The 54846-nt window shown below is 62.0% G+C and carries 56 protein-coding genes and 2 pseudogenes (2 of these 58 cut by a window edge); 29 read left to right on the top strand and 29 right to left on the bottom strand.

Features of this window, described 5'->3' with window-relative positions:
- The 7 genes and pseudogenes from ABNP46_RS19005 to ABNP46_RS18975 all read right to left on the bottom strand — a co-directional run.
- Positions 1-353: pseudogene (locus tag ABNP46_RS19005) on the bottom strand (cation:proton antiporter) (it extends 1560 nt beyond the left edge of the window).
- Positions 354-375: 22 nt separating this feature from the next.
- Positions 376-897 (bottom strand): MltR family transcriptional regulator, encoded by a 522-nt coding sequence (locus tag ABNP46_RS19000; RefSeq protein ID WP_349919889.1) that lies wholly within the window; start codon positions 895-897, stop codon positions 376-378.
- A 112-nt stretch (positions 898-1009) separates the two neighbouring features.
- Positions 1010-2152 (bottom strand): mannitol-1-phosphate 5-dehydrogenase, encoded by a 1143-nt coding sequence (locus tag ABNP46_RS18995; protein ID WP_349919887.1) that lies wholly within the window; start codon positions 2150-2152, stop codon positions 1010-1012.
- Positions 2153-2186: 34 nt separating this feature from the next.
- The gene (locus ABNP46_RS18990) at positions 2187-4115 is read right to left on the bottom strand and encodes a PTS mannitol transporter subunit IICBA (RefSeq protein WP_349919886.1); all 1929 of its coding nucleotides are present in this window, start codon (positions 4113-4115) and stop codon (positions 2187-2189) included.
- Between the two features lie 589 nt (positions 4116-4704).
- Positions 4705-6723, bottom strand: a complete 2019-nt coding sequence (locus ABNP46_RS18985) for an exoribonuclease II (protein WP_349919884.1) — start codon at positions 6721-6723, stop codon at positions 4705-4707.
- 86 nt (positions 6724-6809) lie between these two features.
- Positions 6810-7709 carry a LysR family transcriptional regulator ArgP gene (locus ABNP46_RS18980; protein ID WP_349919882.1) on the bottom strand — a complete coding sequence of 300 codons (900 nt, stop codon included), beginning with the start codon at positions 7707-7709 and terminating at the stop codon, positions 6810-6812.
- Between the two features lie 287 nt (positions 7710-7996).
- Positions 7997-8623, bottom strand: a complete 627-nt coding sequence (locus ABNP46_RS18975; RefSeq protein WP_349919881.1) for an acyl-homoserine-lactone synthase — start codon at positions 8621-8623, stop codon at positions 7997-7999.
- A gap of 64 nt (positions 8624-8687) precedes the next feature.
- On the opposite strand from ABNP46_RS18975, the gene ABNP46_RS18970 reads away from it, so the two are divergent.
- From ABNP46_RS18970 to ABNP46_RS18960, 3 genes are all read left to right on the top strand, one after another.
- Entirely contained in the window at positions 8688-9467 is a 780-nt protein-coding gene (locus ABNP46_RS18970; RefSeq protein WP_349919880.1) for a LuxR family transcriptional regulator, read from the top strand.
- Positions 9468-9803: 336 nt separating this feature from the next.
- Positions 9804-10424, top strand: coding sequence for an L-lysine exporter (lysE, locus tag ABNP46_RS18965; protein WP_349919878.1), 621 nt, complete (start codon positions 9804-9806; stop codon positions 10422-10424).
- Positions 10425-10551: 127 nt separating this feature from the next.
- Complete coding sequence (locus tag ABNP46_RS18960) at positions 10552-12528, top strand: bifunctional 2',3'-cyclic-nucleotide 2'-phosphodiesterase/3'-nucleotidase (RefSeq protein WP_349922578.1); 1977 nt, start codon at positions 10552-10554, stop codon at positions 12526-12528.
- Positions 12529-12586: 58 nt separating this feature from the next.
- On the opposite strand, the gene lpxL is transcribed toward ABNP46_RS18960, so the two are convergent.
- Positions 12587-13510, bottom strand: a complete 924-nt coding sequence (gene lpxL / locus ABNP46_RS18955) for an LpxL/LpxP family Kdo(2)-lipid IV(A) lauroyl/palmitoleoyl acyltransferase (protein WP_349919877.1) — start codon at positions 13508-13510, stop codon at positions 12587-12589.
- 269 nt (positions 13511-13779) lie between these two features.
- On the opposite strand from lpxL, the gene hldE reads away from it, so the two are divergent.
- Positions 13780-15207 carry a bifunctional D-glycero-beta-D-manno-heptose-7-phosphate kinase/D-glycero-beta-D-manno-heptose 1-phosphate adenylyltransferase HldE gene (hldE, locus tag ABNP46_RS18950; RefSeq protein ID WP_349919875.1) on the top strand — a complete coding sequence of 476 codons (1428 nt, stop codon included), beginning with the start codon at positions 13780-13782 and terminating at the stop codon, positions 15205-15207.
- 126 nt (positions 15208-15333) lie between these two features.
- On the opposite strand, the gene tolC is transcribed toward hldE, so the two are convergent.
- Positions 15334-16659, bottom strand: a complete 1326-nt coding sequence (gene tolC, locus ABNP46_RS18945; RefSeq protein ID WP_349919873.1) for an outer membrane channel protein TolC — start codon at positions 16657-16659, stop codon at positions 15334-15336.
- Positions 16660-16971: 312 nt separating this feature from the next.
- On the opposite strand from tolC, the gene nudF reads away from it, so the two are divergent.
- The 12 genes from nudF (at position 16972) to ABNP46_RS18885 (ending at position 29063) form a co-directional block, all read left to right on the top strand.
- Entirely contained in the window at positions 16972-17613 is a 642-nt protein-coding gene (gene nudF, locus ABNP46_RS18940) for an ADP-ribose diphosphatase (RefSeq protein ID WP_349919872.1), read from the top strand.
- Between the two features lies 1 nt (position 17614).
- On the top strand, positions 17615-18055 hold the full coding sequence (locus ABNP46_RS18935) for a DUF1249 domain-containing protein (RefSeq protein ID WP_349919871.1): 441 nt from the start codon (positions 17615-17617) through the stop codon (positions 18053-18055).
- A 26-nt stretch (positions 18056-18081) separates the two neighbouring features.
- The gene (gene cpdA / locus ABNP46_RS18930; protein ID WP_349919870.1) at positions 18082-18900 is read left to right on the top strand and encodes a 3',5'-cyclic-AMP phosphodiesterase; all 819 of its coding nucleotides are present in this window, start codon (positions 18082-18084) and stop codon (positions 18898-18900) included.
- 10 nt (positions 18901-18910) lie between these two features.
- Positions 18911-19498: a YqiA/YcfP family alpha/beta fold hydrolase gene (locus ABNP46_RS18925; RefSeq protein ID WP_349919869.1), complete on the top strand. Its 588-nt coding sequence runs from the start codon at positions 18911-18913 to the stop codon at positions 19496-19498.
- 2 nt (positions 19499-19500) lie between these two features.
- Entirely contained in the window at positions 19501-20124 is a 624-nt protein-coding gene (locus ABNP46_RS18920) for an NUDIX hydrolase (RefSeq protein ID WP_349919867.1), read from the top strand.
- Between the two features lie 32 nt (positions 20125-20156).
- A complete protein-coding gene (locus ABNP46_RS18915) occupies positions 20157-20558 on the top strand; it encodes a GFA family protein (RefSeq protein ID WP_349919865.1) in 402 nt (133 codons plus the stop codon).
- Between the two features lie 109 nt (positions 20559-20667).
- Complete coding sequence (locus tag ABNP46_RS18910) at positions 20668-20889, top strand: DUF1656 domain-containing protein (RefSeq protein WP_349919863.1); 222 nt, start codon at positions 20668-20670, stop codon at positions 20887-20889.
- Positions 20882-21748, top strand: a complete 867-nt coding sequence (locus tag ABNP46_RS18905; RefSeq protein ID WP_349919861.1) for an HlyD family secretion protein — start codon at positions 20882-20884, stop codon at positions 21746-21748. The genes ABNP46_RS18910 and ABNP46_RS18905 overlap by 8 nt, the downstream gene beginning before the upstream one ends.
- Before the next feature lies 1 nt (position 21749).
- Positions 21750-23762, top strand: coding sequence for an FUSC family protein (locus tag ABNP46_RS18900; RefSeq protein ID WP_349919859.1), 2013 nt, complete (start codon positions 21750-21752; stop codon positions 23760-23762).
- Between the two features lie 116 nt (positions 23763-23878).
- Positions 23879-25777: a DNA topoisomerase IV subunit B gene (parE, locus tag ABNP46_RS18895; RefSeq protein WP_349919858.1), complete on the top strand. Its 1899-nt coding sequence runs from the start codon at positions 23879-23881 to the stop codon at positions 25775-25777.
- 71 nt (positions 25778-25848) lie between these two features.
- Positions 25849-28140 (top strand): DNA topoisomerase IV subunit A, encoded by a 2292-nt coding sequence (parC, locus tag ABNP46_RS18890; RefSeq protein WP_349919856.1) that lies wholly within the window; start codon positions 25849-25851, stop codon positions 28138-28140.
- Positions 28141-28187: 47 nt separating this feature from the next.
- On the top strand, positions 28188-29063 hold the full coding sequence (locus tag ABNP46_RS18885; protein WP_349919854.1) for a hypothetical protein: 876 nt from the start codon (positions 28188-28190) through the stop codon (positions 29061-29063).
- A gap of 467 nt (positions 29064-29530) precedes the next feature.
- Here the strand turns inward: ABNP46_RS18885 and ABNP46_RS18880 are convergent, their stop codons facing one another.
- From ABNP46_RS18880 to atcJ, 6 genes are all read right to left on the bottom strand, one after another.
- Complete coding sequence (locus ABNP46_RS18880; protein WP_349919852.1) at positions 29531-29905, bottom strand: hypothetical protein; 375 nt, start codon at positions 29903-29905, stop codon at positions 29531-29533.
- A 183-nt stretch (positions 29906-30088) separates the two neighbouring features.
- Complete coding sequence (locus ABNP46_RS18875; RefSeq protein ID WP_349922576.1) at positions 30089-30340, bottom strand: hypothetical protein; 252 nt, start codon at positions 30338-30340, stop codon at positions 30089-30091.
- A gap of 178 nt (positions 30341-30518) precedes the next feature.
- Positions 30519-31421, bottom strand: coding sequence for a cold adaptation protein AtcC (gene atcC / locus ABNP46_RS18870; protein WP_349919850.1), 903 nt, complete (start codon positions 31419-31421; stop codon positions 30519-30521).
- Between the two features lie 11 nt (positions 31422-31432).
- Positions 31433-32200 carry a cold adaptation protein AtcB gene (gene atcB, locus ABNP46_RS18865; RefSeq protein ID WP_349919848.1) on the bottom strand — a complete coding sequence of 256 codons (768 nt, stop codon included), beginning with the start codon at positions 32198-32200 and terminating at the stop codon, positions 31433-31435.
- Positions 32201-32213: 13 nt separating this feature from the next.
- Complete coding sequence (gene atcA / locus ABNP46_RS18860) at positions 32214-32744, bottom strand: cold adaptation protein AtcA (RefSeq protein WP_349919846.1); 531 nt, start codon at positions 32742-32744, stop codon at positions 32214-32216.
- A 7-nt stretch (positions 32745-32751) separates the two neighbouring features.
- Positions 32752-33036, bottom strand: coding sequence for a cold adaptation protein ActJcold adaptation protein ActJ (atcJ, locus tag ABNP46_RS18855; RefSeq protein WP_349919844.1), 285 nt, complete (start codon positions 33034-33036; stop codon positions 32752-32754).
- A 312-nt stretch (positions 33037-33348) separates the two neighbouring features.
- On the opposite strand from atcJ, the gene ABNP46_RS18850 reads away from it, so the two are divergent.
- Entirely contained in the window at positions 33349-33759 is a 411-nt protein-coding gene (locus tag ABNP46_RS18850) for an EF-hand domain-containing protein (RefSeq protein WP_349919843.1), read from the top strand.
- Positions 33760-33849: 90 nt separating this feature from the next.
- On the opposite strand, the gene ABNP46_RS18845 is transcribed toward ABNP46_RS18850, so the two are convergent.
- The 5 genes and pseudogenes from ABNP46_RS18845 to ABNP46_RS18825 all read right to left on the bottom strand — a co-directional run bounded on the left by ABNP46_RS18845 (position 33850) and on the right by ABNP46_RS18825 (position 37762).
- On the bottom strand, positions 33850-34386 hold the full coding sequence (locus ABNP46_RS18845) for a protein disulfide oxidoreductase (RefSeq protein ID WP_349919842.1): 537 nt from the start codon (positions 34384-34386) through the stop codon (positions 33850-33852).
- A gap of 3 nt (positions 34387-34389) precedes the next feature.
- Positions 34390-34542: pseudogene (locus tag ABNP46_RS18840) on the bottom strand (DsbA family protein); the annotation flags it as partial.
- Between the two features lie 11 nt (positions 34543-34553).
- The gene (locus ABNP46_RS18835; RefSeq protein WP_349919839.1) at positions 34554-35291 is read right to left on the bottom strand and encodes a DsbA family protein; all 738 of its coding nucleotides are present in this window, start codon (positions 35289-35291) and stop codon (positions 34554-34556) included.
- Positions 35292-35301: 10 nt separating this feature from the next.
- Positions 35302-37341, bottom strand: a complete 2040-nt coding sequence (locus ABNP46_RS18830; RefSeq protein ID WP_349919838.1) for a protein-disulfide reductase DsbD family protein — start codon at positions 37339-37341, stop codon at positions 35302-35304.
- Between the two features lie 49 nt (positions 37342-37390).
- Positions 37391-37762 (bottom strand): hypothetical protein, encoded by a 372-nt coding sequence (locus ABNP46_RS18825; protein ID WP_349919837.1) that lies wholly within the window; start codon positions 37760-37762, stop codon positions 37391-37393.
- Positions 37763-37926: 164 nt separating this feature from the next.
- Between ABNP46_RS18825 and ABNP46_RS18820 the strand changes: the two genes are divergently transcribed.
- The 4 genes from ABNP46_RS18820 to pspG all read left to right on the top strand — a co-directional run bounded on the left by ABNP46_RS18820 (position 37927) and on the right by pspG (position 39995).
- Positions 37927-38655 carry a 1-acylglycerol-3-phosphate O-acyltransferase gene (locus tag ABNP46_RS18820; protein ID WP_349919835.1) on the top strand — a complete coding sequence of 243 codons (729 nt, stop codon included), beginning with the start codon at positions 37927-37929 and terminating at the stop codon, positions 38653-38655.
- 203 nt (positions 38656-38858) lie between these two features.
- Entirely contained in the window at positions 38859-39521 is a 663-nt protein-coding gene (gene pspA, locus ABNP46_RS18815; RefSeq protein ID WP_349919833.1) for a phage shock protein PspA, read from the top strand.
- A 2-nt stretch (positions 39522-39523) separates the two neighbouring features.
- A complete protein-coding gene (locus ABNP46_RS18810; protein WP_349919831.1) occupies positions 39524-39730 on the top strand; it encodes a PspC domain-containing protein in 207 nt (68 codons plus the stop codon).
- Between the two features lie 46 nt (positions 39731-39776).
- Complete coding sequence (gene pspG, locus ABNP46_RS18805) at positions 39777-39995, top strand: envelope stress response protein PspG (RefSeq protein ID WP_349919830.1); 219 nt, start codon at positions 39777-39779, stop codon at positions 39993-39995.
- Positions 39996-40036: 41 nt separating this feature from the next.
- Here the strand turns inward: pspG and ABNP46_RS18800 are convergent, their stop codons facing one another.
- Both ABNP46_RS18800 and rarD read right to left on the bottom strand, forming a co-directional pair.
- Positions 40037-40387, bottom strand: a complete 351-nt coding sequence (locus ABNP46_RS18800) for a GIY-YIG nuclease family protein (RefSeq protein ID WP_349919829.1) — start codon at positions 40385-40387, stop codon at positions 40037-40039.
- Positions 40384-41277, bottom strand: coding sequence for an EamA family transporter RarD (gene rarD / locus ABNP46_RS18795; protein WP_349919828.1), 894 nt, complete (start codon positions 41275-41277; stop codon positions 40384-40386). The genes ABNP46_RS18800 and rarD overlap by 4 nt, the downstream gene beginning before the upstream one ends.
- A gap of 101 nt (positions 41278-41378) precedes the next feature.
- On the opposite strand from rarD, the gene ABNP46_RS18790 reads away from it, so the two are divergent.
- Positions 41379-41960: a uracil-DNA glycosylase family protein gene (locus ABNP46_RS18790; protein ID WP_349919827.1), complete on the top strand. Its 582-nt coding sequence runs from the start codon at positions 41379-41381 to the stop codon at positions 41958-41960.
- Between the two features lie 16 nt (positions 41961-41976).
- On the opposite strand, the gene ABNP46_RS18785 is transcribed toward ABNP46_RS18790, so the two are convergent.
- A complete protein-coding gene (locus ABNP46_RS18785; RefSeq protein ID WP_349919826.1) occupies positions 41977-42834 on the bottom strand; it encodes a DMT family transporter in 858 nt (285 codons plus the stop codon).
- A gap of 91 nt (positions 42835-42925) precedes the next feature.
- Here ABNP46_RS18785 and ABNP46_RS18780 point away from each other — a divergent pair, with 91 nt between their 5' ends.
- On the top strand, positions 42926-43843 hold the full coding sequence (locus ABNP46_RS18780; protein ID WP_349919825.1) for a LysR substrate-binding domain-containing protein: 918 nt from the start codon (positions 42926-42928) through the stop codon (positions 43841-43843).
- A gap of 18 nt (positions 43844-43861) precedes the next feature.
- Here the strand turns inward: ABNP46_RS18780 and znuB are convergent, their stop codons facing one another.
- Both znuB and znuC read right to left on the bottom strand, forming a co-directional pair.
- Positions 43862-44641, bottom strand: coding sequence for a zinc ABC transporter permease subunit ZnuB (gene znuB, locus ABNP46_RS18775; RefSeq protein WP_349919823.1), 780 nt, complete (start codon positions 44639-44641; stop codon positions 43862-43864).
- A 20-nt stretch (positions 44642-44661) separates the two neighbouring features.
- On the bottom strand, positions 44662-45426 hold the full coding sequence (znuC, locus tag ABNP46_RS18770; protein ID WP_349919821.1) for a zinc ABC transporter ATP-binding protein ZnuC: 765 nt from the start codon (positions 45424-45426) through the stop codon (positions 44662-44664).
- A gap of 93 nt (positions 45427-45519) precedes the next feature.
- On the opposite strand from znuC, the gene znuA reads away from it, so the two are divergent.
- Both znuA and ABNP46_RS18760 read left to right on the top strand, forming a co-directional pair.
- Positions 45520-46434 carry a zinc ABC transporter substrate-binding protein ZnuA gene (gene znuA, locus ABNP46_RS18765; protein WP_349919820.1) on the top strand — a complete coding sequence of 305 codons (915 nt, stop codon included), beginning with the start codon at positions 45520-45522 and terminating at the stop codon, positions 46432-46434.
- 64 nt (positions 46435-46498) lie between these two features.
- Positions 46499-47170 (top strand): transglutaminase-like cysteine peptidase, encoded by a 672-nt coding sequence (locus tag ABNP46_RS18760; protein ID WP_349919819.1) that lies wholly within the window; start codon positions 46499-46501, stop codon positions 47168-47170.
- Here the strand turns inward: ABNP46_RS18760 and ABNP46_RS18755 are convergent.
- Both ABNP46_RS18755 and ABNP46_RS18750 read right to left on the bottom strand, forming a co-directional pair.
- A complete protein-coding gene (locus ABNP46_RS18755; RefSeq protein ID WP_349919817.1) occupies positions 47165-48106 on the bottom strand; it encodes a TAXI family TRAP transporter solute-binding subunit in 942 nt (313 codons plus the stop codon). The genes ABNP46_RS18760 and ABNP46_RS18755 overlap by 6 nt on opposite strands.
- Positions 48103-49401: a LapD/MoxY N-terminal periplasmic domain-containing protein gene (locus ABNP46_RS18750; RefSeq protein ID WP_349919815.1), complete on the bottom strand. Its 1299-nt coding sequence runs from the start codon at positions 49399-49401 to the stop codon at positions 48103-48105. Before ABNP46_RS18750 ends, ABNP46_RS18755 begins: the two co-directional genes overlap by 4 nt.
- A gap of 270 nt (positions 49402-49671) precedes the next feature.
- Between ABNP46_RS18750 and mepM the strand changes: the two genes are divergently transcribed.
- Positions 49672-51009 carry a murein DD-endopeptidase MepM gene (gene mepM / locus ABNP46_RS18745; RefSeq protein WP_349919814.1) on the top strand — a complete coding sequence of 446 codons (1338 nt, stop codon included), beginning with the start codon at positions 49672-49674 and terminating at the stop codon, positions 51007-51009.
- Between the two features lie 66 nt (positions 51010-51075).
- On the opposite strand, the gene ABNP46_RS18740 is transcribed toward mepM, so the two are convergent.
- Complete coding sequence (locus tag ABNP46_RS18740) at positions 51076-52020, bottom strand: D-2-hydroxyacid dehydrogenase (protein ID WP_349919813.1); 945 nt, start codon at positions 52018-52020, stop codon at positions 51076-51078.
- Positions 52021-52180: 160 nt separating this feature from the next.
- Here ABNP46_RS18740 and ABNP46_RS18735 point away from each other — a divergent pair, with 160 nt between their 5' ends.
- Positions 52181-52762 carry a YjaG family protein gene (locus ABNP46_RS18735; protein WP_349919811.1) on the top strand — a complete coding sequence of 194 codons (582 nt, stop codon included), beginning with the start codon at positions 52181-52183 and terminating at the stop codon, positions 52760-52762.
- Positions 52763-52821: 59 nt separating this feature from the next.
- Here the strand turns inward: ABNP46_RS18735 and ABNP46_RS18730 are convergent, their stop codons facing one another.
- Positions 52822-53301, bottom strand: a complete 480-nt coding sequence (locus ABNP46_RS18730; protein ID WP_349919810.1) for a MarR family winged helix-turn-helix transcriptional regulator — start codon at positions 53299-53301, stop codon at positions 52822-52824.
- A gap of 164 nt (positions 53302-53465) precedes the next feature.
- On the opposite strand from ABNP46_RS18730, the gene ABNP46_RS18725 reads away from it, so the two are divergent.
- Positions 53466-53993 (top strand): hypothetical protein, encoded by a 528-nt coding sequence (locus ABNP46_RS18725; protein WP_349922574.1) that lies wholly within the window; start codon positions 53466-53468, stop codon positions 53991-53993.
- A gap of 9 nt (positions 53994-54002) precedes the next feature.
- A protein-coding gene (locus ABNP46_RS18720; protein ID WP_349919808.1) for a BCCT family transporter crosses the window boundary here: on the top strand, positions 54003-54846 show its 5' portion. It continues 755 nt past the right edge of the window; the window shows 844 of its 1599 coding nt (coding positions 1-844); its start codon is at positions 54003-54005; its stop codon lies beyond the right edge, outside the window.

Below are 54846 nucleotides of genomic sequence, written 5' to 3'. Positions count from 1 at the left end.
CTTGAGTTCGGCCAGATGCAGGGTCAATGCCCCCTCGAACAGAATGATGGCCACCGACAGGGAGACCAGCGGGAACAGCAGATCCCCGAGCAGGGCATCCGGATCGAGTACCCCCGTCACGGGACCGAGCAACAGGCCGCTGAGCAGCAGAAACAGGATGGCTGGCACCCGCAGGGACCAGGCCAGCCACTGGGCCAACAGGGAGATCAGGGCGATCCCCGCCAGGGAGAGTGCAATCATGCCAACCTCGGGCAGGTAATGGGACTGGGAGTAGTGTAGCGGGGAAGCGGGGCAAATTGACATTCGATTGGAACAGGGGAGGCGGCCCGCGCCCGGGCGGTGGAGGGGGAAATGGGAGCGGAATGTGCGGCGCGACTAGATGGGGCTCTCCTTGTGCAGTTCGGTGACGCAGTCGGTCACCGCCAGCACCAGAGCGGAGCGTACCATCTGATCGAGCCGGTTGAGCTGCATCTGGTAGAGGGGCCAGTCCTCCTCGTTGGCCGGGGGATCCTGCGGCATCATGCTGGCCTGACTGATGCCATGCAGGCGATCGAGCAGGTCGCGAACGGGTTTGTCGCTGAAACGGTAATCCTTGGGGTCGCGCACCAGAAAATCGCGGATCTTCATGTAGGCTTCGATGTCCTGATAGTGCTCGAGGGAGATGAGACCGAGGGCGAAGATGAGCTTGAGGCGCACCTCCAGCTGGCCGAGGGGGCCGCTCTGGTTGAGCAGGGGTTCGATGGCGTATTTGACGGCATACTCCTCCTGGCGGAACGCGCGCCGCATCAGGGAGTCGACCGCCTCTTCCAGGATGGTCACGACCTCGAGGAAGAAGCCGCGGGGGCCATCCTGCTCGTTCAGTCGTTCCAGTACTTCATCTTCCTGGTGTGTGGTCATAGATACTTGGGGTCCAGCTGACTGGGAGAGAGCCAGGCTCTCTCCCGGTTTTTAACTTGGCGGCACCTGGTCACCCCGTGACGGGGCAGACCAGGACACCGCCAGTGGGTCCTCACAGGGCCTGATAGCGGGCGACGATGGCGGCAACGATCTCGCTGTCTGCATCCAGGCCGGTCACTCGTGCCAGGGCCTTGGCCGGGCCGAGCTCCGCCAGCAAGGCTTGCAGCTCTACCGCCTGAGGGTCGTCGGCATTGCGATAATGCAGCGCCGCCGCTATGCCCTCCTGCAGATGATCATTGGGCAGCCCGTATTCCAGGGTGCCGAGCAGCGGCTTCACCAGCCTGTCGCCCGCCGCCAGCTTGCGCAGCGGCTGACGGCCCACCCGGTCGATTTCGTCCACCAGATAGGGGTTGGCGAAGCGGGCCAGGATCTTCTCGATATAGGCGGCATGGAGCCGCGGATCGAAGCCGTAACGCTGTACCAGCACAGCACCGCTCTCCTCCATGGCGCGGCGCACCTTGCTGCGAATGAGCGGATCCTCGATGGCGTCACGCACCGTCCGGTAGCCCCTCAGCTTGCCGAGGTAGGCGGTGACGATGTGGCCGGTGTTGAGGGTGAACAGCTTGCGCTCGACGAAGGCCATCAGGTTGTCGGTCGTCTCCATGCCCGCCACCTTGGGTAGCTCGCCCTTGAACTGGGTCTGGTCGACGATCCACTCGCTGAAGCTCTCCACCGTCACCTCAAGGGGATCGTCGTTGGCCGCGGCGGGCGGCACGATGCGATCCACCGCCGAGTCGACGAAGCCGATGCAGGCGTCGAGCCGGGCATGATACTCGACCGGCAGGTACTTGAGTACCTCCTGCTTGAGGTGGCTGGTGCCGCGCACCATGTTTTCGCAGGCGATGACGTTGAGAGGGGTCAGGTTGCCGGCATCGAAGCGGGCCTGCAGCCCCTTGGCCAGGGTGCTGGCAATCTTGTCCAGAATGTTGGGGCCCACCGCCGTGGTCACCAGATCCGCGCTGACGATGCGATCGATTACTTCTTGCCCGGCGGAGCTGACGGCCGCCACGTTGCGTACCACATCCAGCTTCTGATCCGTGCCCACCACCAGCACCTTGTACTCCTGGCGGTGGTTGAGCTGATCGATAAGGGTCTCGTTGACGTCGGCGAAGGTGACCTGGTGGCTGGCGTCGGCCAGCAGTTTACCGATGAAGCCACGGCCTATATTGCCGGCACCAAAATGCAATGTTTTCATGATATTAACCTCTACAACCAAAGACGATGATGAGTTATGCGGCCTGTTCGGCACCCAGTAAATCCAGGAACTCCTGGGGATCCCGGGTGCTGGCCAACCGGTCGATGAGACCCGGTTCATCCAGTGCATTGGTCAGCTTGGTTATTACCTGAATGTGTTCGTCATTGCGGGCGGCGATACCGATCACCAGCCGCGCCACCTCGTCGGCGGACTCACCGAACGGCACGCCGGCCGGGTACTGGCAGATGACGATGCCGGTGCGCTTCACGTGCTCCTTGGCGGCGATGGTGCCGTGGGGCACGGCGATGGACTCGCCAAGATAGGTGGAGACCAGCTGCTCGCGTTCCAGCATGGCGTCGACATAGTCCGGGGCCACGTAGCCACGCTCGGCCAGCAGCTTGCCGGCAGCCAGGATGGCGGCCTCCTTGTTGTCGGCCTGAAGGCCCAGGTGCACGTCCTGCAGGCTCAGGGTGAAGACCTCGGTGCTCTGCGGCTCAAAGCTGTCGTCGTTGGCGGCCACCAGCAGGTGTGGGTTGGCTACGTCGTCGTTGGCAGCCCTGGCCAGACTCAGGTTCTGTACCAGCTCCTGATAGAGGGCGTTGTCGAGGAAGTTGTTGAGGGAGATGTGTTGGGCGTGCGGCGCATGGCGGCGGGCACGGTCGGTCAGATCCTTGTGGGTGATGACCAGATCCACCTGATCGTCCAGGCTGTTGATGGCGCGGTTGGTCACGCTGATGTTAAGGCCAGCGGCCTCTACCCGCTTGCGCAGCATGCCGGCGCCCATGGCGCTGGAGCCCATGCCCGCATCGCAGGCGACGACGATGTTGCGTACCGCCATCAGTTCACCACCGGGCTTCTTGGCCGCTGCGGCTTCTGGCTTGGTACCCTTCATGGACTTCATCTTGCGGGTGGCTTCACCCAGGGCATCGGCTTCGTCGGCTTCCGGTTGCTGGGCACGCACGAAGACGGCGGCGACCAGGAAGGAGACGGTGGCCGAGGCGACGATGGAGAGCAGCACCCCGATGAGGGAGGCCTTGGGCGTCATCAGCAGCACGGCAAAGATGGAGCCGGGGGAGGCCGGAGAGACCAGGCCCGCGTTGAACAGGGTCAGGGTGAAGACACCGGTCATACCGCCGGCGATCACCGCCAGGATGAGGCGCGGGTTCATCAGCACGTAGGGGAAGTAGATCTCGTGGATGCCGCCGAAGAAGTGAATGATGGAGGCACCGGCAGCGGATTGCTTGGCATTGCCACGGCCGAACACCATGTAGGCCAGCAGCACGCCGAGGCCGGGACCCGGGTTCGCTTCGATCAGGAAGAAGATGGAGCGGCCCTGTTCAGTCGCCTGCTGGATGCCGAGCGGCGAGAAGATGCCGTGGTTGATGGCGTTGTTCAGGAACAGGATCTTGGCCGGTTCGACGAAGATGGAGGTCAGCGGCAGCAGGCTGTGGGCGACCAGGAAGTCGACACCGCCAGCCAGGGCGCCGGAGAGTACCTTGACGAAGGGACCGATCACGAAGAAGGCGAGGATGGCGCACAGCATGCCGATGATGCCGGCGGAGAAGTTGTTGACCAGCATCTCGAAGCCGCTCTTGACCCGGCCTTCCATCGCCTTGTCGAAGCGCTTGATGGCCCAACCACCGAGGGGGCCGACCATCATGGCACCCATGAACATGGGGATGTCGGTGCCGACGATGACCCCCATGGTGGTGATGGCACCGACCACGGCGCCCCGTTCACCACCGATCAGCTTGCCGCCGGTGTAGCCGATGAGCAGCGGCAGCAGGTAGGTGATCATGGGGCCAACCAGCTTGGCCAGCGTCTCGTTGGGCAGCCAGCCGGTGGGGATGAAGAGGGCGGTAATGAAGCCCCAGGCGATGAAGGCGCCTATGTTGGGCATGACCATATTGGACAGGAAGCGTCCAAAATTCTGTATCTTGACTTTGGTATCCGGTGATAACATGTCGGGACCCCGTTTTAAGCCTGTTTGATTAAGAGTGGTAGTCGGAGTGGTGGGTTTTGCCGAACCCCCATCCGGGTCGTCTAAGCAACTTCAATCTACCAGCTTGCGATCAAATTAGGCTGAAAACGGGGCATCTTGTGACTTGCCTCTCAAATACACCTCCCTCCCCCCTCCCTCACGAGTGATCTCAATCACGATTTAGAACTGTTTTTTGGCTACTTTTCATTCTTTTCTGCTGCGAACGATGTTTTACCGTGATTTACCTCTCGTTTTCATGCCTGCCGCGAGTGGTTGTCAATGTGATTTTTGTCACAAAATGTGAATTTGATTCCAATTGGGGCTCGGTCGCTGAGCCTGCATCCGGGGGTGGCAGCGATGGATCTGCCATGCAATGGGCTAACTGAGCGATGAATCACTCTGATTTGTTGCCCACTTTCAGGCAGAGAGAGGGAGGGGAGCAGAGTTTCGTCTGTAGTAAGCCTGAGGGGGAAGGATCAGGAAAGGACACGGGGTGGGGATGAGTGGTGATCGGCCCGGGCACCGCCATGAAAAAGGCCCGCACGGGGCGGGCCTTTTGAAAGGGGAGAGCTTACTCCGCCTGGGGAGCCGGATCGGCCGGCGTCTCGGCATCGGCGGCCGGGGCGACCGGCGCCGGGCCCGGCACCAGCGCCACCGCCGGCTTGGCGATGAGGGAGCGGGTCTCCTCCACCGCTTCGGTCAGCTTGACCTGGATCACCTGGCCGAGCTCGTAGACCACCTCGGTCTTGTCCAGATAGACGCGGCCGTTGTCCCAGTTGCACTCCAGCCTGTCCTTGTTGTCCAGGATGTGGCGGGCGGGCATGAAGACCACGGCGCCATTCTCCTGCAGGCGCAGCTTGAGGCCGGCGCGCATCACGTCGATGATCTCGGCGTTGAACACCTGATCGGTGCCGGCGGCAGACATCAGGTAGCGGACATAGAGCCAGTCGCCGATGTCGCGCTCCACCATGCGATGCAGGCGGCGGCAGGCGGTCAGGTGCTCGGTCAGCTCGGTACTCGGGCGCGGGCCCGGTGCCTTGCCGGCGATGACGGCTTTCAGCAGACGATGGTTGACCATGTCGCCGTACTTGCGGATGGGGGAGGTCCAGGTGGCATAGGCGTCCAGCCCCAGGCCGTAGTGGGCACCCGGCTCGGAGGACATCAGCGCATAGCTCTGGAAGCGGCGGATCTTGCCGTCCAGCCAGCGGGTATCCAGGTTGTCTATCCAGCGGCGCAGGGCGCAGAAGCCGGACAGGCTGGCGATCTCTTCCTTCTCGAACGGCGCCTCGGCGGTCTTGAGCAGCTCGATGGCACCATCGAGGGACTCCTCGTCAAAACCGGTGTGGACGTTGAAGATGCCGTAACCCACCTGCTTGCCGAGCACGCGGCCGGCGCAGATGTTAGCGGCGATCATCGACTCTTCCACCATGCGGTTGGCGATGCGGCGCGGCTCCACGTGGATGGCCAGTACCTCGCCGTTCTCACCCAGTTCGAAGTCATAGTCGGGGCGATCCGGGAACACCAGGGCGTGCTCGGTGCGCCACTTGATGCGCGCCTCGGTCATGGCCTTCATCAGCGGCAACTGGGCCAGCACCCCGGCGTCGATATCCAGCGCTTTGCCGTGCTCGGCCCAGTCGGAAACGTCGTCATAGGAGAGGCGGGCGTGGGAGTTGATGCGGGCGGCGAAGAATTCGGTCTCCTCCAGCAGCAGACCATCCTCGGCGATGAGCAGGCGGGCGCACAGGGTGTTGCGCTCCTCGCCTTCCTTCAGGGAGCAGAGCTCGTCTGAGAGGGTGCGCGGGATCATGGGCACGTTGCGGCCCGGCATGTAGACGGTGAAGGCGCGCTTGGCGGCTTCCAGATCCAGCTCGCTGCCCTCGGCCACATAGGCGGTCGGATCGGCGATGGCCACCAGCAGCTCCCAGCCGTTGTCCAGCTTGCGGATGGCCAGGGCGTCATCCATGTCCTTGGTCTTGGCGCCATCGATGGTGAAGAAGGGAGTAGAGGTCAGGTCGGTGCGGGGCAGCTCCTCCTCCTCGATCACCTTCCACTCCGGCAGGTCGGCCGGTTCAATCTGGGCCAGATTGTGGCGCGCCAGCACCACCCACCAGGGCACGTTGTGATCGTCCTTGTCGGCGATGAGCTGGGTGATTTCGGCGGAGAAGTTGCCGTCCACCAGGGCGTGGCGCTTGAGGGTCGCCACCACCCAGTCCCCTTCCTTGAAGGACTTCTCGTCCAGACCCTTCTTGGCGCGGGCCTTGATGGCGTCCTTGATGAGGGGGTGATCCGGCACCACGTTGAGGCGGTCGCGGAACATCTTCACGCGGCCGACGAAGCGGGTCACCGCCTGCTCCAGCAGGGCGTCCGGCTCGGCCACTTCCTTCTCTTTCTCGGTCCGGATCAGGGCGCTCACCCGGTCACCGTGCATCACCTTCTTCATGTAGGGAGGGGGCACGAAATAGCTGCTCTTCTCATCGACCTCCAGGAAGCCGAAGCCTCGATCGGAGGCGCGGATCACACCCTCTTTCTTGGGGATGTTCTCGCGGATTTGTTGCTTGAGCTGGGCCAGCAGCGGATTGTCTTGAAACATAAGTGAGGAACCTGAGGTGGAAACCGATGAAGAATCGCCCAGCACTATACGTTTTTACCCCCCCAAAGCCAAGGTGAATGGCCGCGTCAGCGGGGTTGCAGTGCCCGGCGACCCTGCACGATCAGGCGCTGGGAGACCTGTTTGTGCAGCCCCCGCTCCAGTACCCAGCGATGCCAGTAGAGCCGCTCCACCAGGTGCAGATCCGGGCAGAGATCGAGCAGGCTGCCCTCCGCCAGCTGGCGACGGATCTGCAGCTCGGGAATGAGACAGCAGGCCAGCCCCTGTTCGGCCATGGCGACGAAGGCCTCGGAGGAGCGCACCGTGTGACAGGGGTAGCCGCCGGGTTTCAGGTCGAAGTGGCGGGCCACGAAACTCACGTGCATGTCGTCGCGCTGATCGAAGGCCACCGCCGGTGCCTTCGCGAGCGCGGCGGCGGTGAGGCCGTGCGGGAAGTGACGGGCGACGAAGGTGGGACTGGCGGTGAGCAGGTAGCGCATCTCGCCGAGTTCATCGACACAGCAACCGGCGAGCGGCTGGGGCTGCAGGCTGACGGCGCCGAATGCCTGACCCTCGCGCACCTTGTCGAGGGTGCGGCTCTCGTCATCCACCAGCAGGTTCAGTTCGATGGGGTGCTGCTCAAGCAGCGGGCCGAGGGCGGGCAGGAACCAGGTGGCCAGGCTGTCGGCGTTGATGGCGATGCTGACCCGCACCGGTGCCTGGGGCTCCTCGGGGGAGAGCTCCCCCGCCAACTCCAGCTCCAGCTGGCGCACCTGACGGTAGTGGGCCAGCAACTTCTGGCCGAGCTCGGTGGCCCGCAGGGGTTGGCTGCGGATGATCAGCGGCTCGGCGAATTGCTGCTCCAACTGCTTGATGCGCTGGGAGATGGCGGACTGGGTGAGGTGCAGGCGCTGGGCGGCCCGCTCGAAATTCTGCTCCTCCATCACGGCGTCCAGCGCCAGCAGCAGCTTGTAGTCCAGTGCCTTCATCAGCATTCCTTATGAAAGTTTCAATATCAGTAAATATGCTACTGAACGCGCGGGGTTGGCAACCAGGCGCAGCGGGCTCTGGTGCATCCCGGCTGCCGGGAAGGTGCAGGTCGGCCACTGTGATAAGTGACAGTAGCGGGCGAATGAGATTCATTGGATACTCACTCGGTCCGTTTTTGCATGGGGTGGAAACGGGCCATAGCGAGAGTTTTGGTCCCGGGCACTGTCCCGGGACTTTTTTATGGCGAGAGCCGGAGGGTCGGTCGCATGGGGCGGGCTGAGTGGATTCAGGGGGTGCCGAGCAACTCGCCGGCCCGGCTGTAGCGGCCCCGCAGCGGCCGGTTGACGGCGCGCTCGAAGCGCTCGTCCAGCAGGAAGCGGATGCCGACCCCGCGCACCGCGCCGAGATCCACGGCCTGGCGGTGGCCCAGGCGCTCGATGGGCAGGCCGAGGCGGCGGAAGATGCGCTCCACCGGCAGGCTGACCACGGCGACCAGCTCCCGGATCCCCTGCTCTCTGGCGAAGGCATAGACCTCGCGGAAGATGACGCAGGTCAGCTCGCTGATGCCGTTGTCGAGCTGGGGAGCCCGGCTGGCGTCGACGGCGAGCCGGGTCAGCTCCCAGACCTCCGGGCCGCGGGGAGCCATCTCGCCGGCGAGGGCGCAGGGGAAGATGCTGGGCAGCATGTAATCCTGGGCACAACTGAGCAACCGGATGCAGCCGCACAGCCCTTGTTCGTCTTCGATCAGCACCCAGTGGGTGTCCGGTTTGTCAAAACTGTCCCGCTCCAGCCCCTTGTGGGCTTCCACATCCCAGCCGAGCCGATCGGAGAAGACTCGCTTGCGAAAGCGATAGAGCTCGTTTTCGACCTCCCATTTGGGGTGTTCTTTTATTTTTCCTTTGAAAACAAGCATTCATGTCTCTCCATTTCATGTTTCGGCGCTATAATCCAAAGCCTTGTCTAGGGGGGCTAGCCTAATGACACGCGACCAACTGCTTGAGTATCTGGAACATTTCACACTGGTGACCGATGGCAATCGGCTGGCCGAACTGATCGGCCGCTTCACCCTGGGAATGGGTTACGACTACTATCGTTTTGCGCTCATCCTGCCCATGTCCATGCAAAGGCCCAAGGTGGTGCTGTTCAACCAGTGCCCCGACTCCTGGGTGCAGGCCTACACGGCCAACCACATGCTCTCCTGTGATCCCATCATTCAGCTCGCCCGCAAGCAGACCCTGCCCATCTACTGGAACCGGCTGGACGAGAAGGCGCGCTTCCTGCAAGAGGGCAGCATGGATGTGATGGGGCTGGCGGCGGAGTTCGGCCTGCGCAACGGCATCTCCTTCCCGTTGCACGGGGCGGCGGGGGAGAACGGCATTCTCTCCTTCATCACCCGGGAGCGGGCCTCGAGCGATCTGCTGCTGGAGTCCTCGCCCATCCTCTCCTGGATGTCCAACTACATCTTCGAGGCGGCGATCCGGATCGTGCGCAAGAGCATGCTGGAGGAGGAGCAGGAGGCGCTGACCGAGCGGGAGACCGAGTGCCTGTTCTGGGCCAGCGAAGGCAAGACCTCGAGCGAGATCGCCTGCATCCTCGGCATCACTGAGCGCACCGTGAACTACCACCTCAATCAGGTGACCCGCAAGACCGGCTCCATGAACCGCTACCAGGCCATCGCCAAGGGGGTGAGCAGCGGCATTCTGCTGCCCAACCTGGAACAGGTCGTGATCACCAACTATCCCTCGCTGCTGCAATGATCCCGGGCCTGGCGACAATAAGCTGTCGCTGGGCTTCTCATGGAACTCACTTCCACCTCTCCCGATCACAGTGCCAAGATCCTTGTCATCGCGGGATGCCGGATTGCGTCTCTCCCCGTCTGGCCGGCGTTTTGCCGTGCCCGGGGAAATAACCCTGACGATTCTCGGGTCGGGGAGGGGGAGGGACAATTGTCAGATCCTGCTATTGACAGGGGAGGGGGAATGGCGAACCGCTTCTGTCATCAGAATGGCTAATGCATCAGCAAATGAATGAATTTCTCTGATGAAGAGGCAGGCTCTATAGTGCCGTCCATCTCTTCACTGGACGTACCCCCTATGTTTGCCACTACCCTGCAAGGCTTTACCCTCGGCCTCGCCATGATCATTCCCATCGGCGCCCAGAATGCCTTCGTGCTGAGCCGGGGCATCCACCGCAACCATCACCTGCTGACGGCCACCCTCTGCTGCCTGTGCGACCTCGTGCTGATCGGCATCGGTGTGTTCGGCGGCGCCAATCTGCTGGCGGCCAGCCCCATCGGGCTGGCGCTGCTGACCTGGGGCGGGGTGATCTTCCTCGGCTGGTTCGGCGTGCGATCCCTGCGCAGCGCCTGGCGCGGGCAGGGCGGGGCGCTGGCGGATTCCCCCCAGTTGATGGGGATCAAGAGCGTGCTGGCCATGACCCTGGGGGTGACCCTGCTCAACCCTCACGTCTACCTGGATACCCTGATGCTGCTCGGCTCCTTCGGCAGCCAGTTCGCCGAGGATCTCAGGCCCGCCTTCGCGGCCGGGGCCATGCTGGCCTCCCTGGTCTGGTTCTACAGCCTGGCATTCGGGGCGGCGGCGCTTTCACCTTGGCTCGCTCGGGGAAAAGTGCAGCAAGCCATTGATATTATTGTCGGTATCATCATGCTGGTGCTGGCGGCCAAGTTGGCGTTCGGGGCCCTGATGGCGTCATAAGGTTAATTTTGTGCCGGGCCTCATAAAAATGAGTCCCGGCTTCATCTGCTGACATATTCGTCTGTTAAATTCCCGTCGCTGGTAAAGCGTCACTCATAAAAAAAGGGAATAGACAGTGAATAAAACCATGAAACTGGGGGCTATTGCCGCCATCGTGCTGTTGTCTGCCTGTAGCAGCGACAACGACAGCGAGGCGCAACCGGGAGCCGTCTCCCTGCGTCTCATCCAGACCTCCGATATCCACTCCAACGTGCTGGGCTATGACTACTACCAGAACAAGGAGGATCACAAATTCGGCCTCTCCCGCACGGCTCTGCTGATCCGGGCCGCCCGCGCCGAGAACCCCAACAACCTGCTGCTCGACAACGGCGATCTCATTCAGGGCACGCCGCTGGCTGACTACATCTTCGAACAGTCCGGCGCCGGCTACCTCGACAAGCAGGCTCATCCGGTGTTCAAGGCCATGAACGAACTCGGCTATGACGCCGGCAACCTCGGCAACCACGAGTTCAACTACGGGCTGGACTACCTCGGCAAGGTGCTGGCGGGGGCCAAGTTCCCCTACGTGAACGCCAACGTGTTCGAGGCCGGGAGTTTCAAGCGCGATGCCAAGGGGCAGATTGACTGGAGCGGCAACAAGTTCACCCCCTACCTGCTGCTGGAGCGCAAGGTGACGGATGACAAGGGCCAGCCGCAAACCGTCAAGGTCGGTATCCTCGGCCTGACCCCGCCCCAGGTGTTGCAGTGGGACAAGCGCCACCTGGAGGGCAAGGTCGTGGTGGCCGACATGGTGGAAACCGCAAACCATTACGTGCCGGAGCTGCGCGCCAAGGGGGCCGACATCGTGGTGGTGGTCGCCCACACCGGCATCAACGCCAGCAGCTACGAGGCCATGATGGAGAACTCCGCCTGGCACCTGGCCAAGGTGAAGGGCATCGACGCCCTGATGCTGGGCCACGCCCACAAGAACTTCCCCGGCGACTTCCCGGACTTGCCGGAGGTGGACAACCAGGCTGGCACCCTGAGTGGCATCCCCACCGTCATGCCCGGCTACTGGGGCAATCACCTCGGCATCATCGATCTCAAGCTGGAGCAGGTGGATGGCAAGTGGCAGGTGAAGCAGAGCCAGGCCAGCCTGCGCAAGATCGATTCCAGCGAAGGCAGCGCCGTGGATCAGCGGGTGGTGGACCTGGTGCAGGCGGATCACGATGCCACCAACCTCTGGCTGGACGAGCCGCTTGGCAAGATCACCTCCCCCATCCACAGCTTCTTCGCCCTGGTGCAGGATGATCCGTCCGTCCAACTGGTGAGCGACGCCCAGCGCCAGCATGCCGAGCAGCTGCAAAAAGACGGCTTGCTCAAGGAGGCTTATCCCATCCTCTCGGTGGCCGCCCCCTTCCGCGGTGGTCGCAACGGCATCAATGACTTCACCTATGTGGCCCAGGGCAACATCTCCCTGCGCAACGTCTCCGACCTCTACATCTACCCGAACACCCTGCAGGTGGTGGAGGTGAACGGCGCCACCGTCAAGGAGTGGCTGGAGATGAGCGCCGGCCAGTTCAACCAGATAGACGCCGGCAACACGGGCGTGCAGTGGCTGGTGAACGAGAACTTCCCCACCTACAACTTCGACGTCATCGACGGGGTCAGCTACGAGGTGGACATCACCCAGCCTGCCCGCTACAACAAGGACGGCGCCAAGGTGAGCGATGGCCAGCGCATCAGCGGCCTGACCTTCAACGGCCAGCCCCTGGATGCGGCCCAGAAGTTCTACGTGGTGACCAACAACTACCGTGCCAGCGGCGGCGGACACTTCCCGGGGATCGATGGCAGCAACATCGTCCACGAAGATCCCTTCGAGACGCGGGAGATCATCGCCCAGTATCTGAAGTCCCAGTCCGCGGACAACCCGTCCGGCTTCAGCCCGGCGGCCAACGACAACTGGCACATGAAGGCACTGCCTGCGGGCGTGGACGTGCGGCTCTACTCTTCGCCACGGGATGAGGCCAAGGCCCTGGCGGGGGCAGACTTGAGCTATCAGTCCACTCTGCCAATGAGTGATGCCAAACATCCGGGTTACGCCATCTACCGGCTGGTTCGCTGACTCCCAGGCCGATAACAAAAAGCCCTCGCTGTGCGAGGGCTTTTTCGTGGGGCGGCGCTTAGTAGAAACCCGCATCCTCCGGATTGGGGCGGGTCTTGAAGCGGCGGTGCAGCCACATGTACTGCTCGGGCGCGCGGCGTACGGCGGCTTCAATCTCCCGGTTGGCGCGGGCGGCATCGGCCACGTCATCGCCGCTCGGATAATCCGTCAGGGGCGCCCCGATGTGCAGGGTGTAGCCGTCCTGGGTACGGATGTTGTAGCAGGGCAGGGTGACGGTGTTCTTGACCCGGGCCAGGGTGGCGGTGCCGGTGATGGTGGCGGCCTGCTCCACCGCGAAGTAGGGCACGAAGACGCTGGCATGGGCGCCGTAGTCGTGATCCGGCGCGTACCAGAGGGCATCGCCGTTGCGCAGGGCCTTGATCATCCCCTTCACGTCCAGCCGGTCCACCAGATACTTGTTGGAGGCGCAGCGGCCGTGGTACTGGGCATACTCCAGCACGGGATTGGTGTTGGGGCGGTAGACGCCGACCCCGGGCCGTACCAGGCCGAAGCAGCGGGCGTTGAGTTCCAGCGTCAGGAAGTGGCAGGAGAGCAGCAGCATGCCCTGGCCCCTCTCGACGGCGTCGATGACGTGCTCTTCTCCTTCCACCTTCATCAGGCGGCGCATCCGCCAGTCCGGCCAGAACCAGGCGATGCCCACCTCGAAGATGGCGCAGCCCACGCTCTCGAAGTTTTGCACCAGCAAGGCCTCTCGCTGATCCCGGCTGAGCTCGGGCATGGCCAGCTCCAGATTGCGGCGCGCGATCTTGACGCGGGATTTCAATATCTTGCGAGCCAGGGTACCGAGCTGGCGGCCCAGCCACATCTGGCTGCGCCAGGGCAGCAGCACCAGCAGCCAGAGCAGACTGAGGCCGAGCCAGCTGCCCCAATAACGGGGATGGAACAGACGGGGTTCGAGGCGGGGAGCGTGTTCTTGGGCCATGAAGAGTCTCTTGTTCTCAATCGCAAATCAGCGGGAGGCCGCATGAGGGAGAGGGCCTCGCGGCACTGGCCCCGTGCGAACGGTGTTAAGCGCAATCTGAGGATTCTATCCGAAAAGGGGGGGCGGGTGCGAATCGCCGCATCTGGTCAGAGGGGTCAAACGACGGGGAAGGGCCGCCACCGCTGGGGTTACCGCGCTTTTTTCACGCCAGGGAAAAGAGTGTGATAAAATCCGGGACTGAATTTTTCAGGTTTTGAGAGCCGATACAGATGAAGATCACCCTGCCCGAGTTTGAAAAAGCCCGCGTCCTGGTCGTTGGCGATGTCATGTTGGACCGCTATTGGCACGGCCCCACCGGCCGGATCTCCCCCGAGGCGCCGGTGCCCGTGGTCAAGGTCGAACACATCGAGGAGCGCCCGGGTGGCGCCGCCAACGTGGCCCTGAACTCGGCCGCGCTCGGTGCCCACGCCGTGCTGCTGGGACTGACCGGTCAGGATGAGCCGGCCGATGCCCTGGCGAGCCAGATGGCCGGGGTCAAGGTCGCCTGTGATTTCGTTCGTCTGGCGGACTATCCGACCATCACCAAGCTGCGGGTGCTGTCGCGCAACCAGCAACTGCTGCGTCTGGACTTCGAAGAGGCCTTCCACGACGTGGACGCCTCCCTGCTGATGAACAAGGTCGAGCAGGCGCTGCCCCGGGCGGACGTGATGATCCTCTCCGACTATGGCAAGGGCGCCCTGAACGACGTACCCGGCATGATTGCCCGCGCCCGCGCCGTCGGCATCCCCGTGCTGGTGGACCCCAAGGGGACGGATTTCGAGAAGTACCGTGGCGCCACCCTGCTGACCCCCAACATGTCCGAATTCGAGGCCGTGGTGGGCAAGGTGAAGAACGAGGCCGAGCTGGTCGCCAAGGGGCTGGAGCTGGTCAAGCGCTTCGAGCTGGCGGCCCTGCTGGTGACACGCTCCGAGAACGGCATGACCCTGATCCGCGAAGGTCAGCCCGAGCTGCACCTGCCTGCCCAGGCGCACGAGGTCTATGACGTGACCGGTGCCGGCGATACCGTCATCTCTACCCTGGCGACCTCCCTTGCCGCCGGCAAGAGTCTGGACGAGGCCTGTGCCCTGGCCAACACCGCCGCCGGCATCGTGGTCGGCAAGCTGGGTACCTCCACCGTCAGCCCGGTCGAGCTCGCCAATGCGCTCTACACCGAGCACGAAACCGGCTTCGGCGTCATGTCCGAGGCTCAGTTGAAGGTGGCCGTGCAGGCTGCCCGCCTGCGGGGCGAGAAGGTGGTGATGACCAACGGCTGCTTCGACATCCTGCATGCGGGTCATGTCTCCTACCTGGCCAACGCTGGCAAGCTCGGGGATCGCCTGATCGTCGCGGTCAATACCGATGACTCGGTGCGTCGCCTGAAGGGACCGGGTCGCCCGGTCAACCCGACCGAGCGCCGCATGACGGTGCTGGCGGCACTCGGTGCCGTGGACTGGGTCGTGCCCTTTGGCGAAGACACTCCCCAGCGGCTGATCGCCGAGATCCTGCCGGATCTGCTGGTCAAGGGCGGTGACTACAAGCCCGAAGAGATTGCCGGCTACGCCGAAGTGACCGCCAACGGCGGCGAGGTGCGAGTGCTGAACTTCGAGGACGGCTGCTCCACCAGCGACATCATCAAGACCATTCGCGAACGCGGCTAAGGTTGATATGTCATGAAAAACCCGGCCGAGGCCGGGTTTTTTGATGGTGTCCGTCCGCCCTGATGAAGGGGGTAGGCAACAAAAAGGCGACCTTACTGGTCGCCTTTTGCATGGCGTGAAACCGGATCAGGACTTCTTGGTGACCTGAGGGGCGGGCATCAGGCCCTGGTTCACGTCTTCCAGATCCTTCTGCTCCAGCGTACCGGCGGCCTGCTTGAGGGAGAGGATGCTGAGGATGTAGTTGTAGCGCGCCTCGGAGAGCTTCTGTTTGGCTTCGTACAGCTTGCGGGTGGAGTCCAGCACGTCGACTATGGTGCGGGTCCCCACTTCGTAACCGGCTTCGGTCGCCTTCAGGGCACTGTCGGCGGAGATGACGGACTGGCTGTAGGCGCGGACCGAGCCGATGCTGGCGTTCACGTTGTTGTAGGAAGAGCGCACCGTGCTCTGTACCGAACGGAAGCTGCGCTCGAGCTGCTCGCTGGCGGCCACGTAGTTGAACTGCGCCTGTTTGACCTGGGAGGTGGTGGCCCCGCCGGTATAGAGCGGCAGATTGAAGGTCAAGCCCACGTTGCCCTGATTGCTGTTGCTCTCGGGGTTGCGGATCTCGTCCTTGTAGTCGTTGTAACCGGCGCTGAGACCGGCGCCCAGATCCAGGGTCGGCTCATGACCGGTCTTGGCCAGATCTATCTGCTCCTTGGCGATGTCCTTGCCGATGCGGGCACTGTGCAGCTCCAGGTTCTTGTCCAGCGCCAGCTCCAGCCACTTGTCGGAGTTGAACGGCGTCTTCTGCGGAGCGAAGCGATCGGTGTTCAGCACATCCAGCTGGCGGTGATCGATGCCGGTCAGCTCACGCAGGCTCTCGTAGCTGTTGTCCAGGGTGTTCTCGGCATTGATCTCGTCTGCCAGCGCCTGATCGCGCTCGGCCTCGGCTTCATGCACGTCGGTGATGGCGGTCAGGCCCACTTCGAAGCGCTGCTGGGTCTGTTCGAGCTGACGCTCGACCGCGACCTTGTTGGCGCGTACAAATTCCAGGGTGTCCATGGCCTTCAACACATCGAAGTAAGCCTGGGAGGTACGCAGCATCAGGTTTTGAATTTCGAGGTTGTAGCCCACGTCGGATTGGGTGGCGCTCTTCTCGGTGAGATCCAGATTGACCCAGTTGCTGCGGCGATAGATGGATTGATCCAGGGTGAGGGAACCGTTGGCTCCGGTGTTGGTCTGGGTGTCGTTCTTGTTCTGCAGATAGTTCAGACCGGCACCCAGGTTGATCTGTGGCAACAGGGCTGCGCGGGATTCATTGATCTTCTCGAAGGCCTGGTCTCGTCTCGCTTTGGACTCCAGCAGCTGGGTATCCTTGACCTGGGCCTGTTGGTAAATATCGAGCAGGTTTTCGGCATGAGCAGCGCTGCTCACACCCAGCATCACCATGACTGACAAGAGTGTTCTTTTCATATGATAGTTTTGACCTTATGTATCAACCCAAAGCTGTCCGCTGGATGAAGAGGGAGGAGAGATTGTCACCGAGCAAGCTTGATTTCAGCTTAACCACTCTACTATAAGCAAATTTGAATGCGAACTGTCTCTTTTCCAGCAGCGGTAATGTCAAGGTTTCGGGGGGATTTTCTGGGCTGCGTGCCTAGCCAAATACCCTGTGGCTGCTAAAATCCATCCCCTATCGCCAGCGAGAATGAGTGAATGAACGTTCATTCATGTTCTCGAATATTATGGTCAAACCTCGCCAAGTCAAGCTGGCAGGAGTGTCGTATGTCGCAGCAAACCTTGCCACAAACCCGTCACTACTCGGGTAGTGATGTGAAAATCATCGAAAAATCATCCGGATATAACGGATTCTTCAAGGTGAACGTCTATCGCCTGCAGCACAGATTATTTGCCGGTGGCTGGAACGAGCCCATCGTCCGCGAGCTGTTCGAACGGGGCCATGCCGCAGCCTTGCTGCCCTATGATCCGGTGCGTGACCAGATAGTGTTGGTGGAGCAGTTCCGCATCGGCGCCATGGAGACAGGCACCACCCCCTGGCTGCTGGAACTGGTGGCCGGCATCATCGACGAAGGGGAGACCCCGGAGGCCGTGGTGCGTCGGGAGGCGGTGGAAGAGGCGGGCCTCGAGGTGGGGCGCTGTGAGCATGCCATCAGCTATCTGGTTAGCCCCGGGGGCAGCACCGAGCGGATCGAGGTCTATGTGGGGGAAGTTGACGCCAGTCAGGCCGCCGGGATCCACGGTCTGGCGGAAGAGGGGGAAGACATCCGGGTGCACGTGGTGAGCCGCGAGCAGGCCTACGCCTGGCTGAAAGAGGGGCGCATCGACAACGCCGCCTCCGTCATCGCCCTGCAATGGTTGGCGCTCAATCATGGTGAGCTGCAGACGCGCTGGCTGGCGGGGCGCTGAGATGTCCGTACTCCTCGCCAAGCGCCATGTGCCTGACCTGATGTCCTTGCAGCGTACCTGCGAGGTGAACTACATGGCCTTGATGAAGCTGCTGCCACCGGGTGGTACCGTGGGGGACGAGCGCCGTTATCAGGTGGGAAACGGCCTGCAGTTCAGGCTGACCGTCAGCGATGACAGCCGTTTCACCAGCCAGGTGATCCTGACCCAGGATAATCCCGAGTTGCCGAGCTACTTGCAGGCTCGTATCGAGATTCGTTTGTATCATGATGTGCGCATGGCGGAAGTGTGTGCCGCGCAACAGATTTCAATGTTGCAACCACGTTATGATTATCCCAATCAAAAAATGCACCACAGGGATGAAAAGGAGCAGGTAAATCTGTTTCTGGCCGAATGGCTGAAGTTTTGTCTCAAACATGGCACCAGCTTGATTAACATCCTCTAGTTGAACTCATAAAAAGAAGCGTGATTTTGGAAACAGAGCTACCTCAGGCGCCGGACGGAAACGTGCGTCTGTTACAGATTACCGATACCCATCTTTTCGCCAGTGCCGAAGGACGACTGCTGGCTGTGCGCACCGCCGAGAGTCTGGATGCCGTGCTGACACGGGTGAAGGACAATGCACATCCATTCGATCTGGTGCTCGCGACCGGGGATCTCTCCCAGGATCACAGCCCCGAGTCCTATCAGCGTTTTGCTTCCATGATGGCGCCCCTGGCTCGCCCCATCTACTGGCTGCCCGGCAATCATGACGACGGCCCGCTGATGACGGAGCAGTTGCATGCCGCCGGGATCAGCGAGGCCAAGCAGCTGGTGGGGGACCACTGGCAGATCATACTGCTCGACACCCAGGTTCGCGGCAAACCCCACGGCCTGCTCGGCGATCACCAGCTGGCGGCGCTGGATCGCGCCCTGCGCCAGTACCCCGACCGTCACGCCCTCATCGCCCTGCACCATCAGGCGGTGCCGGTGGGTTGCGCCTGGCTGGATCAGCACAACCTCAAGAACGCCGACGAGCTGTTCGCCGTGCTGGCCCGTCACCCGCAGCAGAAGACCATACTGTTTGGTCACGTCCATCAGGAATTTGACGAGATGCACCGCGGGGTGAGGCTCATCGCCAGTCCCTCCACCTGCATCCAGTTCAAGCCGCTTTCCGATGGGTTCGCACTGGATGAATCCGGCCCGGGCTGGCGCTATATGACCCTGTATCCGGATGGTCGGCTGGATAGCCAGGTGTGGCGTCTGCCCATGGGACAGTTCGTGCCAGACCCCAACGCCACCGGTTACTGAGGGAAACGGCATGAAATCAGTCCTGCTCTATCTGCACGGCTTCAACTCGTCGCCGGGATCCGCCAAGGCACAGCAGATGGCGGCCTGGGTGGCGACGAACAGGCCGGATATCCAGGTGGTGATCCCGGCCCAGCCCAACACCCCGGCGGCGGCCTGGGCAGCTATCGAACAGCAGATAGCGACCCTCAAGGCTCGCCATGGTGACGGACTGCGACTCGGTGCCGTAGGCAGCTCCCTCGGTGGCTTCATGGCGACCAGAGTGAGTAAGCTGCATGGCTGCCGCGCCGCGCTGATCAATCCGGCGGTGCGTCCCCATGAGCTCTTGCAAGACTATCTCGGTCCCCAGACCAACCCCTACACCGATGAACGCTATGAGTTGCTGCCCGCCCACATGGACGAGCTGCGTGCGCTGGCGGTGAGGGTGAGCGCCCCCGAGCGGCTCTGGATCCTGCAACAGCAGGAGGACGAGGTGCTCGACTATCGCAAGGCGCTGGAGGAGTACCGCTTCGCCCGTCTCTCCCTGGAGTGCGGCGGTAACCATGCCTTCGTCGGCTTCGAGCGCTATCCCGCCCAGATCATTCGCTTCCTCGGGCTCTAGCCATGCAAGCGCCGTTGGCCGCCTTTCTCGAACAGGTGCTGGCCACGGCCCAGGCCAGGCTCACCTACTCCAAGGATCCCTTCGACATCGGCCGCTTCGAGGCGCTGCGAAACGCTGCGGCGACCCTCATCGCCAGCCAGAGCGAACTGGATCCTGAGGCCATCGCCCAGTGGATTGCGCTGGACAGCGGCTACCCCACCCCCAAGCTGGATGTGCGGGCCTTCATCGTGAATGAGGTCGGCCACCTCCTGCTGGTGCAGGAACGCAGCGACGGCTGCTGGACCCTGCCGGGGGGCTGGTGCGATATCGGCGACTCCCCCTCGCAGGCCGTGGTGCGGGAACTGGTGGAGGAGACGGGCCTTCAGTGCCGTGCGGTGCGCCTGCTGGCCCTGTTCGACAAGCACAAACATCCCCATCCGCCCCAGCTGCCCCACGCCCACAAGGCCTTCTTTCTGTGCGAGGTAACGGGGGGCGAGCTGCTGACCCAGACCGACGAGACCCAGGGCGCCGGCTACTTCCCCATCGACCAGCTACCCGAGCTCTCCCGCCACCGGGTGGTGGAGAGCCAGCTGCACAGCCTGCATGAGCGGGTGCGAGAGGGGCGAGTGGAGACACTGTTCGACTGACGCTTTGTGACATCGGCTGGCAAGGAGGCCCCATGATCAAGCAAATCGGCAACACCCTCATCCAGGCTAAACACAGGGCCAGCTGCCACTGCGGGGCGCTGGTACTGGAGCTCAGCCTGCCGGACGGGGTGGTGGATCCCCGCCGCTGCGACTGCTCCCTCTGTCGGCGGCGCGGGGCCATAGTCGCGTCGGTGCCGCTCGCGGGCATACGCATCCTGCAGGGGGAGGCGGAGCTGCGCTGCTACCAGTTCAATACCCGCACCGCCAAGCACTATTTCTGCGGCATCTGCGGTATCTACACCCATCATCAGCGTCGCTCCAACCCGGCCGAGTACGGCTACAACCTCGCCTGTCTCGAGGGGGTCAATCCGTTTGATCTCGGTGACGTGCCCGTGCGAGACGGGGTCAACCATCCGGCGGACAGAAAGGGCTGACAAGAAGGCTTCATCTGCTTCTGTAGCGCCTCCGGGGGCTGTGTTACCCTTGGTTGGCCTGCCCAAGGCGGGTGTTTTCCGCTCTTTCTCCATCCACAGGGAGCCGCCATTGCCGATCGCCTCAGCCCTGCCCGATCTCATTCTGGGCGCCTCGCTCTATCTGCCGCCCCTGTTCAAGGCGGTGCTGCTCGGTCTGCTCGGCTGGTTGCCGGTTCATCATCTGCTGCGGGACTGGCTCTACGGCGGCGAGGTATGGCACCCCCTGCTGATGGATCTCTCCCTCTTCATCCTCGCCGTCAGCGGCGCGTTCTGGATCCTGCTTCATGGCTAAATCTCCCCTCGCGACCCTCAAATACTTCTCCACCCTGCTGGTGTGCGCCCTGGCGCTGGCGGCGGGCTGGTGGCTGTGGAACTACTACATGCAGGGGCCCTGGACCCGGGATGGCAAGGTGCGGGCCGAGCTGGTCAGCATCACTCCCGAGGTGTCGGGCAAGATCGTCAGCATTCCGGTGCGGGACAACCAGCTGGTGAAGGCGGGGGAGGTACTGTTCAACCTGGATCCCGTGCCCTACCGCATCGCCCTGGACAACGCCAGCGCGGCGCTCGCCAAGGCCAAGTCGGATCTCGACAAGGCCGAACACGAGGCGAACCGTCGCCAGAGCCTGTCTCGCACCGTCATCTCCGCCGAGGCGGTGGATGAGGCGCGTCTCAACGCCCAGGCGATGCGGGCGGCCTATCAGGTGGCCGAGGCGGATCTGAAGCAGGCCAGGTGGTCCCTCACCCAGACCACCATCAAGGCCTCGAGCGATGGCTACATCACCAACCTGCAGACCCGGGTCGGCAACTATGCCAGTGCCGGGGTGCCCCTGGTGGCCCTGGTGGACATCCACTCCTTCTATGTGCAGGGCTACTTCGAGGAGACCAAGCTCAGGCACATCCAGCCGGGCAAACCGGCACAGATAGTGCTCTACAGCGGTGAGCTGGCGCTCAAGGGAGAGGTGGAGAGCATAGGGCGCGCCATTCACGATCAGAGCGTGGAGGGGAGCGACAGCCTGCTGCTCGACGTCAAGCCTAACGTGCCCTGGGTGCGCCTGGCCCAGCGGGTGCCGGTGCGCATCCGCTTGCTGGAGGTGCCGTCCGATCTGGCGCTCATCGCGGGCACCACCTGCACCATCACCATAGGAGGGTAAGATGAACGCCGGGGCATCCCTCTGGCGGCGCACCCCCTGGGGTCAGGCCAATGAGGGGCAGTGGCGCTACGCCCTGCGCAACAGCCTGGCCATGTGCCTGTCGCTCTGGCTGGCCTTCGTGCTGGAGCTGGATTCCCCTTACTGGGCCATGACCTCCGCCGCCGTGGTGAGCTTTCCCACCGTCGGCGGCGTCATCAGCAAGAGTCTGGGACGGGTGGTGGGCAGTCTCATCGGCGCCATGGCCGCCGTGATGCTGACCGGTCTGGGCCTTGCCGATCCCTGGCTCTTCACCTTCCTCATCGCGCTCTGGCTCGGACTCTGCACCTACGTCTCCAACCACTATCAGAACAACGTCTCCTACGCCTTCGCCCTGGCGGGCTACACGGCGGCCATCATCGCCTTCGCCTGCGTCAACGTGGATGATCCCCGCCATATCTTCGACATCGCCCAGGCGCGGGTGAGCGAGGTGATCACCGGCATCCTCTGTGGCGGTCTGATGATGATGATCCTGCCGAGTACCTCGGACGGCGAGACCCTGCTGGCCTCCCTGCAGCGCAGCCAGGCCCGGCTGCTGGAACACGCCAGACTGCTCTGGCTGGGGGAGGCGAGCGCCGACGTGCGCAGTGCCCACGAGGGGGTGATAGGCCAGATCCTGACCCTGAACCTGCTGCGCATCCAGGCGGTCTGGAGCCACCACAGGCTCAGGCGCCACAACAAGCTGCTCAACTTCCTGCTGCACCGCCAGCTGCGCATGGTCAGCCTGCTCTCGGGCCAGCGCCGCATGCTGCACAACCTGCCGGAACAGGAGGCACAACTGCAGCCGCTGCTCGCCGAGGTGCTCAATGCCCTGAGCGATCCCGATTGCGACAAGGTGCGCATCGCCCGCCTGCTGGCCCCCCTGGCTGTGGGTTCCGGCGACTATCGGCTGCAGACCTTCTGGCGGCGGCTGCGGGTCTTCTGCTGGACCTATCTGGAGTGTCAGCGCTGGCTTCGCCGACTGGCGAGCTATGAAGGGCAGGAGTGGCCGACGCCGCCGCGCTATACGTCGCTCGCCAGCCATACCGACAGCCTGGAGGCGGCCTACAACGGTCTGCGCACCTTCGCCAGCGTGGTGCTGGGCTGCGCCTTCTGGATAGGCACCCAGTGGGAGTCGGGGGCGGCGGCGCTGACCATGCTCTCCATCTGCTGCGTGCTCTACTCATCGGGTGCCGCGCCCCTGAAGGGGGTGAGCAATATGCTCAATGCCATCCTGCTGCTGAGCCTCGCCTGCTTTGCCATCAAGTTCGGCCTGATGATCCAGATCGACGACTTTTGGGTCTTCTGCTCCCTGCTGTTCCCCGCGCTGGTGACCATGCAGATGCTCAAGCTGCAGCGGCCCGCCTCGGCGGCGCTCTGGGGCCAGCTCATCGTGCTCTGTGGCTCCTTCCTCGCCATCACCAATCCGCCGAGCTACGACTATCAGGGCTTCGTCAACGACAGCATCGCCAAGGTGCTGGGAGTCATGGTGGCGGGGCTGGCGTTCCAGATCCTCAGACCCAGCTCGGACTCTCGCAAGAGCCGGCGCCTCATCCGCCGCCTGCGGCTCGATTTCATGGATCAGCTCAGATCCCGCCCGCACCAGAGCGAACCCGAGTTCGAGTCCAGGATCTATCACCTCATCGGCCAGCTCGGTCAGGGGACGGATCAGGGCGCCAGGATCTGGGGGCTGCGCTGGGGCGTGGTGCTGCTCAACTGCAGCCACATCGTCTGGCAACTGCGCCAGTGGCAGAGCCGGGATCCGGCGCTCTACCTGGTGCGGGACGGCTGCCTTCGCTCCCTCAAGGGGATACTGGATGCCGGCGGGGTGCAGCATGATGCCCTGACGCGCACCCTGACCGAACTGGGGCGCATCAGTCAGGGGCTGGCCGCCAATCCCGAACCGACGGCCCAGGCACTGGCGGGGCTGGTGTGGCGGTTGCAGTGCTCGCTATCCCAACTGCAATTGGCGCTGCCTGGCACCCCCGAAGCCCGCTGAATCCCGCCAGTCGGGGTGACTTGGCCCCTCTGGATCACCCTTTGCCACAGACGAGTTTGTCCCAGCCCCGCTCAGCGAGTAAGATTCTCCCCAAACGTCAATTCGCAAGGCCCTCCATGTCTACTCAATACAATGCGGATGCCATCGAGGTTCTCAATGGCCTCGAACCAGTGCGTCGTCGCCCCGGCATGTACACCGACACCACCCGGCCCAACCACCTCGGCCAGGAGGTCATCGACAACAGCGTCGACGAGGCGCTGGCGGGACATGCCCGCAATCTGGAGGTGATCCTGCACGAGGATCAGTCCCTCGAGGTGATCGATGACGGCCGTGGCATGCCGGTGGACATCCACCCGGAGGAAGGGGTCAGCGGGGTCGAGCTCATCCTCTGCAAGCTGCACGCGGGGGGCAAGTTCTCCAACAAGAACTACCAGTTCTCCGGCGGTCTGCACGGGGTGGGCATCTCGGTAGTGAACGCCCTGTCCGATCGGGTCGAGGTGACGGTGCGCCGGGACGGCCAGGTCTATGACATCGCCTTCGAGCGCGGCGACAAGGTGCAGGAGCTGACCATCACGGGCACCTGCGGGCGCCGCAACACCGGCACCCGGGTGCGCTTCTGGCCCCAGGCGAGCTATTTCGACTCGCCCCGCTTCTCGGTCTCCAAGCTCGAGCACCTGCTTAAAGCCAAAGCCGTGCTCTGCCCCGGCCTCACCATCAAGTTCCTGGACAAGAACACCGGCATCAAGCTGGAGTGGTGCTACGAGGATGGCCTCAAGGATTACCTGGTCGATGCGGTCAAGCAGTTCACCTGTCTGCCGGAGCAGCCCTTCGTCGGCACCTTCAGCACCGAGCAGTCCGCGGTGGACTGGGCCCTGTGTTGGCTGCCGGAGGGGGGCGAATGCCTCGCCGAATCCTATGTGAACCTCATTCCCACCGCGCTCGGCGGCACCCACGTCAACGGTCTGCGCCAGGGGCTGCTGGACGCCATGCGCGAGTTCTGCGAGTTCCGAAACCTGTTGCCGCGCGGGGTCAAGCTCACTCCGGAAGACATCTGGGATCGCTGTGCCTACATCCTCTCCATCAAGATGCAGGATCCGCAGTTCGCCGGTCAGACCAAGGAACGACTGTCGTCGCGCCAGAGCTCGGCCTTTGTCTCCGGGGTGGTGAAGGATGCCTTCAGCCTTTACTTGAACAGCAACACCGAGCTGGCGGAGCAGCTGGCGGATCTCTGCATCGCCAGCGCCCAGCGCCGGATGCGGGCCGCCAAGACGGTGGTGCGCAAGAAGATAACCCAGGGCCCGGCCCTGCCCGGCAAGCTCACCGACTGTGGCTGCGCCGATCCCATGCAAGGGGAGTTGTTCCTGGTGGAGGGTGACTCCGCGGGCGGCAGTGCCAAGCAGGCGCGGGATCGGGAATTCCAGGCCATCATGCCGCTGCGCGGCAAGATCCTGAACACCTGGGAAGTGGAGGCCGGTCAGGTGCTCGCCTCCCAGGAGGTGCACGACATCTCGGTGGCCATCGGTCTGGATCCGGATTCGGACGATCTCTCCGGCCTGCGCTACGGCAAGGTGTGCATCCTAGCGGATGCGGACTCGGACGGTCTGCACATCGCCACCTTGCTCTGTGCCCTGTTCGTGAAGCACTTCCGCACCCTGGTCAAGCAGGGCCACGTCTACGTCGCCATGCCGCCGCTCTATCGCATCGACATCGGCAAGGAGGTCTTCTATGCCCTCGACGAGGACGAGAAGAACGGCGTGCTGCAGCGGGTCGAGGCGGAGAAGAAGAAGGGCAAGGTGATGGTGACCCGATTCAAGGGCCTGGGCGAGATGAACCCCAAGCAGCTGCGGGAAACCACCATGGATCCCAACACTCGCCGTCTGGTGCAGCTCACCATGGATGACGGGGGAGAAGAGGGGGACGAGACCCTGCAACTGATGGACATGCTGCTGGCCAAGAAGCGCGCCTCCGATCGCCGCGAGTGGCTGGAAGAGAAGGGCAACCTTGCCATCATCTAAGCCATCGGTCATTTGCCGATCCGCATATCAGGTGTGCCCCCCGAGGGCGCACACTAGCATGAGAAAAACCTATGAGTGATGCTATCGAGCTCAGTCTGGATGGGGTAGAGCGTCAGCCGATGCGCACCTTTACCGAACAGGCTTACTTGAACTACTCCATGTACGTCATCATGGATCGGGCCCTGCCACACATCGGCGATGGCCTCAAACCCGTGCAGCGGCGCATCATCTACGCCATGAGCGAGCTGGGGCTGTCGGCTCTGTCCAAGCACAAGAAGTCCGCCCGTACCGTGGGTGACGTGCTGGGTAAGTACCATCCCCACGGCGACAGCGCCTGTTATGAAGCCATGGTGCTGATGGCCCAGCCCTTCTCCTACCGCTACCCGCTGGTGGACGGTCAGGGCAACTGGGGGGCGCCGGACGATCCCAAATCCTTCGCCGCCATGCGTTATACCGAGGCGCGGCTGTCGCGTTTCTCCGAGCTGCTGCTCTCCGAGCTCGGCCAGGGGACGGTGGAGTGGACCCCGAACTTCGACGGCACCATGAAGGAGCCCGTGGTGCTGCCGGCCCGTCTGCCCCACATCCTGCTCAACGGGGTGACCGGCATCGCGGTGGGGATGGCGACGGATATCCCGCCCCACAACGCACGGGAAGTGGCTTATGCTTGCGCGGAGCTGCTGGACAACCCAAACGCCGGTCTGGATGTGCTGATGCAGCATATTCAAGGGCCGGACTACCCGACCAACGCCGAGATCATCACCCCTCGCGACGACATCCGCAAAATCTACGAGACCGGCAAGGGCTCCATCAAGCAGCGGGCGGTGTGGAGCGAGGAGGATGGGGACATCGTCATCACGGCGCTGCCCCATCAGGCCTCCGGCGCCAAGATCATGGAGCAGATCGCCGCCCAGATGGTGGCCAAGAAGCTGCCCATGGTCACCGACCTGCGAGATGAGTCGGACCATGAGAACCCGACCCGTCTGGTGATCATCCCCCGCTCCAACCGGGTGGACGTGGAGGGGCTGATGGCCCACCTGTTCGCCACCACGGACCTGGAGAAGAACTACCGGGTCAACCTCAACATCCTGGGGCTCGATAACCGCCCGCAGGTGAAAGATCTCAAGATGATCCTCTCCGAGTGGATCACGTTCCGCCGCGAGACGGTACGCCGCCGCCTGCAGTTCCGCCTGGACAAGGTGCTGGCCCGCCTGCATATCCTCGAAGGCTTGCTGATTGCCTACCTCAACATCGACGAGGTGATCGAGATCATCCGCACCGAGGATGAGCCGGGCAAGGTGATGGTGGAGCGATTCAACATCAGCGAGACCCAGGCAGAAGCCATCCTCGAGCTGAAACTGCGCCATCTGGCCAAGCTGGAAGAGTTCAAGCTGCGCGCCGAGCAAAGCGAGCTGGCCGAGGAGCGTGACAAGCTGGAACTCATCCTGGGCTCCGAGCGTCGCCTCAACACTCTGCTCAAGAAAGAGCTGCTGGCGGACGCCGAGAAGTATGGCGACGATCGCCGCACCCCGCTGGTGGAGCGCGCCACCGCGGTGGCGCTCACCGAAAAAGAGCTGACCCCGAGCGAGCCGGTCACCGTCATCCTCTCCGACAAGGGCTGGGTGCGCGCCGCCAAGGGCCATGACGTGGATGTGGAGGGGCTCTCCTACAAGGCGGGGGACAGCTATCTCGCCCACGCCTTCGGGCGCAGCAACCAGCAAGCGGTGTTCCTCTCGACCTTAGGAAGAACCTATGCGCTGGAGGCCCACACCCTGCCCTCCGCCCGCAGCCAGGGTGAGCCGCTTACCGGCCGCTTCGCGCTGGGCGCCGGCGAGGAGGTGCGCCATCTGGTGATGGGTAACGAGGGTGAGCCGTACCTGATCTGCTCCGATGCCGGTTATGGGTTTGTGTGCCACTACGACGACCTTATCGGCAAGAACAAGAACGGCAAGGCGCTGCTCAGCGTGCCGGAAGGGGGCCTGGTGATGGCGCCCCAGAAGATTGGCTCGCCGGAGACGGATCTCTGCATGGCCATCTCCAACGAGGGCCGCATGCTGCTGTTCCCGCTCAACACCCTGCCGGTGCTCGGCAAGGGCAAGGGCAACAAACTCATCAGCATCCCATCCGCTCGCGTGAAGGCGCGGGAGGAGTTCGTGGTGATGGCGGCCGTCATACCGCAAGGCCAGTCGGTGACCCTGTTCGCCGGCAAGCGCAAGCTGACCTTGAAACCGTCCGATCTCGACTACTACCGCGGCGAGCGCGGCCGCCGCGGCGCCAAGCTACCCCGCGGCTTGCAGCGGGTGGACAGAATCGAGATTGAACCTGCCGCCGGTGAGCCGGTAGCCGGGGAAAATCAGGAAGGGTAATAATTAATGAAGGGCGCGAAAGCGCCCTTCATTTATATGGAATATGTATGAACATACTGTGCCGTTTTGCAAATGCAGTTTTTATTGGTGAAAATATAAGTGATTGCAGCAATGGTTCATGGCGTCGGGATAGGCTGAATTTCCACGCATTTGGATATGAGATTGAGTGGGTGCAGCATCCAGAATTCAATGCATCATCACTAAGTAAAAATGCATTCCAATTCGTAGACACCTCCTTCGCTTTGGTAAAAAATGTCACAAGTATTCTCCACTTAGAAGAGAGTATGAAAAAATTAGCGTTCATGCTGTCATTCGCATTGAATTCACAAGTGACCTTTTATTCATATATAGAGCAGTCAATCATCGCACCATCGGTAGGCAAAACGATGTCCGTGCAAGCGGTGTATCCTAATAGTCCATCACCACTTAGTACTGTCAATGGCTCGAGTATTCGAGTATTTATCGAAACCTGCTGGGAAAGATTTGATGAGTTATATTTCTCCCGCCGACTAAATATAGTCATTGATTACTTTACTACGATGGATGCTAAGAAGCTCCAGTTGGAGGTTAAGCTATCGCTTGCTTATACATTGCTTGAGTGTTTGAAATTCACCTTTGCTAAGAATGATGGCTATCCGTTCAATGGTAGCTGGTTCTTATATAAGACTCGGAGGGTAAGAATTCCAGCAAATGAGCTTATTTCTAGAATGTTATCAGAGGTCGGCATGGTGTTACCTGACCAGCTAATGGAAGAGCGTAATAATCTTGTCCATGAAGGCATAACCTCAAGAGAGGGACAAGACATACATTTTTTGTACTCTGAATGTAAAGATATAGTTTCTGAGTACTTGCTGAGGCTATTAGGTTTTTCAGGAACATACTTCTTTTATAGGGGGCGTGGGATAGAAACAAAGGAAATATAACTATAGGTATTTTTAAATTAAGCCATTGGACCGGTTTTTTAGATGCCAACAGTGCCGTAGGTTTGATTAGCGAAGTGTAATCAGACGATCGCGAAAACAGGTTACCGCCATTCTGTTGGTAATTCATCTGCTCTCTATACCCATAGCCACGAGTTTGCGGTGTGGCCGATTACGCTTTGCTAATCGATCCTACTTGATTCAATTTTTTATGCTGGTCGCTTGTTTCGTTGAGATGACTTGCTCTTCTCCTCATTCCCAGCCCTTCTCCCGCAAGGGGAGAAGGGGGCACAGGCCGCAGCCTACTAGCTGGCGGCGGCAGAAGAGGGGAGCTTGGTGATACGTGTCTTGGATGAAGACCGCTAGGGCACTAGGCTGGCACGGGTTTATTCCCTCTCCCCTTGGGAGAGGGCCAGGGTGAGGGGAGCTGGCTGGTCATGTAGCAACCAAGCGGCATCCCCCCCTGAATCTCAGTTATTGAAATTCCACGCAATCGGCAGCTCGACGTCGAAGACAAGCTCGTCCCCGTCGAGGCTAAAGGCCAGGCTGGTCTGGTGCTGGTCGTATTCGTTGATAATCAGGCAGCTCTCGGCGAAGTTGGACTCGTAGTTGAGTTGGGCGATACCCCCAGCTCCATCATCAGCGAGCTCGATGCTGAGCACCCGCAGCGGGTTCTCCTGACTGAGGTTGACCCGGGTATCTCCCACATCCACCAGCCGCTCCAGCAGGGGGAAGAAGTCTTGCTTGTGGGTCTCGATGGCCTGGCTGATGGCCTGCTTGAGTGCGCTTTGGGTAGCGAAGGGGCCGCCCAAGGGGTAGCGGGTCTGGATCCTTTCCTGAGTCATGGCGTGTCCTCCTGAATTGAGAGATGAGCATAGCGTGAGCCGCTTGAGGGCCCTTGAACCTAGACCCGAGATCGGCCTGTTTTATTTCACATTATCGTCTCTGCCTTATCCCATCAGGGAATTCCTCACCCCGATAGCTGAAACGATCTGTGAAATCACCATAAGGCAGTTGTTTATAAAGCGTCAGGCGGGGAGGCGGCCATTGCGCACCAGGGCCCGGCGGATGTTCTTGCACATCTTGCCGAAGCTGTAGAGCTCATCGAAGGTCGGCGGGATGCCGCGATCGATCTGGTATTGCCAGTAGCAAAGATCCGTATCCACCAGCTCCATCAGCTTCTTGGGGCAGCCGATGCAGGTGTTGTCGGGGCCACATTTGAAGGTGTCCGGCTGGTAGAGTGGGAACTCTGCCTTCACGGCGTCGATGATCTGCTGCATGGCGGTGATGCGGTCGGGTTTTCTGCTCATGGCTGGCCCCTGCTGCCGGTGGAAAGGAGCCATTATAACCCTGACAAACCGCAGGCCTATGACGCTTAGGGGGTAGTTTGGCCGAGGCTGGATAGCATCACGCCCGGCGAGCCGGGCGTGATGGGGTCCTGGGGCAAGGAGGGCATCCCTAGAAGTCGTGGTAGAGGGGCCAGCCAAGCAGGGGGTGTTTGAGACCGGCGCGCATCTCCATGTTGTCGAGCTTCTCCGGCGAGGCGTTCTCCTGCTGCAACTGCTGATACTGGCGCACGAAGTTCAGGGTGTGCAGCAGATTGGACACGAAGCCCGGGCTCAGCTCCTGGCGCAGGGCATCGGCCATGTCGGCGGGCAGCTCGGCCAGCAGCAGTGCCAGCTGGGCGGCGATATAATCCTGCTCCAGCCAGGCATCTTGCAGCACGATATCCCGCGCCAGCCGACGCTTGAGATCCTGCTTCACCTTGAGCGGGGCGGCGCCACTGCCCTTGCCGCACAGGATGCGATAGAGCAGGGCCTCCGCCAGCTTGTCTTCCATGGTGGGGTGATCGTTGTCATAGGCGAAGAAGTGGCCGTCCAGCAGCCCCATCAGCCGGGACTTGTTGTGCTCGGCCAGAGCCTTCTCGTACTCCTGCCAGCCTTGCCACTCCTCCACGTCCGGCGGGCTCGAGATCTTGTCCAAGAGCCGCGCATCCACGTCCCCGTAGAGGCTGTTGCCTGCCTGCTTGGGGCTGACGGTGATGAGCATGGACCAGCCCTTCTGGAACGGCTTGATGGGCCCTTCCGGTGCCTGCAGCAGGGCCAGCGCCTTGGCCGGATCCCGCCCGGAGAGCTCCTGCAGCCCCAGGCTCACCACGCCGATGACGTCATGGGCGGCTTGTTCGAGCAGGTGCATCTTGTACTTGTTGTAGTACTTGTCGGCGAATTTCAGGCTCATCAGCACCGCCTTGCCCTTGATGGCGGCGAGCTGCTGCTGACTCAAGCGTTCGTTGTCGCGCCCGAAGCGCAGCACCTGGCTGAGGAAGGGGCCTTCATTGGCTTCACGAATGACGAGTTGCATGGGTCTCTACCTCAATCCAGGAAGCTGAACATGTCGTCGACGTCGCCGTACTCGTCTTCCTCGACCTTGTTCTTCTCCTTGGCCTGCATCACCAGTTCGGCGGCGAACTTGTTGATGATGCCATCCCAGGAGGAGGTTTCGCTGCGCAGCAGGGCCTTGATGGCTTTCTCCACCTCGGGGGCCTGCTCGCGAATGAGCATCAACAGGCTTCTCGGGTCATCCAGGGAGTAGTCGTGGGTGCCCTCGGCCTGCTGGCGCTCGCTGTAGCGCAGGGATTCCTCGAGATCCTCCTCTTCGGCGTGCAGCACGTCCCCATAGCCTTCGTCATCCTCATAGCGATCGCCCCGGTAGAACTCGATGAAGGGGATGGCGAGGTAGAAGAGGCCGGCGGGATCCTCGGCGATGCACTCGAGGATCTCCCGCTGCTTGGCCTCGCTGTCCTGGGTGCGGATCAGGTAGTTGAGAAAATCGAAGGTGTGCTGCTGCAGCTCGTCGGCATTGTTCTTGATGGCCTCTTCCCAGTAGAGGGGCTGCTGGCAGACGATGTCGCGGATCCGCTCCGGGGTCATCAGCTCGGAGATGATGGACGGGAAGGAGATGTCGTGCTGGCCGTTGATCTGGGTCAGGGTAACGATATCAATATTTTCAATGACTTCGGCCAACTGCTCGTCAGACATGGTCTTGGCGATCAGTTCGAACTTCTCGCTGGCCTGTTTTGGCTCGATCACCGCCAGTTCCTTGATCTCGATGGCGGTAATTTCTATCAGACTGTTGCTCATGCTCTGCCTCAAGTTAGAAACGTACTTCGTCGTACATGTCTTGATCGTCTTCCTCGCCATCGCCGCCATGATAATCGGCGTCGGCATCTTCCCCGTCCTCGTCATCTTCGTCCCGCAGTTCATAGTCGTCATCGGCATGACGGCCACCGCGGGGCTGCGGGTTGTCCAGCAGATAGAGCACGGCACAGGCCTCGATGAGCTGATCCTCGCTCTGGGCACGCACGGCCTTGACCAGGGGGAGGTCTGCGTTGTTGAACGCCACCGACACCTTGAACGCATCCCAGTCGGGCTGGACGCCGCTCGCGAGCCACTTGGCCCACTCCAGCTTGGCCTTGGGGGGGAACTGCACCCGGCCATAGAGGGCCAGCGGCAGGTATTCGGGCATGAACTCCAGCATGCTGATATCCGCCAGCAACAGGGCCTTCATCTTGCCGGTGAACTGTTCCAGCGCCTTGGGCTGATCCTGATCCCGGTAGGATTCGATGTTTTCGCCGGCATCGCTTTGCAGCGCCTTGAGCCGCGCCTGGTCCCATTTTTTTTGCATATCAGCCTCAGGGGTAAAATTGGTCCCACATCTCCTGCATGGCAGCAGCGGGATCGGTCACGATGACGTTGTTGAAATCTTTGATGAAAGCGGCGCGGGCCTTGGGGTCTGAAAGCACTTCGTAGGCCTTCTTCACCTGATGCAGCCGGATGGCGGCCTGCTCTTTCTCTTCTTCACTCGCCCCAATCAGCTTGTCGGGGTGGAACTGGTTCGAGAGCCGTCGATAGGCTTTCTTGATGTCGTTTTCGCTGGCGTTGGACTTGACGCCCAGCACCCGAAAGTAGTTGTTCATGGCAGATCCTGCATCACTGGCATCATCAGAGTCACAAGGCTGGCGCCGGAGGGGCTTGGGGAACCAGGCGTGGTAAAAACTCGCCATTTTAACGGAAAGCCGACACTACTGCCACGAGCGTGCGGCGCTCTTGCGCAAAAAGTGATGGGGGAATGGGACTCGGTGGCGGGGCTACAATGGCAGAAGGGATGGCGGCCGGAACTCTTTGTCCGCCCCGTTGCCCAACTGCGGTACCGGGTGCCTGGCTGGCGCTTGGTTTGAGTCTCATTATTCAGGGCCCGGCCTGTCGGGTCAGCATAAGGAATCATCGCCATGTTCAAACCTTGTCTTCTCGCCCTCGCGCTCTGCAGCAGCGTTGCCTTTGCCACCGATGCCTTGCCCTCCACTCCCTTGATGGGCGATATCACCAAGGCCCAGTTCATGGAGCGGGCCGAGCAGCGCTTCGCCCAGCAGGACAAGAACGGGGATGGCGTGATCTCCGTCGCCGAGAAGGAGGCCGCCCTGGCCAAGATAGAGGGGGTGATGAAGCAGGCGGGCAAGCCGGTGCCGGACCGGATGGCGCAGCTCAAACCGAGACGGGACACCAGCAAGGCGCAGTTCATGGCCCGTCAGGAGAAGCTGTTCGCGCGTCTGGACAAGAACGGGGACGGGGTGATTGGGGAGTCCGAGCGGGCCGAGATCAAGGCCAATCTGGAGAAGCGGGTCATGGATGCCGCGCAATAGCGGATCCGCCGCGAAGAGCCCGCCATCCGGTGAGCGTTTGCCGTCAGATAAAAGAGCCCGGTCCTGCGACCGGGCTTTCTCATTGCAGGATCAGGCGGGGAGCGACCAGCTGGCCCACCAGAGCCGCAGCTTGAGCCCCCAGCGGCTGCTCCAGCCCGTGGTGCTGCTCACCAGCTCCCCGTCCCGAACGATGAGGAAGGTCGGGGTGACCCCGACCTGCCACCGGGCGGCGAGATTGCCCTGCTCATCGTTATGGGTGGGAAAGCCGAGTCCCTTCTTGCCCATGCCCTGTTGCAACTGGCCGTCGTTGCCGGAGCGCAGCGCCACCGTCAGCACGTTGCCGCCCTCCTGCCATAGCTGCTCCACCACCGGGGTGGTGAAGCGGCACACCCCGCACCAGCTGGCCCAGTAGTAGACCAGCAGGGGCTGGCCCTGGCTCAGGGTGGCGAGATCGGTGCGGGTACCATCCTGCAGGGTGATAGGGGCTTGCATGGCCCCGTCCGGCAGGCTGGGGCTGCGCCACAGATCCAGCAGGGTAGAGACGATCAACGCCATCAGCAACAGCCAGAGCGCCTCTTTGCCCCAACGTCGCCAGCGTGGCGGTTTGGGGCGCACGTTGTCGACCATGGCTTAGCTCCGCTTGGCCAGTTCGGCTTTGACCAGCTGCTCGAGCTGTTCATAGGGCAGGGCGCCCGGTACCAGCTGATTGCCGATCAGGGTCGCCGGGGTGCCCTGCACCCCCAGGAGTGTGCTGATGCGCAGTCTGTGTGGTCGCAGTTCCATCGATGGCCTCCTCATGTCCGCTTGGCCAGTTCGGCCTTGACCAGCTGCTCGAGCTGGTCATAGGGCAGGGCGCCCGGAACCAGCTGATTGCCGATCAGGGTCGCCGGCGTGCCCTGCACCCCCAGGAGTGTGCCGATGCGCAGGCTGCTGCGCAGCTCCTCGCTGGCCTTGGCATCAGGCTTGAGCGCCACGTTGCCGGTGGCTGCCAGCGCCTTGTTGATGTCCGCCTCCGTCAGCATGCCCTGCTTGCTCATCAGTTTGTCGTGCAGGGGGAGGAAGCGGGCCGGATCCTGCTGCCACAGGGTCAGGCTGTACTGGGCCGCCTTGGCGGAGGTCTGCCCCTTGAACGGCAGCAGCTTGATCACCAGCCCCAGATCGTTCGGGTAGGCCTTGAGCAGCTTGGTCACCTCGGGGTCAAACTGCTTGCAGTAGGGGCAGTTGTAATCGGTGAACAGTACCAGGGTCAGCTTGGGGTTCTTGGCTCCCAGGCGCGGGCTGGTGGCGCTGTTGAACAGCACGTCCTGATTGCCCTTGATGAAGTCACCGAGCTGGGCCTCCTGGGCCGCGGCATTCTGCTTCTCCCAGGATTCGGCCGCCTCGTCGAGGATCTTGGGGTTCTGTACCAGGGTCTCGCGGATGAGTTCCTTGATGCGCGCCTCCTGCTCCGGGGTGAAGGGGGCGGCGTGCAGGGCCGGGGCCAGCATGCTGGCGGAGAGGGCGGCGATCAGGGTCAGGGTGTTCAGCTTCATGGGATTCTCCTCAGAAATGGGTGGCGGGCTTGATGAGGCCGGCCTTGTTCAAGACGTCGAGCAGGTCGCCCTTGTCCAGCAGGGGAGAGAGGGTCTCTCCCTCCGGCAGGCCGGGGCCGTAGATCTGGTTGAAGGGCACGGCGGCCGCCCCCCGCTTGCGCAAGAAGGCGGAAATGGTGTCGCTCGGCCTGCTCCAGTCTCCGCGCAGGGCCACCACATCCGGGGCCGAGAGGGCGGTCTGCACCTCATCGCGCAGCAAGACGTTGTATTTGTTGGCCTTGCAGGTCACGCACCAGTCGGCGGTGACATCCACGAAGACCCGCTTGTTCTGGGCCAATGCCTGAGTGATAGCCTGTTCAGACAGAGGCTGCCAGGCGACCCGATCGGCGGTTGCGCCACCCTGGGCGCTGAAGGCGCCGCCCAGCAGCAGGGCACCCCCCACCAGGGCCGAGAGGGAGAGGGCCAGCGTGAAGCCGCGGATACCATGACGCCAGATGATGCCCGCCAGCAGCACCAGCAACAGGCCCACCATCAGCCAGCCCGTGGTGAGGGTGCCGAGGTGGTTGGCGAGCAGGCTCAGCAACCAGAGGCTGGAGCCCAGCATCATCAGGCCGAGCAGGATACGCAGCTGGCCCATCCAGCGGCCAGGCTTTGGCAGCCAGAGTGCGAGGCGCGGCAGGGCCGCCACCAGCAGCCAGGGCAGGCTCATGCCAAGCCCGAGGGCGGTGAAGATGAGCCAGAGTTCCCCGAGCGGCGCCGCCAGCGCGAAGGCGACCGCGGTGCCGAGGAAGGGGGCCGAGCAGGGGGTGGCCAGCAGGGTGGCAAAGCCCCCTTGCAGGAAGTGGCCGCCGAGGCCGTTGCCGCCGCTGGTGGCGAGCCGGGTGCTGAGGGCGCTCGGCAGACGGATCTCGAACAAGCCCAGCAGATTGGCGCAGAACAGCGCCGTCACCAGCACCATGAAGCCGATGAAACCGGCGCTCTGGAACTGGATGCCCCAGCCGACCGCCCCCTGGGTCGCGCGCAGCAGGCTGCTCATGGCGGCCAGCAACCAGAAGGAGGCCAGGATGCCGGCGCTGGCGGCGAAGAACTGCTTGCGTATCGTCCCCTGTTGTTGCGTTTGCTGTTGCAGCACAGAGCCGAGCTTGAGCGCCAGCACCGGCAGCACGCAGGGCATCAGGTTGAGGATGAGACCGCCGAGCAGGGCGATGCCGAGCAGCCAGGGCAGGGAGCTGCCTGGCGCCGGCAGGGAGAGGGCCTCGCCGATGGCGGCCTTTGTCTGCCAGGCCTGTTCCCCGTCGGTGAGCAACAGGCCGAGGGATTGGCCGCGCAAGTCGGGGGCGTCTCCCTGCCAGCCGTCGCTGACCGGCACCCGGGCCGTCAGGGTATTGCCCTGCACGGCCAGCTCGGGTTTGCCGAACTCGGCACCTTCCAGGGCATCGATGAAGAGGGCAGGGGATTGCCAGCCATCAGCCCGCTCCGCCAGGAGCTGCAGCTGATTGTGCCCATAGCCGACCTTCACCTGGGTGTCAGCGGGCAGGGGTTGGGGCAGGGCGCTCATGACCTTGGCCCAGGCGAAGTCGAAACCGGCGGGCGCCGTGCCGTCCGCATCGAGCGTGAAGGGGTAATCGGTCAGGATGCAGACGTTGCTGCAGGTGGAGAGGCGCAGGGTGCCCTTGAGGGGCTGATCCGCATCGGCCCTCAGGCTGAGGGGGAAGCTGACGCTCTGCTGGTAGCCCTGGGTGCTGAGCCCGGCCACCTCGAAGTGACGGGGGGTGGGCCAGTGCCACTGAAAGTCGCTGACCGGCTGGTCCCACAGGATCTGAGGGGCGATCCCCCCCTCACCCGGGCTGTGCCAGTAGGTTTTCCAGCCCGCTTCCAGCGCCACATCGAGCAGGATCCGGGTCTGGGCAGGGTCGCTGCGATCGGCTTGCAGCCTGATCTTGGCGTGATCGTTCTGGGGGCTGGTGAGCCAGCCCGTGTCGCTGGCCAATCCCGTGGATTGCCACAGCAGACAGCCCAGTAACAGGGTTGTCTTGAGGAGTTTTGACATCTTGTTCTCTCGCAAAAAATGAATGACGGCTAATGGCTAGCAGTCGAACTCATTCCCGCCAGACGCAGAGACGAAGGTGCAGACGCCGCTCGGGCGGTGAGATGACTCTCGGGGGAGGCAAGGGGGGAACATATCGCCAGAGCGGGGCCAGGAGGGCGATCACCAGGGCGATGGCGAAGAAGAGCTGCTCGACACAGAGCAGGGTAGCGGCACTCAGCCACTTGCCGTTGAGCTGGCAGCTGTTTGGCTGCGGGTTGGTGGCGCCATCCTGATCCTCGGCATCGGCGAGCGAGGGCAGGGTCTGGCAGCTGAGGGCGTGATCGAGCAGGGCCAGCCGGGCCAGCGGCTGGGCAGCGCAGTTGAGCACCAGCAGGCAGACCAGCAGCAGGAGTCGTTTCGCCACACGTTGTTGGTGAATCATGCTTGCCCCGTTCATCAAGATGGGCACATCCTAACGGCCAATGACGGGAGGAGCAAGCCGAGGCCGGTCTGTACCCGCCCGGGGTGGTCAGTTCTGTTTGGCGAACGCTTGTTCGCTAAAAGGGGGACCAGTATACTGCGCCGAGTTAAATTCCGAGGTGTTCGATGCTCAAAATTGCCCGCGTGCTGCTGCTTGCCCTGCTGCTCGTCTTCTGGTTCGTATTCGGTCTGTTGCTCTGTCTGGTGCGCCCGCGCCATCCCAACAACGTCTATGTCTTTGCCCGCATGTATCATGCGGTCTGCCCCCTCATCGGGCTCAAGGTCAGGGTCACCATTCCCGACGAGATCAAGTCGGTCGGCCCGGCTGTCTATGTGTGCAACCACCAGAGCAACTTCGACATCTTCACCGTGACCGGCGCCGTGGTGCCCGGCGTGGTGGCGGTGGGCAAGAAGAGCCTGCTGTGGCTGCCCTTCTTCGGCCTCATCTTCTGGCTTTCCGGCAACGTGCTGATCGACAGATCCAACCGCTCCCGCGCCATCGGCACCATCGGCCAGGTGGTGGATCGTATCAAGGGTCGCGGCACCTCCATCTGGATGTTCCCGGAAGGGACCCGCTCCCAGGGCCGTGGCCTGCTGCCGTTCAAGGCCGGCGCCTTCCACACCGCCGTGCAGGCCGAGGTGCCCGTGGTGCCCATCGTCTGTTCCAGCTACTTCGGTCAGGTTGACCTGAACCGCTGGGACAACGGCGAGGTGCTGCTGGAGATGCTGCCCCCCGTGTGCAGCAAGGAGCACGGCGCCGCCGGCATTCGCGAGCTGTCCGACACCTGCCGGGCCCGGATGGAGGCCAAGCTGGCGGAGCTGGACGCCAAGCTCGGTCATCACAAGGCCGCCTGAGCCTGAGAAGAGAAAAAGGGAGCCGCCGGCTCCCTTTTTTATTGGTGAAAATCACCACTTCATTGGTTTTTTTCACCACGCCTGGCCCGTTTAATTTCCACTATCAATCCCCATCTATTTGTAAAGAAAGGATAAATTTTCTTGGCACGGCTCTTGTAATGCTTTTGGGAGAGATAGCCATCCCATCCACAAGGAGCCAGACCATGAGCGTATTTAGCCGCCTGACCGACGTGATCAATGCCAACCTGCACAGCCTGCTCGACAAGAGTGAGGAGCCACAGAAGATGCTGCGGCTGATGATCGAGGAGATGGAGCAGGTCCAGGTCGAGATGAGAACCCAGGCCGCCCGCGTCATTGCCGAGCAGAAACAGCTGGAGCGCCACCAGCAGGCGCTGCGCAACCAGATCCAGGAGTGGTCCGCCAAGGCCGAGCTTGCCATCCCGAAGGGGCGGGAAGACCTGGCCCGCGCCGCCCTCACCGAGAAGCTGGCCGAGGTCAAGAAATGCGAACAGCTGGAGCAGGACAAGGCCCGGGTGGCCGAGGTGCTGGCCCAGTTGACCGCCGACAGCGAGCGCCTGGCGGCCAAGCTGACCGAGGCGCGGGAGAAGCAGAAGATGCTGACCCTGCGCGAGCAGACCGCCCACAGCCGGATCCGGGCCCGTGCCCAGGTGGACAACCAGCGCATGCATGAACTGATGGCCCGTTTCGACGGTTTCCAGGGCCGGGTGGATCAGCTGGAAGCTCAGCTGGAGGCGGCGACCCTGGGGCAGAATCCTTCCCTCGAGGCCCAGTTCCGCGAGCTGGAGCTCAATGACGAGATCGAACGCGAGCTGGCCCGTCTGAAGGGCCAAAAAGAGGAGGCCTGATCATGACCCCCTGGCCGAAAGATCTGGCCCACCGCAAGCTCACCGGCGTCTGCGCCGGCCTTGCCAACGGGCTCGGGATCTCCAGGGTGACGGTGCGGGTGGTCATGCTGCTCGCCCTGATCCTGATGCCACCCCTGGCCCTGGCGGCCTACCTGCTGGCGGTGCTCATCATGCCGCCGCGCCGTGAATTGAAACGCTGGCTGGATTGACCAAGGCAGGGTTTCTATCTGCCAATGAGATACCAAGGAGCAAAACATGCTGGAATTTATCGTCTTGATGCTGGTGCTGGTCACCATGGCGCTGACCGGATTTACCGTGCTGGCCATGTTGCTGGTGAGCGGGGTCTTCGCGCTGTTTGGCATCCTGGCCGGCATGCTTGCTCTGGTCATCAAGCTGGCGCCCTGGCTGCTGTTGGTGCTGGTGGTGTGCTGGCTGCTCAGCAACAGGCGCAAGCAATCCAATACCTATCGTTAGGCCTCCCTGGCACTTTACGGCCACCCTTGCGGTGGCCTTTTTTATGGCGCCCGGCTGACTGACTCGAGGGTGGGGAGGCTGGTCAGCCAGGCGCTGTACCACTCATCCCAAAGGGTTGGCTCTTGCACCAGCCGTTCCTTGAAGGCCTTGCTCTGCTGCTTGAGGCGATATTCGAGGCGCAGGGCCTGGCCTTTGTCCGAGACGGTCTGCTGCCACACCAGGGTCAGGGGCCCCTTGCCACGCAGGGCGCGCGCGCCCTTGCCGCTCTGATGCTGGCGCAGGCGCCGCTCCGGATCCGTGGTGATACCGGCGTAAAGCGCGCCACCCTGGGTGCGTACCAGGTAGATAAACCAGTTACCTGTGGGTTTATCGGTACAAACGTCTGTCGTCATGACTCTTTCCACTGCACCTGACTGCGCCTGAGCCGATGCAGGGGCAGCAGGCTCACCAGCAGGCCGGCCCAGACGAAGGCGAAGCCCACGGATTTCACCGGATCCGGGGTCTCCCCGAACCAGAAGATGGCGAGCAGGAAGGCGAGGCTCGGCTCTATGTATTGCAGTAACCCGACCGTGCTCATGCGGGTGCGGGCCACGGCGTAGCAGAAGAGCCCGACCGGTAGCAGGGTGGCGGGAGCGCTGCCCATCAACAGCAGGCGCTCGCGCCAGTCGCCGTCCATAAACAGACAGGTACCCTGGACGCCGAAATAGCCGATGATCAGCAGGGCGATGGGGAGCTGCACCAGGGATTCGAGATAGAGGCTGGCCCCGGCGTCATAGCGTACTTTCTTCTTGATGAGGCCGTAGAAGGCGAAGTTGGCCCCCATGATGAGGGAGAACCAGGGCAGCTCGCCGTAGGAGAACAGCATGTAGGCGAGACCGGCCAACGCCAGGGCCACCGCCAGGTGCTTTTGCGGGGTGAGTTTCTCTTTGAGGAAGAGGACGGCGAAGACGATGTTGAACAGCGGCGTCATGAAGAAGGCGAGGCTGGTGGCCAGCACCTGGCCGGTGGTCAGGCACCAGGTGAACATGCACCAGCTGATGGACATGACGGGGCCCGCCAGCAGGATGAGGCCGAGCTGGCGCGGCTCGCCGCGCAGGCGTGCCCAGGGCACCCGTACGCCGAGCAGCAGGAACAGACTGCCGAGCAGGACGACCGACCAGAGCACCCGGTGAGAGAGCAGCTCCCACATGTTGACCTCGGGCATGAACTGGTAATAGAGCGGCAGCATGCCCCAGAGCACGAAAGAGAGGGCCGCACTGCCGGGGCCCAGCCAGTTCTTCATCGCTTTCCGTTTATTAAATTAAACAATTGTGGCCGCATGATAGGTATCCGCCACGGCTTTCACAAGCGGGATCGGCAGGAAAACTCTGCTACCATGCCCCCATGAATCGACTCGACGTCCTGTTTGAACAGATCCGGGCCTGCCGCCTGTGTGAGGCTCACCTGCCGCTCGGCCCCAGACCGGTGATCCGGGGGGCCGCCTCTGCCCGCCTGCTGATCATCGGTCAGGCACCGGGCACCCGGGTCCATGCCAGCGGCATCCCCTGGGACGATCCCTCCGGGGATCGGCTGCGTCACTGGCTCGGGGTGGATAAAACGACCTTCTACGACGAATCCCGCATCGCCATCATGCCCATGGGGCTCTGCTACCCGGGCCGAGGCAAGTCCGGGGATCTGCCCCCCCGCCCCGAGTGCGCGCCGACCTGGCACGACAAGGTGCTGATGCTGTTGCCCAATGTCGAGCTGACCCTGCTCATCGGCCAGTACGCCCAGCATCATTATCTGGGCAAGGCAGCACAACACACCCTCACCGAGACGGTCAGACACTGGGTCGACTATGGCCCCGCCTGGCTGCCGCTGCCCCACCCCTCGCCGCGCAACACCCTCTGGCTCAAGAAGAATCCCTGGTTCGAGCAGGAGGTGATCCCGCACCTTAAACAGAGGGTCACCCCACTGCTGGGGTGATCCTATCGTCTTGGACTCAGGTCGCGGGCTCGGCCAGCGGCTTGGGTTTGCTGCGGGCCATGGCGACCAGGGGCAGTATGATGCACAGGCACCCCAGCAGCAGCGGCAGGCCGGGTTGCTCGTCGAACAGCCAGACCCCGATGGCCACCGCCATCAAGAGCCCCGTGTACTCCGCCGAGGCGATCTTGCTCGCCTCCGCCTTGCGATAGGCCATCACGCAGAGCCCGGCATAGACCATGATCAGTGCCGACGAACCGAAGGCGGGCCACCACATCTGCCACTGCCAGTCGCCCCCCTCCCACCAGGCCAGCGCCAGTATGATGGGCATGCTCAGCACGTTGGTGAAAAACAGGGTCTGGGCGATGGGTTGCTTGAGGGGGATGCGCTTGATCAGCAGGTTGTTGACCGCCAATGACAATGCCACGCCGAGGGCGGCCAGGGCCGCCCAGTTCACCTCGGTCGGTCGCAGCACGATCAATACCCCGACAAAACCCAGCAGTGCCGTCAGCACCTTCTGGCGCGACAGCGCCTCTCCCGCCAGCCAGACCGCGAGCGGCACCATCAAGAGCGGCGCCGCGTAGAAGAGGGCGTTGGCGGTGGCCAGCGGCAGCCGGGTGAGGGCGACCACCATCAAACAGACCCCGGCCGCCCAGATGTGGGCTCGCAGCAGGTGCCACTTGATGGCGACCGGCGGGTGTGCGCGCCAGGACCACAGCAGCCAGGGCATCAGCAACAGGGCGGCGGAGAGCTGGCGGAAGAAGACGAACTGGAACACCGGCTGATCCGGATCCAGCACCTTGACCAGGGCGTCGGAGAAGACCGCCACCATGTTGCCCAGCACCAGATAGAGGATGCCTATCCCGACTGCATTCATACTGCCTCCCGTTTCAGAAGCGGTAAGAGTAGTCTGGGGCTTGTTATCCAGTAAAATGATAAAAAATGACCATTCATGAGAATTTTAGATAATGAAGCTGCCTCCCCTGCGCGCCGTTCAATACTTCGAGGTGGTCGCCCGCCTGCTCAGCTTCTCCCGCGCGGCGCTGGAGCTCAACGTCAGCCAGAGTGCCGTCAGCCATCAGGTTCGTCTGCTTGAGGATTTTCTCGGGGAGCGGCTGCTGCTGCGCCAGGGGCGGCTGCTCTCCCTGACGGCGCAGGGGGAGGTCTACTTCGAGGGGATCTCGGCGGGGCTCGGCCAGATTGCCCACAGCAGCGAGCAGCTGCGCGGTGGCGGCGAGATGCGGGTCAGGCTCGCGGTCTACAGCTCGTTCGCGGTCAAGTGGCTGATCCCGCGTCTGGCGGGGCTGCGCCAGCTCTACCCCGAGCTGGACTTGAGCCTGGAGATGGTGGCGGAAGATCCCGAGCTCTCCGATCGGGTGGCGGACGGCTTCATCACCGTGTCCCCCGAGGGGCCTGGCTACATGCACGATCTGCTCTACCGGGAGCGGCTGATGCCGGTGTGCAGCCGGCGCCTGTGGCAGCAGGTGGAGGGGGAGTGGCCCGAGGCCCTGTGGCAGTTGCCACTGCTCTCCATCCAGGCGATCTACCGGGAAAAAGGGGAGGATTGGCGGCGCTGGGCCGAGGTGGGCGGACTGACGATTGCCCCGACCGCGCGGATGCACCATTTCAGCCATATCCTGCTGGCGCTGGAGGCGGCCAACTGGGATCAGGGGGTGGCGCTCATCAACGACTACATGTTGCAACCGGAGGATCCCGGCCTGGTGCGGCTGCCGCTCCATGCTCTGGAGACCGGGGATCACTTCTATTTCGTCTGCAAGCGCTCACGGGCCCATGAACCCGCCATCAGCCGGTTGCGACAGTGGCTCTGGCAGGAGGCACAGGCGAGCCTGCGCCCCGGTGAAAACGAACCCCTCAAGCGGACGTGAGGCGCTCGGACTCTGCATTCAGGCTTTCTTGAACTGGCTCAGCACGAACAGGCTGGTGGCGCAGACCACCACCGAGGGGCCCGCCGGAGTATCCTGATACCAGGAGAGGCTGAGCCCCCCCAGCACGGAGAGGCAACCGATCAGGGCCGCGAGGCCCGCCATCTGTTCCGGGGTCTGGCTGAAGCGCCGTGCGGTGGCGGCGGGGATGATCAGCAGGGAGGTGATGATGAGGGCCCCGACAAACTTCATGGCCACCGCGATCACCAGGCCGATCAGCAGCATCAGCACGCAGCGCAGCACATCCACTCGTACCCCCTCCACCCGCGCCAGCTCCTCGGAGATGGTCATGGAGAGCAGGGGATCCCACAGCCGCCACAGGGTGAGCAGCACCAGGGCGCCGCCGCCGTAGATCCAGAGCAGATCCATGGGTTGTACCGAGAGCAGATCGCCGAACAGGTAGGCCATCAGGTCCACCCGCACGTTGTCCATGAAACTCAAGGTCACCAGGCCCAGCGACAGGGCGCTGTGGGCCAGGATGCCGAGCAGGGTATCGGTGGCCACCTGCTGGTTGCGGCTCATGACGACCAGCAGCATGGCCATGGCGAGGCAGCAGACCACCACCGCCAGGGTCAAATCCACCTGCAGCAGGATGCCGAGCGCGATGCCAAACAGGCAGGCGTGGGAGAGGGTGTCGCCAAAATAGGCCATCTTGCGCCACACCACGAAGCTGCCGAGGGGGCCGGCCAGCAGGGCGATGCCGAGGCCGGCCGCGAGGGCGTATAACAGAAAGCTGTCCACTGGAATGTCCTATTGCTTGGCTATTTGTTGCGAGAAGGCAGGCGGATGATCGGGGCCTGCGGTTCGTGATGGTGGTGTTCACCGTCGCAGTGATGATGGTGGGTATAGACCGCCAGCACCTCCTGTTCCGGGCGCCCGAACAGGCGGGCGAATTCCGGGTGACGAGCCACGCTTTCCGGTTCGCCATGGCAGCAGACGTGGCGATTGAGGCAGATCACCTCGTGGGTGCTGGCCATCACCAGGTGCAGGTCGTGGGAGACCATCAGCACGGCGCAGTGGAGCTCGGCGGCGAGCTGGCCGATAAGGGCGTAGAGCTCGATCTGGCCGTTGATGTCCACTCCCTGCACCGGTTCGTCCAGCACCAGCAGCTCGGGCTTGACCAGCAGGGCACGGGCCAGCAGCACCCGCTGCATCTCGCCACCGGAGAGTTTCTGCATCCGGTTGTCCAGCAGATCCTGGGCGCCGACCCGGTTCAGTGCCTCTTCGATGGAGAGGCGGCCATTCTTGCCAAGCTGAAGGAAGCGGCGCACCGTCAGCGGCAGGGTGGGATCCAGATAGAGGCGCTGGGGGACATAGCCGACGCGCAAGTCCCGGCGGCGCCGGATCTCGCCGGAGTCCGGATTGAGCAGGCCCAATACCAGTTTGCTCAGGGTGCTCTTGCCCGCCCCGTTGGGGCCGACCAGCGTGGTGATTTTGCCTTTGTTCAGGGTAAAGGAGACCTTGTCGAGCACGGAACGTCCGTCAAACGAGAGACAGACATCTTTTAGCTCCACCAGTTGGGTCATGACAGCTCCGGGGTTTACAGCCTGTGAGAGTTATAATATAACAATAGCGTTGGCTGTTATATTATCACACACATACTTCCTGACGAGACCCCTATGCGCATTCTTGCCCTGATCACTGCCTTGCTGGCGGTGAGTCTGCCCGCCCGTGCCCTCGAGGTGCTGACCACCATCAAACCCATCGGCTTCATCGCCGCCGCCATCACCGACGGTGTGAGCGAGCCCAAAGTGCTGCTGCCGACCGGCGCTTCTCCCCACGACTTTGCTCTGCGTCCCTCCGATATTCGCAGCATCAATGACGCCGACCTGGTGGTTTGGGTTGGCCCCGAGCTGGAGGGTTTCATGGCCAAGCCACTAGCTCAGCATCCCCATGTGCTGACCCTGACCAAGGTGCCGGGCATGCCGCTGTTTGACTATCGTAAGCAGGCCGGACACGAGGAGCACGGTGACGAGGAACATGAGGGTCATGACCATGACGGTCATGAGGGACATCATCACGAGGGGGTGGATCCTCACATCTGGTTGGGACCGACCCAGGCTCTGGTGATCGCCAAGGCGCTGAGTGACACGCTGAGCACCCAGGATCCGGCCAATGCCGCTCGTTACGGTGCCAACCTGAAAGCCTTCACGGCCAAGGTCGATGCCAAGGACAAGGTGATTGCCGGACAGATGAAAGCGGTCAATCAGAAGGGCTACTTCGTGTTTCATGAAGCCTATGGCTACTGGGAGCGCCACTATGGCATGAGTTCCAAGGGTCACTTTACCGTGAGCCCTGAGCGCCGCCCCGGTGCCAGGACGCTGGTGGAGATCCGCAAGGCGCTGGAGGAGAAACAGGCGAGCTGCATCTATGCCGAGCCGCAATTCTCGCCCGCGGTGATCGAGTCGGTCGCCCGCAATACGGGGGCCAAGGTGCTGCTGCTGGATGAAGTGGGTGAACAAGTACCGCTAGGACCCGAGGGTTATCCGCAGTTTATGCAGCAACTGGCCGATGCCTTTGCCGAGTGCCGCTAACACCCCGGTGTGACCATCAGGGCTGACTATACTGACCTCCAGCGCATGACATGGAGTGTCCCGTATGAAATGGATTATCCCCGCCTGCATGGTGGCACTGATCAGTGCCCCGTTGCAGGCTTCCCAGCTGTCCAGCTATATCACCAGCCCTGATCTCAAGTCCAAGTTGCAGGAAGTCTACGGCGCTCGGGCGCTGCAGCGGGCGGAGGCGTTTTCTCGCTTGCTCAGCCCGCGGGCGGGCACGACGGATCAGCAGAAACTGGAGCTGGTGAACAACTACTTCAACAACCTGACCTATAGCGAGGATCCCAGGTTATGGGGAGAGGAAGACTACTGGGCCAATCCGCTGGAGTTTATCGGAGCCCGTGGTGGGGATTGCGAGGATTACAGTATCTCCAAGTACTACACCCTGATGGAGCTGGGGGTGGATGAGAAGAAGCTGCGGCTGGCCTATGTGAAGGCCATTCGATACAACCAGTTTCACATGGTGACGCTTTACTTTCCTACCGCCAAATCTGACCCTCTGGTCCTCGACAACATCAATGGCCGCATCCTGCCGGGCAGCAAAAGAAACGACTTGCAGCCGGTTTACAGTTTTGATGCCAAGAGCATCTGGGTGATGAAGTCCCGGCGCGAAGGCACCCTGGCGGGGAGCGCCGATCGCCTGACCCAGTGGACTTCGATGCAGAGCCGCTTCTCCAGCGAGCATCTGCGTGCCCCCCGCCGTCAGCTATAACTTGCCCGCCGCTTTCAACTCCTCAAAGTACCTTGCCGCGCCCGGATGCTGACTGATGCTCAGCACCGGGCCGACTTTATTGCGCGCCTTGTGGAACAGGTTGGCGTAACCGTACGTCTGCTCGTTGAAGCTGGTCTGCTGGCTCAACATGGCCTTGGTCAGGCGGTAGACATCCCCATCCGGCATGCTGGCATTGGTCACCAGGGTGGCGGCGATGGCGAAGGTGGGAGTGGCCTTGAGATTGCCCGGGTAGATGCGGGCCGGCACCTGGCTGCGCTGGTAATACTTGACCCCCTGCAGCAGCTGATCACGAACGGGGCCATCGATGGACAAGAAGCGGATGGCGCAACGCTTCGAGGTGTCCAGCACGATGCGATTCGGATGGCCCATCACCAGCCCGAAGGCGTCGATCTGCTTGCTGCACAGGGCTTCGGCCTGGTTGGCCACGCTTTTCAGATCGAGGTCTTGCTCGGTGGCGCCGAGTAAAGAGAACAATGCCAGTGCCGTCTGACGGGTGCCAGAGTGCTTCAACCCCATGTCGATGGGGGCCAGTTTGAGTTGTTCCAGCTTGGTGATGTCACCATCGGCCCGCACCACTATGGTGAAAGGCTCGGCATGGGTGGCGAACAGAGCACGCAGTTCGGGCTGGGGTTGTTTGGCAAAGGGGCCGCTGCCGTGGCTGGCCTGATAGAGCCAGTCGGATTGCACCAGTGCATAGGGGCTTTCCCCTGCCTGCAACTGCCGTAGATTCTCGATGGAACCTGAGCTGGCCTGCGGCTTGCATTGGAGGCCGGGGTCGCTCTTGTTGGCCAGACGGCAGAACTCCTTGGTGACCTGATAATAAATCCCCTGCTCGCCACCGGTACCGATGGACACGGTCTGGGCATGAGAGGCAGACGCCAGGAGCAGGGGGAACAGCAACAGGGAACGTTTCATGATGCCTCCTGGCTGGCATAGCCATCGATGCCCCAACTGCGCAAGGTGCCCATATCCGTTACCTCGCTGGCTTCTGCCAGCAGGGTGTATCCGGAGGCGTGCAGGCACTGGGAAAGCAGGTTCCAGTACAGAGGGGCGTCGGTGAGCTGGCAACTGATGAACACGGGTTTGACGGGGTCGAGCCTGGTCAGGTTGTCGTTGTTCATGGGGACATTGCTGAAGGCCATCTCGACCCCCTGAGCCGCCAGGGCCGACAGTCTCTCCTCGGCAAGGGGAGGGAAGTTTGGCTGATCCCAGCGCCAGTCCAGGGTCTTGCCCTTGCCGCTGGCCAGTGTGGACGAGAACTGTGCCCAGTCTGGGTGGGCGAGCAGGCTGAGAGGAAGCTGTATCCCCTCCGTCTTTTGTGCGAGCCAGTGGTTGAGCAGCGCCCGGATCTCGTCAGGTGAACTGTCCGCACTCGGTGGGTTTTGCGGGAGCAGGCGGCTGTAGAGCCGGATATCCCCCTGGGTAGAGACGAAATGCTGCAGATGCATGTCGCCCGGGGTCTGTGTCAGTCCCATCAGCGGTTGGCTGCTTTGACCCTCGTGTTGCTTGCCGAGCTGGGTGATCTTGAGCCGTTGCTGCAGCAGATCCCGCTTGCGTTCGGAGACCAGCTGGTTGATGGAGGAGACGACCTCCCGCAACTCTCTCAGCCAGGGGATGGGCAGGTTGCCACTGAACTGGCGCTGGCGCACCTGCAACAATTGCAGGTTCACCTGCTCGAGAGGACGTAACAGCCGGTTGCATACCCACTGGATGATGAGGGTCAGCACCAGCAGGCCGCCGAGCAGGGCCAGCCCGGTGCGGCTGATGGCGTTCCACAGATGCTGGTAGGCATAGCCCTTGTGCCCCTCGAGGGTAAGGGTGCCGAGAATGCGCCAACCATCGGTGAGCTCTTGCTCCACCTTGATCGGTGGCATGGCAATGAGGCTCGGCAGCCAGGCGGGGATGTTCTGTTGCGCGGTGTGGAATGCCTTCTGGAACAGCAGTTGGCCGTCCGGATCCAGCAGGGTGACCGAGCTGACGAAACCGCCGTCAAACATGGCATTGACGATGGTTTCTGCCAGCACCTTGTCGTCATTGAGCAGGGTGCCTTGCAGCACCAGGCCGAGGGCGGTGATGGCCGTCTCCAGGTTGGCGGACATCTGGTCGAGGATGGATTGCCGCACCGTGGTGATCTCCAGCATGAACAGCAGGATGGCGCCAATGGTGAACAGGATCAGGATGATTACGTTTAACAATTTTGCTAATGACATATCCACTCCATGGAAATGTTCTTGCAACATTTGGTTGCTCTTGAGCGACGACAACCGGATCGGGTTCTTAAAAATAGAAAGAAATGTCTGAAACTGGCGATCATTTCTGCCAATACAGGAAGGTTATGCATAAAATGTGGGGTTCGTGCATATAGCTATGAACTTTTTGTAAGTATTTAGGTCTAATTGCCAGATGCACGGTTTTCATAATAAAAAATCATAAAGACAGACACACAACTACCACCCTTAGATCTAATGACAGGATAGCGGATGAAACGTCTCCGTCCCTTGGTAGCGCAGGCTGCCAACTGGGAACCCCCGGTTCCCCGCAAGCATTTTTATGCCATGTTACTGCTCACGGCCATGACGCTGTCGGCGGTAGCCGTATTGCCAGCCCCCGGTGACATCCTGGAGCGGCCACTGCGTCTCGAGTTGCCCATCGCTACCCCGGGCACCGCGACCAACGAAGATAACACCGATTTTAACGATATCCCGGACCACGAACTGGTGGAGGCGGCCGCCCCGGAGGATGACATCCCGGCGGATGTGACTCCCCAGTGGCAGGATTACCGGGTGCGCAACGGTGAAAACCTGACGGCCATCTTCAACAATCTGGGGCTTTCCACCACCACCCTCTACAAGGTGCTGGATGCGGATGCCAAGAATCATCTGGCCCGTCTCAAGCCTGGCCAGACCATAGAGTTGCTGATCGATCAGGACAACATACTGCAGCAGCTCAAGATCCGCCTGAACATCAAGCAGACTCTGGTGCTGGAGCGCACCGATGACACCTACAGCGCCAACATGCTCAACGAGAAGGTGGAGTGGCAGAAGAAGAGTTATGACGGTGTCATCAATGGCAGTTTCTATGTCAGCGCCCGCAATGCCGGCATCCCGGCCAACCATATCCAGAAGATTGCCAACCTGTTCCAGTGGCGGATGAACTTCGCGAAAGATCTGCAAAAAGGTGACAAATTCAAGGTGCTGGTGCGTCAGGAGACGGTCGAGGGCAAGAGCACGGGCAACACCCAGCTGCTGGGTGTCGAGGTGTTCAGCCAGGGCAAGGCGGTGTCTGCCTGGCTGTCGGAGGACGGCAACTACTATGACGGTCAGGCGAACAGCTTGGAGCGTGGTTTCCGCCGTTATCCGACCCACAGCCGCTACCGGATCAGCTCGAACTTCAACCCGGCCCGGCGCCACCCCATCACGGGTCAGGTCCGCCCCCACGAGGGCACCGACTTCGCCCTGCCGGTGGGCACCGCAGTGATGGCTACCGGTGATGGCGTGGTGCTCAAGGCGACCCGTCACCCGCTGGCTGGCACCTATGTGGTGATCAAGCACGGCCGCACCCTGATGACCCGCTACCTGCACCTGAGCAAGTTGCTGGTGAAACCCGGTCAGAAGGTGAAGATGGGTGACAAGATTGCTCTCTCCGGCAATACCGGGCGCTCCACGGGGGCCCACTTGCACTACGAGGTGCGGATCAACAACCGTCCGGTGAACCCCATGACGGTCAAGTTGCCCATGGCTGAACCGCTCTCCGGCAAGGAGAAGCGTCAGTTCCTCGCCAAGGTGAAGAGCTATCGCCAGGAGATGGAGGCGGGTTGAGTCTCTTTCTTGTCCAGATAGCAAAAGGCCCCGCCATCATGGCGGGGCCTTTTTCATGGACCGGACTCAGTAACCCTTGTCGAAGTCGATGCGCCCATCGAGCTGCTGGCCGTCGATGAAGCGGATGTAGTTGCGGATGAAGATCTGGGCCACATCTTCCGGGAAGCTGTAGGCGCTGTTGTGGGGCGTGATGATGAGATTGGGCTGATGCCAAAGGGGACTGGTGGGAGCCAGGGGCTCCTGCTCGAACACATCCAGCACGGCGGTGGCGAGCTTGCCGTTTTGCAGGGCCGCCAGCAGGTCTCCCTCGTGTACCGCATTGCCCCGGCCGACGTTGAAGAAGATGGCGCCCGGCTTGCAGTGGTTGAAGCGATCGGTGGTGAACAGGTGGCGGGTTTCCCGGGTCGCCGGCAACACGCTGACGATGACGTCGGCCTGGGCCAGCATCTTGTTCAGCGCCGGCAGCTGATACACCTGATCGAAACCCGCCCGCTCACGACCGCTATGGCTGATGCCGAGTACACGCATGCCGAAGTGTTTGCCGGTGTGAGCGATGTGCTGGCCTATGCTACCGGTGCCGAGCAGCAACAGGGTCTTGCCCTTGAGCCCCTGATAAGGCTGGCTCTGCCACAGCTGCTGTTGCTGCTGTTCACGGTAGAGGGGCAGATGACGGGTCAGGCTCAGAAGGTGGCCAAACACATACTCGCTCATCAGGGGGCCGAAGATGCCGCGCACATTGGTGAGCAGGTAGTCCCGGCGACAGCTGGCATCCAGCAGCACATCGACCCCGGCGTAGGTGGATTGCAACCAGCCGAGCTTGCCGGCCTTGGGCAACAGGGGTTTGGCGCGAGCCGGCTCGGCCATCAGGATGTGTGCCTCACCGATGAGCCGTTCGGCTTCGCTCTGGTTGTCGGCCCGCAGAATGCGCAGATGGGGGAGGTGAGCGGCCTTGAGCAGGCGCTCGTAATGGGCGTTGTCCTGGCTGAGCAGAAGCAGGGTACGTTGGCTCATACTCTTGTTCCTTATCATGTTTATGGCACGGCAAAGGGGGATCTGTTCCCATCTTACCCCAGTTGATCGGGCAAGATAGCCGAGCAGGGTGCTTTTTCGTTTTCGCCAGCCCCCTCGTGGGCTACAATCTGCCCCACATTTTGCAAAGGATCAGACTCCAGTGTTTGGTGACAAGTTTTATAAGCGACTGGCCGAGCTGCAGCCTTGGCAGCAGACCGTCTACACCCTGGCGCTGGCAGAGCGCATGTACCCCAACTATGTGCTGTTTTCCCAGGCGTCCGGTTTCGGCGATGCCAGGGCATTTCGTCACGCGCTGGATCAGATGTGGAACTACCTCACGGTAAAGGGTTCCCGGGTCAATCTGGGGGCCATTCTGGAGGCGTTCGAGATCTACATTCCCGAGCCCAGCAAGTTTGAATCCTATGGCGCCTATCCGGCACTGGATGCCTGCGTCGCACTGGGCTGCGCCTACAACTCGGTAATTTGCCGGGTGGGCGAAGAAGCCACGGATGCCAGTCACGCGTCTGTGGGCACCGTAGCCGGCTTCATCGAGATGCTGGAAGAGCGCGACCTGACCGATGAGGAACTCTACGAGCACGAGTACATCGAGGCCGAGCTGGAGTTTCAGGTCGAACTGCTCAAGCGCGTGGCCTTCGAGCGCGACAGCGACCGCATCCTGGCCATCCGCGAGTTTGCCGCCCAGGGCGGCGTCTCCAACATCGGTATCAGCCTGGACGAGTGATACGAGTGCGGCGCCTTCCGCGCCTGCCCATAAAAAAAGCTCCCGAATGGGAGCTTTTTTTATGCCCGCTCCTCGGTGAGGGGCCTGACGCTCAGCACTGGTGCGGCGTCGATGCCATCGGCATTCATCATGGAGGAGATCCGCTGCAGGGAGGAGAGCAGCAGGGTCTGTTCCCAGGTTTCCAGAGCCTGGAAGCGCAGGATGAAGCTCTCTTGCAGCGGGGTCGGCGCCTGTTCCAGCAGGGCTCGGCCCGCGTCAGTCAGCGTCGCATGTACCTTGCGCTTGTCGGTCTCGCTGCGGATCCGTTGCACCAAGTGGCGGCTCTCGAGCCGATCCATGATGGTGGTGGCGGTGGCCTGGCTCATGTTGGTGTGATCCGCCAGCTGGCGCATGGAGATCTGCCCCAGATCGTCTATCCCCTTGAGCAGCAGGAGCTGTGGTGAGGTCAGCCCGGCTTCCTTGATCAAGCGTTTGGAGTGCATATCGATGGCACGGATGATCTGGCGCAGGGCGACCAGCACTTCATCATGTTTTTCCACTGGGGTCCGGCTCATGGCCTGGTAGTTGAGAGGCGCAAGATTTTCCGCCTAATTCCACACAAGGTCAATATGGTTTTTGGTCTAATAGTTTCTGCTCTAACTAATTTTGTGTTAGGTTATCCCGCTGTTTTCGAAATTTAATCCGATCTTTGAGGAGCGAAATGATGCAGAACGACCTGGATATCAAGTCCCTTGTGAACGAGCTACGGGTAGTCAGAGTTCGCTATGAACTGCCAGATACCTCGGCATTCGTGCGTTACCAGCCCGCCTATGACGAAGACCCGAACAACCTCAAGGTGCATCACTACGATGGTGAGTTGCCCCTCTCTTGCAGCAACACCGGTGCTTTCAGCTTAAAGGAATTGGTGAACGAACTGCGCTATGCCTATGTGCTGGTACACCTCTTCCCCGACGAGAGCGCCATGAACTTCTACCTGGCGGGCCTGGACAACGGCTTGGCCCAACTTGAATTCATCGGCGGCTCCTACGATTTCAACCGGCTCTGGATCACCAGCGGCGTCTCCAGCCTGGGGGTTCCCATGGCCATCTTCCTCGGCAAGCGCCATGCGGTGAACGGTCAACCGTCGGTCAGCCTGGTGGATCACCGTGAACAGGTGGCGGGCCGTCTGGTCTATCGCGCCATCGGCGGGGCGGGCGATCACGTCGGCGAAGATTTTTTCAACCATGACTAAGGAGGCCAGATGAGAGCAACCAAAGGGCTGTTGAAAGGCCTCAATCCCACCATGGCCATGACGGCCCTGACCGTCGTGACCCTGTTCCTGCTGTTCGGCGTCTTCGATCCTGATACCGCGGGGACCTGGTTTACCGGCGCCAAAGACACCATCATTGCCGGCTTCAAGTGGTACTACATCCTGGTAGTCGCCCTGTTTCTGTTCTTCGCCGTCTATCTGATGTTCAGCCGCTTTGGCAGCATCCGGCTGGGCGACGACGACCAGGTACCGGAATTTGGCTACTTCGCCTGGTTCTCCATGTTGTTCAGTGCCGGCATGGGCATAGGTCTGGTGTTCTGGAGCATCGCCGAGCCCATGTATCACCTGCAGAGCAATCCCTTCATCACCGAGGGGATGACCCCGGAGGCGGCCCAGATCGCCATGCGCCTCACCTTCTTCCACTGGGGCCTGCATCCCTGGGCCATCTATGTGATCGTCGGTCTCTCGCTGGCGTTCTTCAGCTACCGCCGCAAGTTGCCACTGGCGATCCGCTCCGTGCTCTATCCCATCCTCGGTGAGCGCATCTACGGCTTCTGGGGCCACGCGGCCGACGTGCTGGCGGTGTTCGGCACCGTGTTCGGGGTGGCGACTTCCCTGGGACTGGGGGTCTCCCAGATGAATACGGGTCTGAACCAGCTGTTTGGCATGGGGGTCTCCCAGACCAACCAGCTCTGGCTCATCGGCGGCATCAGCGTTATTGCTACACTTTCCGCCATCTCCGGGGTGGGGCGCGGGGTGAAGATCCTCTCCGAACTCAACATCTGGCTCAGCGTCTTCGTGCTTGCCCTCTTCCTCGCACTGGGGCCGACCACCT

Origin of the sequence: Aeromonas veronii, from assembly GCF_040215105.1 — a bacterium.
Lineage (GTDB): Bacteria > Pseudomonadota > Gammaproteobacteria > Enterobacterales > Aeromonadaceae > Aeromonas > Aeromonas veronii_G.
The sequence above is the reverse complement of the archived record's forward strand: the minus strand, read 5'-3'. Positions and strand labels throughout refer to the sequence as shown.

What these genes read in the sequence shown, in the direction of transcription:
- ABNP46_RS18980 (WP_349919882.1), bottom strand. Translation starts at nt 7,709, where the DNA reads ATGAAGGCACTGGACTACAAGCTGCTGCTGGCGCTGGACGCCGTGATG.
- znuC (WP_349919821.1), bottom strand. Translation starts at nt 45,426, where the DNA reads ATGACCCAACTGGTGGAGCTAAAAGATGTCTGTCTCTCGTTTGACGGA.
- ABNP46_RS18995 (WP_349919887.1), bottom strand. Translation starts at nt 2,152, where the DNA reads ATGAAAACATTGCATTTTGGTGCCGGCAATATAGGCCGTGGCTTCATC.
- lysE (WP_349919878.1), top strand. Translation starts at nt 9,804, where the DNA reads ATGTTTGCCACTACCCTGCAAGGCTTTACCCTCGGCCTCGCCATGATC.
- ABNP46_RS18970 (WP_349919880.1), top strand. Translation starts at nt 8,688, where the DNA reads ATGACACGCGACCAACTGCTTGAGTATCTGGAACATTTCACACTGGTG.
- ABNP46_RS18760 (WP_349919819.1), top strand. Translation starts at nt 46,499, where the DNA reads ATGAAATGGATTATCCCCGCCTGCATGGTGGCACTGATCAGTGCCCCG.
- tolC (WP_349919873.1), bottom strand. Translation starts at nt 16,659, where the DNA reads ATGAAAAGAACACTCTTGTCAGTCATGGTGATGCTGGGTGTGAGCAGC.
- ABNP46_RS18740 (WP_349919813.1), bottom strand. Translation starts at nt 52,020, where the DNA reads ATGAGCCAACGTACCCTGCTTCTGCTCAGCCAGGACAACGCCCATTAC.
- ABNP46_RS18725 (WP_349922574.1), top strand. Translation starts at nt 53,466, where the DNA reads ATGCAGAACGACCTGGATATCAAGTCCCTTGTGAACGAGCTACGGGTA.
- lpxL (WP_349919877.1), bottom strand. Translation starts at nt 13,510, where the DNA reads ATGGCCCAAGAACACGCTCCCCGCCTCGAACCCCGTCTGTTCCATCCC.
- ABNP46_RS18935 (WP_349919871.1), top strand. Translation starts at nt 17,615, where the DNA reads ATGTCCGTACTCCTCGCCAAGCGCCATGTGCCTGACCTGATGTCCTTG.
- ABNP46_RS18905 (WP_349919861.1), top strand. Translation starts at nt 20,882, where the DNA reads ATGGCTAAATCTCCCCTCGCGACCCTCAAATACTTCTCCACCCTGCTG.
- mepM (WP_349919814.1), top strand. Translation starts at nt 49,672, where the DNA reads ATGAAACGTCTCCGTCCCTTGGTAGCGCAGGCTGCCAACTGGGAACCC.
- ABNP46_RS18750 (WP_349919815.1), bottom strand. Translation starts at nt 49,401, where the DNA reads ATGTCATTAGCAAAATTGTTAAACGTAATCATCCTGATCCTGTTCACC.
- pspA (WP_349919833.1), top strand. Translation starts at nt 38,859, where the DNA reads ATGAGCGTATTTAGCCGCCTGACCGACGTGATCAATGCCAACCTGCAC.
- ABNP46_RS18835 (WP_349919839.1), bottom strand. Translation starts at nt 35,291, where the DNA reads ATGAAGCTGAACACCCTGACCCTGATCGCCGCCCTCTCCGCCAGCATG.
- atcB (WP_349919848.1), bottom strand. Translation starts at nt 32,200, where the DNA reads ATGAGCAACAGTCTGATAGAAATTACCGCCATCGAGATCAAGGAACTG.
- ABNP46_RS18845 (WP_349919842.1), bottom strand. Translation starts at nt 34,386, where the DNA reads ATGGTCGACAACGTGCGCCCCAAACCGCCACGCTGGCGACGTTGGGGC.
- pspG (WP_349919830.1), top strand. Translation starts at nt 39,777, where the DNA reads ATGCTGGAATTTATCGTCTTGATGCTGGTGCTGGTCACCATGGCGCTG.
- ABNP46_RS18790 (WP_349919827.1), top strand. Translation starts at nt 41,379, where the DNA reads ATGAATCGACTCGACGTCCTGTTTGAACAGATCCGGGCCTGCCGCCTG.
- ABNP46_RS18755 (WP_349919817.1), bottom strand. Translation starts at nt 48,106, where the DNA reads ATGAAACGTTCCCTGTTGCTGTTCCCCCTGCTCCTGGCGTCTGCCTCT.
- ABNP46_RS18800 (WP_349919829.1), bottom strand. Translation starts at nt 40,387, where the DNA reads ATGACGACAGACGTTTGTACCGATAAACCCACAGGTAACTGGTTTATC.
- ABNP46_RS18975 (WP_349919881.1), bottom strand. Translation starts at nt 8,623, where the DNA reads ATGCTTGTTTTCAAAGGAAAAATAAAAGAACACCCCAAATGGGAGGTC.
- rarD (WP_349919828.1), bottom strand. Translation starts at nt 41,277, where the DNA reads ATGAAGAACTGGCTGGGCCCCGGCAGTGCGGCCCTCTCTTTCGTGCTC.
- ABNP46_RS18810 (WP_349919831.1), top strand. Translation starts at nt 39,524, where the DNA reads ATGACCCCCTGGCCGAAAGATCTGGCCCACCGCAAGCTCACCGGCGTC.
- ABNP46_RS18850 (WP_349919843.1), top strand. Translation starts at nt 33,349, where the DNA reads ATGTTCAAACCTTGTCTTCTCGCCCTCGCGCTCTGCAGCAGCGTTGCC.
- ABNP46_RS18920 (WP_349919867.1), top strand. Translation starts at nt 19,501, where the DNA reads ATGCAAGCGCCGTTGGCCGCCTTTCTCGAACAGGTGCTGGCCACGGCC.
- ABNP46_RS18990 (WP_349919886.1), bottom strand. Translation starts at nt 4,115, where the DNA reads ATGTTATCACCGGATACCAAAGTCAAGATACAGAATTTTGGACGCTTC.
- atcC (WP_349919850.1), bottom strand. Translation starts at nt 31,421, where the DNA reads ATGCAACTCGTCATTCGTGAAGCCAATGAAGGCCCCTTCCTCAGCCAG.
- atcA (WP_349919846.1), bottom strand. Translation starts at nt 32,744, where the DNA reads ATGCAAAAAAAATGGGACCAGGCGCGGCTCAAGGCGCTGCAAAGCGAT.
- hldE (WP_349919875.1), top strand. Translation starts at nt 13,780, where the DNA reads ATGAAGATCACCCTGCCCGAGTTTGAAAAAGCCCGCGTCCTGGTCGTT.
- ABNP46_RS18925 (WP_349919869.1), top strand. Translation starts at nt 18,911, where the DNA reads ATGAAATCAGTCCTGCTCTATCTGCACGGCTTCAACTCGTCGCCGGGA.
- parE (WP_349919858.1), top strand. Translation starts at nt 23,879, where the DNA reads ATGTCTACTCAATACAATGCGGATGCCATCGAGGTTCTCAATGGCCTC.
- ABNP46_RS18780 (WP_349919825.1), top strand. Translation starts at nt 42,926, where the DNA reads ATGAAGCTGCCTCCCCTGCGCGCCGTTCAATACTTCGAGGTGGTCGCC.
- ABNP46_RS18985 (WP_349919884.1), bottom strand. Translation starts at nt 6,723, where the DNA reads ATGTTTCAAGACAATCCGCTGCTGGCCCAGCTCAAGCAACAAATCCGC.
- ABNP46_RS18820 (WP_349919835.1), top strand. Translation starts at nt 37,927, where the DNA reads ATGCTCAAAATTGCCCGCGTGCTGCTGCTTGCCCTGCTGCTCGTCTTC.
- nudF (WP_349919872.1), top strand. Translation starts at nt 16,972, where the DNA reads ATGTCGCAGCAAACCTTGCCACAAACCCGTCACTACTCGGGTAGTGAT.
- ABNP46_RS18885 (WP_349919854.1), top strand. Translation starts at nt 28,188, where the DNA reads ATGAACATACTGTGCCGTTTTGCAAATGCAGTTTTTATTGGTGAAAAT.
- ABNP46_RS18875 (WP_349922576.1), bottom strand. Translation starts at nt 30,340, where the DNA reads ATGCAGCAGATCATCGACGCCGTGAAGGCAGAGTTCCCACTCTACCAG.
- parC (WP_349919856.1), top strand. Translation starts at nt 25,849, where the DNA reads ATGAGTGATGCTATCGAGCTCAGTCTGGATGGGGTAGAGCGTCAGCCG.
- ABNP46_RS18900 (WP_349919859.1), top strand. Translation starts at nt 21,750, where the DNA reads ATGAACGCCGGGGCATCCCTCTGGCGGCGCACCCCCTGGGGTCAGGCC.
- ABNP46_RS18960 (WP_349922578.1), top strand. Translation starts at nt 10,552, where the DNA reads ATGAAACTGGGGGCTATTGCCGCCATCGTGCTGTTGTCTGCCTGTAGC.
- znuA (WP_349919820.1), top strand. Translation starts at nt 45,520, where the DNA reads ATGCGCATTCTTGCCCTGATCACTGCCTTGCTGGCGGTGAGTCTGCCC.
- ABNP46_RS18785 (WP_349919826.1), bottom strand. Translation starts at nt 42,834, where the DNA reads ATGAATGCAGTCGGGATAGGCATCCTCTATCTGGTGCTGGGCAACATG.
- ABNP46_RS19000 (WP_349919889.1), bottom strand. Translation starts at nt 897, where the DNA reads ATGACCACACACCAGGAAGATGAAGTACTGGAACGACTGAACGAGCAG.
- ABNP46_RS18830 (WP_349919838.1), bottom strand. Translation starts at nt 37,341, where the DNA reads ATGTCAAAACTCCTCAAGACAACCCTGTTACTGGGCTGTCTGCTGTGG.
- ABNP46_RS18880 (WP_349919852.1), bottom strand. Translation starts at nt 29,905, where the DNA reads ATGACTCAGGAAAGGATCCAGACCCGCTACCCCTTGGGCGGCCCCTTC.
- ABNP46_RS18825 (WP_349919837.1), bottom strand. Translation starts at nt 37,762, where the DNA reads ATGATTCACCAACAACGTGTGGCGAAACGACTCCTGCTGCTGGTCTGC.
- ABNP46_RS18915 (WP_349919865.1), top strand. Translation starts at nt 20,157, where the DNA reads ATGATCAAGCAAATCGGCAACACCCTCATCCAGGCTAAACACAGGGCC.
- atcJ (WP_349919844.1), bottom strand. Translation starts at nt 33,036, where the DNA reads ATGAACAACTACTTTCGGGTGCTGGGCGTCAAGTCCAACGCCAGCGAA.